At 70.2% G+C, this 56,854-nt stretch carries 47 protein-coding genes, 1 tRNA gene and 5 pseudogenes (1 of these 53 cut by a window edge); 29 read left to right on the top strand and 24 right to left on the bottom strand.

The features are described 5' to 3' along the window. Nucleotides 1-211, bottom strand: a 211-nt coding sequence (locus ACH4UM_RS35005; protein ID WP_398188477.1) for a sugar phosphate nucleotidyltransferase, incomplete at its 3' end; no start/stop codon positions are given. Between the two features lie 180 nt (nucleotides 212-391). On the opposite strand from ACH4UM_RS35005, the gene ACH4UM_RS35010 reads away from it, so the two are divergent. After that, nucleotides 392-940 carry a 5-formyltetrahydrofolate cyclo-ligase gene (locus ACH4UM_RS35010; protein ID WP_398188479.1) on the top strand — a complete coding sequence of 183 codons (549 nt, stop codon included), beginning with the start codon at nucleotides 392-394 and terminating at the stop codon, nucleotides 938-940. A gap of 218 nt (nucleotides 941-1,158) precedes the next feature. Here ACH4UM_RS35010 and ACH4UM_RS35015 read toward each other — a convergent pair whose 3' ends face one another. Further along, the gene (locus ACH4UM_RS35015; RefSeq protein WP_398188482.1) at nucleotides 1,159-3,999 is read right to left on the bottom strand and encodes a penicillin acylase family protein; all 2,841 of its coding nucleotides are present in this window, start codon (nucleotides 3,997-3,999) and stop codon (nucleotides 1,159-1,161) included. A 202-nt stretch (nucleotides 4,000-4,201) separates the two neighbouring features. Between ACH4UM_RS35015 and ACH4UM_RS35020 the strand changes: the two genes are divergently transcribed. The 6 genes from ACH4UM_RS35020 (at nucleotide 4,202) to mscL (ending at nucleotide 10,089) form a co-directional block, all read left to right on the top strand. Beyond that, nucleotides 4,202-5,713, top strand: coding sequence for a potassium/proton antiporter (locus ACH4UM_RS35020; protein ID WP_398188691.1), 1,512 nt, complete (start codon nucleotides 4,202-4,204; stop codon nucleotides 5,711-5,713). A gap of 274 nt (nucleotides 5,714-5,987) precedes the next feature. Further along, the gene (locus tag ACH4UM_RS35025) at nucleotides 5,988-7,283 is read left to right on the top strand and encodes an MFS transporter (protein WP_398188485.1); all 1,296 of its coding nucleotides are present in this window, start codon (nucleotides 5,988-5,990) and stop codon (nucleotides 7,281-7,283) included. 67 nt (nucleotides 7,284-7,350) lie between these two features. Further along, the gene (locus ACH4UM_RS35030) at nucleotides 7,351-7,689 is read left to right on the top strand and encodes an FmdB family zinc ribbon protein (protein WP_398188488.1); all 339 of its coding nucleotides are present in this window, start codon (nucleotides 7,351-7,353) and stop codon (nucleotides 7,687-7,689) included. Between the two features lie 75 nt (nucleotides 7,690-7,764). Next, nucleotides 7,765-8,598 carry an S-methyl-5'-thioadenosine phosphorylase gene (locus tag ACH4UM_RS35035; protein ID WP_398188491.1) on the top strand — a complete coding sequence of 278 codons (834 nt, stop codon included), beginning with the start codon at nucleotides 7,765-7,767 and terminating at the stop codon, nucleotides 8,596-8,598. Between the two features lie 354 nt (nucleotides 8,599-8,952). Beyond that, nucleotides 8,953-9,573, top strand: coding sequence for a hypothetical protein (locus ACH4UM_RS35040; RefSeq protein ID WP_398188494.1), 621 nt, complete (start codon nucleotides 8,953-8,955; stop codon nucleotides 9,571-9,573). A gap of 57 nt (nucleotides 9,574-9,630) precedes the next feature. After that, nucleotides 9,631-10,089 carry a large conductance mechanosensitive channel protein MscL gene (gene mscL, locus ACH4UM_RS35045; protein WP_398188497.1) on the top strand — a complete coding sequence of 153 codons (459 nt, stop codon included), beginning with the start codon at nucleotides 9,631-9,633 and terminating at the stop codon, nucleotides 10,087-10,089. A 28-nt stretch (nucleotides 10,090-10,117) separates the two neighbouring features. Here mscL and ACH4UM_RS35050 read toward each other — a convergent pair whose 3' ends face one another. Beyond that, nucleotides 10,118-10,288, bottom strand: coding sequence for a hypothetical protein (locus tag ACH4UM_RS35050; protein ID WP_398188499.1), 171 nt, complete (start codon nucleotides 10,286-10,288; stop codon nucleotides 10,118-10,120). Nucleotides 10,289-10,362: 74 nt separating this feature from the next. Between ACH4UM_RS35050 and ACH4UM_RS35055 the strand changes: the two genes are divergently transcribed. Together ACH4UM_RS35055 and ACH4UM_RS35060 are read left to right on the top strand one after the other, a co-directional pair. After that, complete coding sequence (locus tag ACH4UM_RS35055) at nucleotides 10,363-11,601, top strand: low temperature requirement protein A (protein WP_398188502.1); 1,239 nt, start codon at nucleotides 10,363-10,365, stop codon at nucleotides 11,599-11,601. Between the two features lie 41 nt (nucleotides 11,602-11,642). Next, a complete protein-coding gene (locus ACH4UM_RS35060; RefSeq protein WP_398188504.1) occupies nucleotides 11,643-12,671 on the top strand; it encodes a P1 family peptidase in 1,029 nt (342 codons plus the stop codon). Between the two features lie 53 nt (nucleotides 12,672-12,724). On the opposite strand, the gene ACH4UM_RS35065 is transcribed toward ACH4UM_RS35060, so the two are convergent. Continuing rightward, nucleotides 12,725-13,252, bottom strand: coding sequence for an SMI1/KNR4 family protein (locus ACH4UM_RS35065; RefSeq protein ID WP_398188507.1), 528 nt, complete (start codon nucleotides 13,250-13,252; stop codon nucleotides 12,725-12,727). A gap of 206 nt (nucleotides 13,253-13,458) precedes the next feature. On the opposite strand from ACH4UM_RS35065, the gene ACH4UM_RS35070 reads away from it, so the two are divergent. After that, nucleotides 13,459-14,679, top strand: a complete 1,221-nt coding sequence (locus ACH4UM_RS35070; RefSeq protein ID WP_398188509.1) for an Ig-like domain-containing protein — start codon at nucleotides 13,459-13,461, stop codon at nucleotides 14,677-14,679. Between the two features lie 175 nt (nucleotides 14,680-14,854). Continuing rightward, on the top strand, nucleotides 14,855-15,601 hold the full coding sequence (locus ACH4UM_RS35075; protein ID WP_398188512.1) for a DUF6227 family protein: 747 nt from the start codon (nucleotides 14,855-14,857) through the stop codon (nucleotides 15,599-15,601). A 109-nt stretch (nucleotides 15,602-15,710) separates the two neighbouring features. Here the strand turns inward: ACH4UM_RS35075 and ACH4UM_RS35080 are convergent, their stop codons facing one another. From ACH4UM_RS35080 to ACH4UM_RS35100, 5 genes are all read right to left on the bottom strand, one after another. Continuing rightward, nucleotides 15,711-15,968, bottom strand: a complete 258-nt coding sequence (locus ACH4UM_RS35080; RefSeq protein WP_398188515.1) for a hypothetical protein — start codon at nucleotides 15,966-15,968, stop codon at nucleotides 15,711-15,713. A 103-nt stretch (nucleotides 15,969-16,071) separates the two neighbouring features. Further along, nucleotides 16,072-18,285 carry a fructose-specific PTS transporter subunit EIIC gene (locus tag ACH4UM_RS35085; protein WP_398188517.1) on the bottom strand — a complete coding sequence of 738 codons (2,214 nt, stop codon included), beginning with the start codon at nucleotides 18,283-18,285 and terminating at the stop codon, nucleotides 16,072-16,074. A 274-nt stretch (nucleotides 18,286-18,559) separates the two neighbouring features. Then, a complete protein-coding gene (gene pfkB / locus ACH4UM_RS35090) occupies nucleotides 18,560-19,507 on the bottom strand; it encodes a 1-phosphofructokinase (protein WP_398188520.1) in 948 nt (315 codons plus the stop codon). Next, nucleotides 19,504-20,265 carry a DeoR/GlpR family DNA-binding transcription regulator gene (locus ACH4UM_RS35095; protein WP_398188523.1) on the bottom strand — a complete coding sequence of 254 codons (762 nt, stop codon included), beginning with the start codon at nucleotides 20,263-20,265 and terminating at the stop codon, nucleotides 19,504-19,506. Before ACH4UM_RS35095 ends, pfkB begins: the two co-directional genes overlap by 4 nt. A gap of 218 nt (nucleotides 20,266-20,483) precedes the next feature. Then, on the bottom strand, nucleotides 20,484-22,037 hold the full coding sequence (locus ACH4UM_RS35100) for an MFS transporter (RefSeq protein WP_398188526.1): 1,554 nt from the start codon (nucleotides 22,035-22,037) through the stop codon (nucleotides 20,484-20,486). 62 nt (nucleotides 22,038-22,099) lie between these two features. On the opposite strand from ACH4UM_RS35100, the gene ACH4UM_RS35105 reads away from it, so the two are divergent. Beyond that, nucleotides 22,100-23,149, top strand: coding sequence for a helix-turn-helix transcriptional regulator (locus tag ACH4UM_RS35105; protein ID WP_398188529.1), 1,050 nt, complete (start codon nucleotides 22,100-22,102; stop codon nucleotides 23,147-23,149). 559 nt (nucleotides 23,150-23,708) lie between these two features. On the opposite strand, the gene ACH4UM_RS35110 is transcribed toward ACH4UM_RS35105, so the two are convergent. The 3 genes from ACH4UM_RS35110 to ACH4UM_RS35120 form a co-directional block, all read right to left on the bottom strand. After that, entirely contained in the window at nucleotides 23,709-24,428 is a 720-nt protein-coding gene (locus ACH4UM_RS35110) for a TetR/AcrR family transcriptional regulator (RefSeq protein WP_398188532.1), read from the bottom strand. Nucleotides 24,429-24,982: 554 nt separating this feature from the next. Continuing rightward, nucleotides 24,983-25,981, bottom strand: a complete 999-nt coding sequence (locus ACH4UM_RS35115) for an RNA polymerase sigma factor RpoD/SigA (RefSeq protein WP_398188535.1) — start codon at nucleotides 25,979-25,981, stop codon at nucleotides 24,983-24,985. Nucleotides 25,982-26,431: 450 nt separating this feature from the next. Next, nucleotides 26,432-27,223, bottom strand: coding sequence for a dioxygenase (locus ACH4UM_RS35120; protein WP_398188537.1), 792 nt, complete (start codon nucleotides 27,221-27,223; stop codon nucleotides 26,432-26,434). 109 nt (nucleotides 27,224-27,332) lie between these two features. Between ACH4UM_RS35120 and ACH4UM_RS35125 the strand changes: the two genes are divergently transcribed. After that, nucleotides 27,333-27,854, top strand: a complete 522-nt coding sequence (locus ACH4UM_RS35125) for a MarR family winged helix-turn-helix transcriptional regulator (protein ID WP_398188539.1) — start codon at nucleotides 27,333-27,335, stop codon at nucleotides 27,852-27,854. A gap of 171 nt (nucleotides 27,855-28,025) precedes the next feature. On the opposite strand, the gene ACH4UM_RS35130 is transcribed toward ACH4UM_RS35125, so the two are convergent. Beyond that, nucleotides 28,026-29,585, bottom strand: coding sequence for an MFS transporter (locus ACH4UM_RS35130; protein ID WP_398188543.1), 1,560 nt, complete (start codon nucleotides 29,583-29,585; stop codon nucleotides 28,026-28,028). A gap of 273 nt (nucleotides 29,586-29,858) precedes the next feature. Then, nucleotides 29,859-30,512 carry a TetR/AcrR family transcriptional regulator gene (locus ACH4UM_RS35135; protein WP_398188546.1) on the bottom strand — a complete coding sequence of 218 codons (654 nt, stop codon included), beginning with the start codon at nucleotides 30,510-30,512 and terminating at the stop codon, nucleotides 29,859-29,861. Nucleotides 30,513-30,865: 353 nt separating this feature from the next. Here ACH4UM_RS35135 and ACH4UM_RS35140 point away from each other — a divergent pair, with 353 nt between their 5' ends. Both ACH4UM_RS35140 and ACH4UM_RS35145 read left to right on the top strand, forming a co-directional pair. After that, nucleotides 30,866-32,170 carry a M6 family metalloprotease domain-containing protein gene (locus ACH4UM_RS35140; protein WP_398188548.1) on the top strand — a complete coding sequence of 435 codons (1,305 nt, stop codon included), beginning with the start codon at nucleotides 30,866-30,868 and terminating at the stop codon, nucleotides 32,168-32,170. Between the two features lie 437 nt (nucleotides 32,171-32,607). Next, nucleotides 32,608-33,884, top strand: a pseudogene (locus ACH4UM_RS35145) (helix-turn-helix domain-containing protein); the annotation flags it as partial. A 642-nt stretch (nucleotides 33,885-34,526) separates the two neighbouring features. Here the strand turns inward: ACH4UM_RS35145 and ACH4UM_RS35150 are convergent. Further along, nucleotides 34,527-35,393, bottom strand: a pseudogene (locus ACH4UM_RS35150) (ADP-ribosylglycohydrolase family protein); the annotation flags it as partial. 376 nt (nucleotides 35,394-35,769) lie between these two features. Between ACH4UM_RS35150 and ACH4UM_RS35155 the strand changes: the two are divergent. From ACH4UM_RS35155 to ACH4UM_RS35175, 5 genes and pseudogenes are all read left to right on the top strand, one after another. Continuing rightward, nucleotides 35,770-35,842: transfer RNA gene (locus ACH4UM_RS35155), tRNA-Arg, on the top strand. Nucleotides 35,843-35,955: 113 nt separating this feature from the next. After that, the gene (locus ACH4UM_RS35160) at nucleotides 35,956-36,300 is read left to right on the top strand and encodes a hypothetical protein (protein ID WP_398188551.1); all 345 of its coding nucleotides are present in this window, start codon (nucleotides 35,956-35,958) and stop codon (nucleotides 36,298-36,300) included. 250 nt (nucleotides 36,301-36,550) lie between these two features. Next, a pseudogene (locus ACH4UM_RS35165) lies at nucleotides 36,551-37,275 on the top strand (DUF3631 domain-containing protein); the annotation flags it as partial. Nucleotides 37,276-37,306: 31 nt separating this feature from the next. Further along, nucleotides 37,307-37,654 (top strand): GntR family transcriptional regulator, encoded by a 348-nt coding sequence (locus ACH4UM_RS35170; RefSeq protein ID WP_398188553.1) that lies wholly within the window; start codon nucleotides 37,307-37,309, stop codon nucleotides 37,652-37,654. 287 nt (nucleotides 37,655-37,941) lie between these two features. Further along, nucleotides 37,942-38,658 carry a DUF1648 domain-containing protein gene (locus tag ACH4UM_RS35175; RefSeq protein ID WP_398188697.1) on the top strand — a complete coding sequence of 239 codons (717 nt, stop codon included), beginning with the start codon at nucleotides 37,942-37,944 and terminating at the stop codon, nucleotides 38,656-38,658. Between the two features lie 170 nt (nucleotides 38,659-38,828). Here ACH4UM_RS35175 and ACH4UM_RS35180 read toward each other — a convergent pair. Together ACH4UM_RS35180 and ACH4UM_RS35185 are read right to left on the bottom strand one after the other, a co-directional pair. Next, a pseudogene (locus tag ACH4UM_RS35180) lies at nucleotides 38,829-38,939 on the bottom strand (DUF1877 family protein); the annotation flags it as partial. A 703-nt stretch (nucleotides 38,940-39,642) separates the two neighbouring features. Further along, entirely contained in the window at nucleotides 39,643-39,885 is a 243-nt protein-coding gene (locus ACH4UM_RS35185) for a hypothetical protein (protein ID WP_398188556.1), read from the bottom strand. A gap of 782 nt (nucleotides 39,886-40,667) precedes the next feature. Between ACH4UM_RS35185 and ACH4UM_RS35190 the strand changes: the two genes are divergently transcribed. The 3 genes from ACH4UM_RS35190 (at nucleotide 40,668) to ACH4UM_RS35200 (ending at nucleotide 43,581) form a co-directional block, all read left to right on the top strand. After that, nucleotides 40,668-41,108: a hypothetical protein gene (locus ACH4UM_RS35190; RefSeq protein ID WP_398188559.1), complete on the top strand. Its 441-nt coding sequence runs from the start codon at nucleotides 40,668-40,670 to the stop codon at nucleotides 41,106-41,108. 9 nt (nucleotides 41,109-41,117) lie between these two features. Next, nucleotides 41,118-42,965, top strand: coding sequence for an alpha/beta hydrolase (locus ACH4UM_RS35195; RefSeq protein WP_398188562.1), 1,848 nt, complete (start codon nucleotides 41,118-41,120; stop codon nucleotides 42,963-42,965). Between the two features lie 85 nt (nucleotides 42,966-43,050). Next, a complete protein-coding gene (locus tag ACH4UM_RS35200) occupies nucleotides 43,051-43,581 on the top strand; it encodes a hypothetical protein (protein ID WP_398188565.1) in 531 nt (176 codons plus the stop codon). Nucleotides 43,582-44,259: 678 nt separating this feature from the next. Here the strand turns inward: ACH4UM_RS35200 and ACH4UM_RS35205 are convergent. Beyond that, nucleotides 44,260-44,625, bottom strand: coding sequence for a hypothetical protein (locus ACH4UM_RS35205; RefSeq protein ID WP_398188567.1), 366 nt, complete (start codon nucleotides 44,623-44,625; stop codon nucleotides 44,260-44,262). 735 nt (nucleotides 44,626-45,360) lie between these two features. Between ACH4UM_RS35205 and ACH4UM_RS35210 the strand changes: the two genes are divergently transcribed. From ACH4UM_RS35210 to ACH4UM_RS35230, 5 genes and pseudogenes are all read left to right on the top strand, one after another. After that, on the top strand, nucleotides 45,361-45,837 hold the full coding sequence (locus ACH4UM_RS35210; protein WP_398188570.1) for a winged helix-turn-helix domain-containing protein: 477 nt from the start codon (nucleotides 45,361-45,363) through the stop codon (nucleotides 45,835-45,837). Continuing rightward, nucleotides 45,834-46,370: a transposase gene (locus ACH4UM_RS35215; protein WP_398188573.1), complete on the top strand. Its 537-nt coding sequence runs from the start codon at nucleotides 45,834-45,836 to the stop codon at nucleotides 46,368-46,370. The genes ACH4UM_RS35210 and ACH4UM_RS35215 overlap by 4 nt, the downstream gene beginning before the upstream one ends. A gap of 32 nt (nucleotides 46,371-46,402) precedes the next feature. Beyond that, nucleotides 46,403-46,819, top strand: a complete 417-nt coding sequence (locus ACH4UM_RS35220; RefSeq protein WP_398188576.1) for a hypothetical protein — start codon at nucleotides 46,403-46,405, stop codon at nucleotides 46,817-46,819. A gap of 419 nt (nucleotides 46,820-47,238) precedes the next feature. Then, nucleotides 47,239-47,409, top strand: a pseudogene (locus tag ACH4UM_RS35225) (acyl-CoA thioesterase/BAAT N-terminal domain-containing protein); the annotation flags it as partial. A 251-nt stretch (nucleotides 47,410-47,660) separates the two neighbouring features. Further along, nucleotides 47,661-48,173, top strand: a complete 513-nt coding sequence (locus ACH4UM_RS35230) for a dienelactone hydrolase family protein (protein WP_398188579.1) — start codon at nucleotides 47,661-47,663, stop codon at nucleotides 48,171-48,173. A gap of 711 nt (nucleotides 48,174-48,884) precedes the next feature. Here the strand turns inward: ACH4UM_RS35230 and ACH4UM_RS35235 are convergent. The 6 genes from ACH4UM_RS35235 to ACH4UM_RS35260 all read right to left on the bottom strand — a co-directional run bounded on the left by ACH4UM_RS35235 (nucleotide 48,885) and on the right by ACH4UM_RS35260 (nucleotide 54,147). After that, nucleotides 48,885-49,304, bottom strand: coding sequence for a roadblock/LC7 domain-containing protein (locus ACH4UM_RS35235; protein ID WP_398188582.1), 420 nt, complete (start codon nucleotides 49,302-49,304; stop codon nucleotides 48,885-48,887). Continuing rightward, complete coding sequence (locus ACH4UM_RS35240) at nucleotides 49,301-51,274, bottom strand: nitrate- and nitrite sensing domain-containing protein (RefSeq protein ID WP_398188585.1); 1,974 nt, start codon at nucleotides 51,272-51,274, stop codon at nucleotides 49,301-49,303. Before ACH4UM_RS35240 ends, ACH4UM_RS35235 begins: the two co-directional genes overlap by 4 nt. 347 nt (nucleotides 51,275-51,621) lie before the next feature. Next, on the bottom strand, nucleotides 51,622-52,473 hold the full coding sequence (locus ACH4UM_RS35245; RefSeq protein ID WP_398188587.1) for a slipin family protein: 852 nt from the start codon (nucleotides 52,471-52,473) through the stop codon (nucleotides 51,622-51,624). Between the two features lie 249 nt (nucleotides 52,474-52,722). Continuing rightward, nucleotides 52,723-53,010: a hypothetical protein gene (locus tag ACH4UM_RS35250; protein ID WP_398188590.1), complete on the bottom strand. Its 288-nt coding sequence runs from the start codon at nucleotides 53,008-53,010 to the stop codon at nucleotides 52,723-52,725. 180 nt (nucleotides 53,011-53,190) lie between these two features. Then, nucleotides 53,191-53,679: an SRPBCC family protein gene (locus ACH4UM_RS35255; protein WP_398188593.1), complete on the bottom strand. Its 489-nt coding sequence runs from the start codon at nucleotides 53,677-53,679 to the stop codon at nucleotides 53,191-53,193. A 90-nt stretch (nucleotides 53,680-53,769) separates the two neighbouring features. Beyond that, nucleotides 53,770-54,147: a YidH family protein gene (locus ACH4UM_RS35260; protein WP_398188596.1), complete on the bottom strand. Its 378-nt coding sequence runs from the start codon at nucleotides 54,145-54,147 to the stop codon at nucleotides 53,770-53,772. 385 nt (nucleotides 54,148-54,532) lie between these two features. On the opposite strand from ACH4UM_RS35260, the gene ACH4UM_RS35265 reads away from it, so the two are divergent. Next, nucleotides 54,533-56,854, top strand: partial view of an arylsulfatase gene (locus ACH4UM_RS35265; RefSeq protein ID WP_398188599.1) — the 5' portion only. Its footprint extends 30 nt past the window's final position; the window shows 2,322 of its 2,352 coding nt (coding positions 1-2,322); it begins with the start codon at nucleotides 54,533-54,535; the stop codon falls past the right edge of the window.

Below are 56,854 nucleotides of genomic sequence, written 5' to 3' on the forward strand. Positions count from 1 at the left end.
GGTCCTCCAGCGGCCGCTTGTTGCGGCCGGTCACCATGAGGACGTCGTCGAGGCCCGCGGAGACGGCCTCCTCGACCACATACTGGATCGCCGGCTTGTCCACGACCGGCAGCATCTCCTTGGGAGTGGCCTTGGTGGCCGGCAGGAACCGGGTGCCGAGGCCCGCTGCGGGAATGACAGCCTTGCTGATCCTGGGATGCGACTGCGTCATGCCCGCAACCCTATCCGCTGCGTTTGCGGGGGCTCCGCGGCTCCGGTTCATTGGCTCTGGTATGAGCATATGCACGGGTACACGAAGAAGGGTACGGAAACGGCCTTGAGTCACATCGGACGTACGACCGAGCCTGGCAAGCGAACGTTGCGGCGGGAGTTCCTCGCGGCGAGGAACAGGTTGACCGCGGACGACGTGCGGGAGGCGGCCGGGGCGCTGGCACGGCGCGCGCTGGAGCTGCCCGAGCTGGCGCGCGCGGGCACGGTGGCCGCGTACGTCTCCGTGGGCACCGAACCGGGCACCGTGGTCCTGCTCGACGCACTGCGCGCGCGGGGTGTGCGCGTCCTGCTGCCCGCGCTGCTGCCCGACAACGACCTGGACTGGGGCGCGTACACCGGCGAGGGCTCCCTCGCGCGCGTGCAACACGGCGGGAAGATGGCGCTGTTCGAGCCGTCCGGCGAGCGCCTGGGGCCGGACGCCGTGACGGCCGCCGACGTCGTGCTGCTGCCCGGCCTAGCCGTCGACGCGCGCGGGATGCGGCTGGGGCGCGGCGGAGGCTCCTACGACCGTGTCCTGGCGCGTCTGGAGCGGGCGGGCGCGCATCCGGCGCTCGTGGTGCTGCTGTACGACTCCGAGGTCGTCGAGCACCTCCCGGACCAGGCGCACGACCGGCCGGTGCAGGCGGTGGTGACACCGTCGGGGGTGCGCCGCTTCACGGACGGCACCTGACAGCCCCCCGCACGGCGAACCCGACGACCTGTCCGACCTGTACAACATGTCCGACCTGCGCTTGCGCGGCCTGGTCGGCTTGGTGGGCTTGGTGGGCTTGGTGGGCTTGGTGGGGCATACGGTGCCTTGAAAGGACTTGCGGGGCTTTACAGGGCTTGTACGGCGAAGGCCCTCCACGCGCGCGTGGAGGGCCTTCGCCCGTGCGTGCGGTCAGCCGCTCACGGCTTGAGCACCAGTGTGTCGCTCGTGCTCTTGCCCACCGCGTCCGGCGAGAAGGACCACGGCAGCAGCTCGCCCTTGGCCCACTTGCCCGTCTGGTCGGTGTAGTGGGCGCTGAAGGCGTGCCCGGAGGCGCCGGAGAGGTTGATCCACCTGGACTTGTCGAGGTCGGCGAGGTTGACCACCATCCGCATGGACGGCACCCACACCACGCCGTAACCGCCGGCCGCGTTCCACCCGGAGGCGTTGACGGCGGCCTCGCCGCCGCTGAGCTTCCAGGGTCCGCGGTTGAGGATGTACTTCAGGAAGCCGGGGCCGTCCGTGCCCAGAGTCTGGTTCTTAAGGAACAGCCGGTGCAGCCGGCCCCAGCTCCAGGTGTCGATGTCCTTGCCGAGCTTGGCGGTCAGCTCCCAGCGGGCGTCGATCATGGCGCGCTTGAACAGCTCGTCGCGGTTGTCGGCCTTGGGGCGGGGGCCCGACGCCGGCGTCTTCCACCAGTCGCTGTTCTCGTCGTCCATGAGGCTGCGGACCACCTCGAACCAGCGGTCGCCGCCGTCCGGCTGCGCCTGGTCGGCGTCCCGCTCGCCGCACTCGCGGACCTTGGCGGCCTCGTCCGCCGGGCCGGTGTTGTCGGCCGGTTCGACCCACAGGCACTGGCCCTTGACCCGCAGCTCCTTGGGGAGCTTGTTGCCGAAGGCCAGCTTGAGGACGTTGCGCCAGACCGCGTTGAAGTAGGCGGCCGCGGCCGAGTCGGCGTCCTGGGTGTAGTCCCACCCCTCCAGGAGCTTCTGCGCCTGGCGGACGTCCTTGTCCCCGATGTCGATCTTCAGCAGGCTGGGCACGAGCAGCTTGGCGATCTCGCTGCTGTTGTCCATCTGCATCTGGCGCATGTCGTCGGTGGAGATCTTGCCGCCGCCGTCGATCTTGGACTGGATCAGGTCGGTGATCCGCTGGCTGCGGGTGCCGTAGCCCCAGTCCGTGGTGAGCGTGTACGGGTACTTGGCCGGGTCGACGACGGCCTGGTTGGCGGTGACGATGTAGCCGCGCTCGGGGTTGTACTCGTAGGGCAGCTCGGCCTGCCTGATGTAGCCCTTCCAGTCGTACTTCGAGTCCCAGCCCGGCGCCGGGATCGAACCGTCGTCGTTCTTCGCGCGCCTGGGGACGAGGCCCGGCAGCGTGTAGCCGATGTTGCCCTCGGTGTCGGCGTAGATCAGGTTCTGCGACGGCACGTCGAACAGCGCGGCGGCCGACCGGAAGTCGCCGAAGTCCTTGGCCCTGTCGATGGCGAAGACGGCGTCCATGGTGGTGCCCGCCTGCAGGGCGGTCCACTTCAGGGCGATGGCGTAGCCGTCACCGCGGTCGGGTGCGGCGGTGTTGACCTGGGCCTTCTTGCCCACCGTGACGAGCTCGTCGTCGCGGTCGGACAGCAGCGGACCGTTGTTGGTCTCGCGGACGACGATCGTCTTGGAGGTGCCGCCGGCGACCTTGATGGTCTCCTCGTGGGTCTTGAAGGGGACGGTCTTGCTGTCGCGCAGATAGCCGTCGCCGCTGAGCTTCTCCAGGTACAGGTCGGTGACGTCGACGCCGGAGTTGGTCATGCCCCAGGCGATGTTCTGGTTGTGGCCGATGACCACGCCGGGCATGCCCGCGAAGGTGTAGCCGGTGACGTCGTAGGGGCACGCGCTGGAGACGGAGCGGCAGTGCAGGCCCATCTGGTACCAGACCGAGGGCAGCGAGGCCGACAGGTGCGGGTCGTTGGCGAGCAGCGGCTTGCCCGTGATGGTGTACTTCCCGGCGACCACCCACGAGTTGGATCCGATGCCGTTGCCGTTCACGCCGACGGCCGTGGGGAGGCTCTCCATGACGTCGTGCAGGCCCATCAGCTGGCTCTGCACGCCCGAGCCGGCGGAGGTGCCGTGCGCGCCCGAGGTGCCCGGCGTACCGCCGGTGCCGGTCGACGTGCCCGTGCCGGTGCCCGCCGTTCCGGTGGTGGTGGCCGTGCCCGTCGAGGTGCCCGTGCCCGTCGAGGTGCCTGCGCCGCTCGTGCCGCCACCGCCCACGAAGGACCTGGTGAGCTCGCTGTACTGCCCCTGCGTGACGATCGCCTTGTTGCGGCTGTACGGGTAGTCCGGGTACAGGTCTTTGATCTGCTTGGGGCCCAGACGGCTGGCCATCAGGGCGCGGTCGATCTCGTCCTTCATGTTGCCGCGCAGGTCCCAGGCCATCGCCTTCAGCCAGGAGACCGAGTCGACCGGGGTCCACTGAGCGGGCTTGTAGTCGTTGGTGAGGCCCAGGGCCGCGTACTCCAGGGAGATGCCCTCGGCGTCCCTGCCCTTGAGGTAGGCGTTGACTCCGTTGGAGTACGCCTGGAGGTACTTCTTGGCGGAGGCCGACAGCTTCGTGTCGTACTCCTCCTTGGCGACCCGGTCCCAGCCCAGGGTGCGCAGGAACTCGTCGTTCTTGACCTGGCCCTTGCCGAACATCTCCGACAGCCGCCCGGAGGTCATGTGGCGGCGCACGTCCATCTCGTAGAACCGGTCCTGGGCCTGGACGTAGCCCTGCGCCATGAACAGGTCCTCGGCGGAGGAGGCGTAGATCTGCGGGATGCCGTAGCCGTCCCGCTTGACGTCGACGGGTCCGGACAGGCCCTGGAGCGTGGCGGAGCCCTTGGTCTGGGGGAAGGAGGCGCGCACGGTGCTGATGGACCAGTAGGCCCCGTAGGCGATGCCTCCGATGATCGCCAGGACCAGGACAAGCCCGATCAGACGGGCTTTTCGCCCCTTCTTCCTGCCGGACTTGCCGGGCTTGTCACCCGTTGAGGCGGTGGTGTTGGGGGGCATCGCTGTCCTTGCTGTCCTAACGCGAGCGGCAGGCGGTACTGGAGTGCTGGAGCAACCATAGGCGCAGGGCCCGGTGGCACTTGACGCGGAGTCGGGTCCAGGCGCGGACGGGCGTTCGATCTTGCCCGGGGAAGCGTCAAGAAAGCGTCAAGAGTTAGGTAAGCTAATGAAGTAACCGGAGCGCCCAGGGGAGGAACCGCAGCTGACTGTTCACCACCTCAACCAGCTTCTGCTCGCCTGTTCGCTGGTCCTGCTCGTCGCCGTGGCAGCGGTCCGGATCTCCTCGCGCAGCGGGCTCCCCAGCCTGCTCGTGTACCTGGGGATCGGCGTCGTCATGGGCCAGGACGGCCTCGGCCACATCCACTTCGCCAACGCCGAGCTGACCCAGGTCATCGGCTACGCGGCGCTGGTCGTGATCCTGGCCGAGGGCGGCCTGGGAACGAAGTGGAAGGAGATCGGGCCGGTCCTGCCGGCCGCCTCCGTGCTGGCGCTGGCCGGGGTCGCGGTGAGCGTCGGCGTCACCGCAGCGGGTGCGCACTACCTCACCGGCCTGGAGTGGCGGCAGGCGCTCATCATCGGCGCGGTGGTGTCCTCGACGGACGCGGCGGCCGTCTTCTCGGTGCTGCGCAGGATCCCCCTGCCCGCGCGGGTGACGGGCACGCTGGAGGCCGAGTCCGGCTTCAACGACGCCCCGGTGGTCATCCTGGTCGTCGCCTTCTCCACGGCCGGACCGTTCGAGCACTGGTACGTGCTGGTGGGCGAGATAGCCCTGGAGCTCGCCATCGGCGCGGCCATCGGCCTCGCGGTGGGCTGGCTCGGCTCCTGGGGCCTGCGGCACGTCGCCCTGCCCGCCTCCGGTCTCTACCCGATCGCCGTGATGGCGATCGCGGTCACCGCCTACGCCGCGGGCGCGCTCGCGCACGGCAGCGGCTTCCTGGCCGTCTACCTCGCCTCGATGGTGCTCGGCAACGCCAGGCTGCCGCACTGGCCGGCCACGCGCGGCTTCGCCGAGGGGCTGGGCTGGATCGCACAGATCGGCATGTTCGTCCTGCTCGGCCTGCTGGTCACCCCGCACGAGCTCGGCGACGACGTGCTGCCCGCCCTCGTCATCGGCCTGGTGCTGACCATGGTCGCGCGACCGCTGAGCGTGGTGGCCAGCCTGCTGCCCTTCAGGGTGCCGTGGCAGGAGCAGACCCTGATGTCCTGGGCCGGACTGCGCGGCGCCGTGCCCATCATCCTGGCGACCATCCCCATGGTGAACGGCGTCGACGCCAGCCGCCACATCTTCAACATCGTCTTCGTCCTGGTCGTCGTCTACACCCTGATCCAGGGGCCGACCCTGCCCTGGCTCGCCCGGCAGCTGCGCCTGGGCGACACCCAGGAGGCCGCCGACCTCGGGATCGAGTCGGCGCCCCTGGAACGGCTGCGCGGCCATCTGCTGTCCGTCGCGATCCCGGAGGGCTCTCGGATGCACGGCGTGGAGATCAACGAGCTGCGGCTGCCCGCCGGATCGGCGGTCACCCTGGTCGTACGCGAAGGAAAGTCGTTCGTCCCGCTGCCCACGACCGTGCTGCGCCGCGGCGACGAGCTCCTCGTGGTGGCCACCGACCCGGTCCGCGAGGCGGCCGAACGGCGGCTGCGCGCGGTCGGCCGGGGCGGAAAGCTCGCCAGCTGGCTGGGCACCAACGGGGTGGGCGCCGGCGGTACGCGTTAAGGGCACGTTTCATACGGTTCACACCCACCCCGATCACAGGCGTACAGGCCCCGAAGTGCTCGTTTTCACAGGTACGCGAGCCGTTGCCCCCTGTACGATGAAGGCGCACCCTGATCGAACCAACTCTGCCTGACGCAGAGCTGGCGCGACCGTATGGCGGCCGTGTCGACCCCCGCAGTGGGCGACGGTATCTACCGCAGTCCGCGCAAGAGGACAGCTCTCGGCGCGCCCGTACCAAGGGCCCGCGCTACCAGGCGGCAGAAAGGCACGGGCCGTGGTATCCACGGTCACCACCACCGACCCGGCGAAGACCTCGACGGGCTCCTCCCGCCCGGGATACGGGCAGTTGCTGCGCACCCGCGGCGCCTGGACCTTCCTGCTCCCCGGTTTCGCCGCACGCCAGCCGTTCGCGATGCTCACCATCTCCATCGTGCTGCTGGTGCAGCACACCACCGGCTCATACGGCGCGGCGGGTGCCACCGCCGCCGCCACCGGCGTCTCCATGGCACTGTTCGCCCCGTACAGCGGCCGGCTCGCCGACCGCTACGGACAGCGGGCCGTCCTGGTCCCCGGCGTGCTGGTGCACACCCTGGCCGGTCTGACGCTGACCGCCCTCGCCCTCGCGCACGCGCCCCTGTGGGCACTGTTCGCGGCGGCCGTACCGACCGGCGCCTCGGTGCCGCAGGTCGGGCCCATGGTGCGCGCCCGCTGGGGCGTGACCCTGAAGGACTCCCCACTGATGACGACCGCGGCGGCCTTCGAGTCCGTCACGGACGAGCTGACCTTCGTCGTCGGCCCGCTGCTGGCGACCGCCCTGTGCACCGCCGTCGCCCCGGCGGCGGGCCTGGTCACCGAGGCCGGGCTGACCCTGGTCGGCGGCCTGCTGTTCGCCGCGCAGAAGCACACCCAGCCGCCCGTCGCCCCCGCCGGGCACGCGCGCGTGGAGCACGTCTCGGCCCTGCGCGTCCCCGGTGTGCGCGTGCTGATCGTGACCTTCCTGGGCATCGGCTCGGTCTTCGGCGGCATGCAGGTCTCACTGGCCGCCTTCACCGAGTCCATCGGCCGGCCCGGCCTCAACGGCGTCCTCTACGGGACCTTCGCCGCGGGCAACATGCTCTCGGGCATCGCCTGCGGTGCGATCGCCTGGAAGGCGGCCCCGCAGCGGCGTCTCCTCCTCGGCTACACCGCCCTCGCGCTGGCCGCGTCCGCGCTGTGGACCGCGCACTCGGTGCTGCTGCTGGCCGCGCTCGGGCTGCTGGTCGGCATGTGCATCGCGCCTGCCCTGATCACCGGCTACACGCTGGTCGAGGGCCTGGTGCCGGCGGGCGCCCGCACCGAGGCGTTCACCTGGCTCACCGGCGCGGTCGCGCTCGGCCAGGCGGCCGCCGTCACGGTCGCCGGACAGCTGGAGGACCGCCTGTGGGGCGGCGCCGGCTTCCTGGTCCCGATGACCGGCACGGTGCTGGCCCTCGCGACCCTGGTGACCCTCAGGTCACGGCTCGCGGCGCGGCCCCGCAGCCGCACCGTCGCACGTGGCGTCGGTCACCGCACCCCTGTCGCAGTGGACTGATCCCGGGGAATGCGTCACTATGGACCGTCGTTAGCACTCATCGAGTGAGAGTGCCAGGAGGAAGACAGTGCCCACCTACCAGTACCAGTGCACCGAGTGCGGCGAGGGCCTCGAGGCGGTGCAGAAGTTCACCGACGACGCGCTCACCGAGTGCCCCAGCTGCGCTGGCCGCCTGAAGAAGGTGTTCTCCGCGGTCGGCATTGTCTTCAAGGGCTCCGGCTTCTACCGCAACGACAGCCGCGGCTCCTCGTCGAGCAGCAGCCCGGCTTCGGCGTCGAAGTCGTCGGGCTCGTCCGCCTCCTCGTCCTCGTCGAGCCCGGGCGACTCCTCGTCGTCCGGATCGAGCTCCTCGTCGTCCTCGTCGTCCTCGTCGTCCACGAGCTCGGCCGGCAGCTCCGCCGCCTGACGTTTCTCCAACGGACCCCGCCGTCACCGGACAGCGGGGTCTTCGGCGTTTCCGCGGGCGGCTAGTGTGCTGGTCATGGCGAACGCAGAGATCGGTGTCATCGGTGGTTCCGGCTTCTACTCCTTCCTGGACGACGTGACCGAGGTCCAAGTGGACACGCCGTACGGGGCACCCAGCGACTCCCTCTTCCTCGGCGAGATCGCCGGCCGGCGGGTCGCCTTCCTGCCCCGGCACGGCCGCGGCCACCACCTTCCGCCGCACCGCATCAACTACCGGGCCAATCTGTGGGCGCTTCGCTCCGTGGGCGCGCGCCAGGTCCTCGGGCCCTGCGCGGTGGGCGGTCTGCGCCCCGAGTACGGGCCGGGCACACTGCTCGTGCCGGACCAGTTCGTCGACCGTACGAAGTCCCGGGCGCAGACCTACTTCGACGGGCTGCCGCTGCCCGACGGCACCGTGCCGAACGTCGTCCACGTCTCCTTGGCCGACCCCTACTGCCCCGCCGGCAGGGCCGCCGCGCTGAAGGCGGCGCGCGGCCGGGACTGGGACGCGGTCGACGGCGGCACCCTCGTCGTGGTGGAGGGGCCGCGCTTCTCGACCCGTGCCGAATCGTTGTGGCACCGGGCGCAGGGCTGGTCGGTGGTGGGCATGACCGGCCATCCCGAGGCGGCGCTCGCCCGCGAGCTGGAGCTCTGCTACACCTCGATAACCCTGGTCACCGACCTCGACGCGGGCGCCGAGAGCGGCGAGGGCGTCTCGCACGAGGAAGTGCTGCAGGTCTTCGCGGCCAACATGGAGCGGCTGCGGGGTGTCCTGTTCGACGCGGTGGCCGCGCTGCCCGCCGCCGGAGAGCGGGACTGCCTGTGCGCGAACGCGCTGGGCGGGATGGACCCGGGGTTCGCGCTGCCGTAGCGGCTGGAATTCCTCGTTCGGGTCAGCGAGTTGTCCACAACCCGCGAGTAACGCACGGGCTCCGGCGGGCCGCGGCGCGATGCCCCATCGTGGCATCGCAAGCCGCAATCCATGCCGGTCCTCTGTCGCAGGTGGTGGTGACCCGTGTCCTCGTCGTCCTCTCCGTCCTCCGTCCCGTCCTCCGTCCCGTCCTCCTCTCCGTCCTCCTCTCCGTCCTCCGTCCCGTCCTCCTCTCCGTCCTCCGTCCCGTCCTCCTCTGCATCCTTCGTCCCGTCGTGCTCTGCGTCCTTCGTCCCGTCGTGCTCTGTGTCCTCCGTCCCCTCGGCTTCCGCGTCCGCCAACCGCTCTGGTGCCTTGCGGCCCGGTTCGGTGCGCGGCCGGCCCGATGCGGACGCCCCGGCCACGTGCGAGGTGCCGCACTTCGCGGCGGTGCGGGTGCGGGGCGGGCGGTATCAGCTGCTCCGGCTGGTACGGCACCGGAGGCGGGCAGTGGCGGCAGGGCTGGCCGTCACGGCGGCCGCGCTCGTGGCGGCGGGTCCACGCGACGCGCCGGATGCACCGGAGTCCCCTCGTGGCGGCCCGGCCCGGGGACACCCGGCGTCGGCGGCGGACGGAGAGCGGGAGCGCGGCCCCACAGGGCAGGTGCAGAGCGCGAAAGGCACGAACGCCACGGACGCCACGGACGCCACGGACATGGTGACCGTCCCTGTGCGGATCGCCGACGCGGCCACGGTCCGGCTGCTGCGCCCCGGCGACCGGGTCGACGTGATCGCCGCGGGGGACCCGGCGGCGGCCGGTCAGGCCCGGGTGGTGGCGCGGGGAGCCAGGGTGACGAAGGTTCCCGAGCCGGTGGACGCCGGGGGCGCGGTCGGGGGCGAGGGCGGGGCGCTGGTCGCGCTCTCGGTCCCGCGATCGACCGCGGCACGCCTGGCGGGCGCGGGTGTGACGGCCAGGCTGGCGGTGACCCTGTGGTGAGCCGTAGGTTGCGGAGCTGTTTGTTCCGCAACCGGCACGTCCACGAAGGAGCCCCAGGTGAGCAAGGAGAAGGACCCGAGCGTCTGGCAGGGCTTCAAGGCCTTCCTGATGCGCGGGAACGTCGTCGATCTGGCAGTCGCGGTGGTCGTCGGCGCCGCCTTCAGCAACATCGTCAACTCCGTGGTGAAAGGGATGATCAACCCGGTCGTCGGAGCGATCGGCACCAAGAACCTCGACCACTACAGCTCATGCCTGAGCTCGACGTGCAAGGGCGCCGACGGCATCCAGATAATGTGGGGCTCGGTCCTCGGCGCCGCCCTCCAGTTCGTGATCACCGCCGCGGTGGTCTACTTCCTGATGGTCCTGCCCATGGCGAAGTTCCTGGCCCGGCAGGAGGCCCGCAGGAAGGCGCGGCAGGACGCGCACGAGGTCGTCGAGGTGACCGAGCTGCAGGTGCTCAAGGAGATCCGCGACGAGCTGGTCGCGCGACGCGGCCCGGAACACGCCGGGCGGTAGCGGCCGCATCCCGGCCGGGCCGTGGATTTCAAAGGTGGTGGGGCGGCTTCTCGTCGAGGAAGCGCTTGAGGTCGGTGGCGCTGTCGCCGTCCGTCCGCTCCCCCCACCCGTGGTCGGTGTCGTCCGTGGACTGCTGGCTCAGCGGGTCGTCGAAGATCAGCGCGTTCTTCGGATCGCGCGGCTCGGGGGCGGTACTCATGTCTCCAGGGTACGGTCCCCGGCCGGCCCGGCCGTCCCGGGAATTCCCGGCCGTTTTCTGCTGTGCTGGGTGCCATGACGTCCAGTTCCGACCCGAGACCGGGCCCCACGGGCCCGCCACGCCCGGCGCCGGCCCTCCGCCCGCTGACCGCACGCGGCCGCGGCGAGGCTCACCGGGTCGCCTCACCGCTCGAGCTCTTCTTCGATCTGTGCTTCGTCGTGGCCGTCGGGCAGGCGGGCGTGGAACTGGTGCACGCCGTGGCCGAGGGCCGGGCGGGCCACGGGATCCTGAACTACGCGATGGCCTTCTTCGCCATCTGGTGGGCGTGGATGAACTTCGCGTGGTTCGCCTCGGCGTACGACAACGACGACGTGCTCTTCCGAGTGGTCACCCTGGTGCAGATCTCGGGTGTGCTGGTGCTGGCCGCGGGGATCTCGCGCTCGTTCGAGGACCACGACTTCTTCGTGGTGTGGCTCGGTTACCTGATCATGCGGCTGGCGATGGCCGCGCAGTGGCTGCGGGCCGCGCGCTGGGCCCGCGGCCCGGAGCGGCGCACGGCGCTGCGGTACGCCGGCGGTGTGCTGCTGTGCCAGGTCGGCTGGCTGGGGCTGGTGCTGCTGCCGGTGGCCGCCCGGCCGTGGGTGTTTCCGGTGATGGCGATCGTGGAACTGTGCGTACCGCTGTACGCCGAGAAGGACCGCGCGACCTCCTGGCACCCGCACCACATCGCCGAGCGGTACGGGCTGTTCACCATCATCGTGCTGGGCGAGACGGTCGCGTCGGCCACGGTCGCCGTGAAGTCGGGCGTGGCCGAGCACAACGCGCCGGGCGAGGTGCTGCCGATCGCGGCGGGCGGTCTGCTGACCGTCTTCTCCGCCTGGTGGATCTACTTCACGGTGCCGATCCACACACATCTGCGCTCCAACCGGCAGTCGTTCCTGTGGGGATACGGCCACTACCTGATCTTCGCCTCCGCGGCGGCGATCGGCGCGGGGCTGGAGGTCGCGGTCGAACAGGCCGTCGGCAGCACGCACCTTGCGGTCCTGGCGGCCTCGGCGGCCGTGACCCTGCCGACCGCCCTGTATCTGATCACCGTCTGGGCGCTGCACTCACGGCACTTCAAAGTGGGCACGGCCCGGCAACTGGTGCTGCCCACCACTGCCCTGCTGGTGATCTGCTGCACCTTCCTGGGCGACTGGGCGGTCCTCGCGGCGGGCCTCGTCTCGGCGCTGGCGGTGGCGACGGGCGTCACCCTGACCGCACGGCCGGCCGCCGGAAGCGGTGCGGGGCGGGCGGCGGAACAGGCGACGTGACCGCCCGGTGCCCAGGGCCCGCGCGGGGGAGACTGACTCCCATGACAGTTGACGCGTTGACGGACGTCACCGGTGTGCGGGTGGGACACGCCACGCGCAGGAGCGCGGGCTGGCTCACCGGGACCACGGTCGTGCTGGCCCCGGAGGGCGGCGCCGTCGCCGCCGTGGACGTACGGGGCGGCGGTCCCGGCACCAAGGAGACCGACGCCCTGGACCCGCGCAACCTGGTGCAGAAGGTGGAGGCGGTGGTGCTGACCGGCGGCAGTGCGTACGGGCTGGACGCCGCCTCGGGGGTGATGGCCTGGCTTGAGGAGCGCGGGCGCGGGGTGCGCGTCGGACCGGACCCGACGCACGTCGTGCCGGTGGTACCCGCCGCCTGCGTCTTCGACCTGGGCCGGGGCGGGGACTTCCGGGCCCGGCCGGACGCGGCCACCGGGCGTGCCGCGGTCGAGGCGGCCGCGGCGGGCGAGGCGGGCGGGCGCGTGCCGCAGGGGTGCGTGGGCGCCGGGACGGGAGCGACCGTGGGACCGGTGAAGGGCGGGGTCGGCACCGCGAGCACCGTGCTCGACTCGGGCATCACGGTGGCGGCGCTGGTGGTGGCCAACGCGGCCGGATCGGCGGTCGATCCCGAAACGGGCGCCCTCTACGGGGAGTTGTTCCAGGGACGGGTGCGGTACCCCGACGCCGAGGTCCACGAGACCGCGCGCCTGCGGCTCGCCGAGACCGCCGCGCGGAACGCACCGCCTCCGCTGAACACCACGCTCGCGGTGGTCGCCACCGACGCGGACCTGTCCAAGGCGCAGGCGCAGAAGCTGGCCGGGACGGCCCACGACGGGATCGCGCGCGCCGTACGGCCGGTGCATCTGCTCAACGACGGGGACACGGTGTTCGCGCTGGCCACCGGGGCCCGCCCGCTGGACGGCGGGCAGCCGCTCGCCCTGAACGAGATCCTCGCGGCCGGCGCGGACCAGGTGACCCGAGCGATCGTCCGCGCCGTACGCGCCGCCGAGTCGGTGGACGGACCGGGTGGAGCGTGGCCGGCGTACGAGGAGTTGTACGGGGCCCGCTGAGCCGGGAGGCAGGAGCCGGGCGCGCCGGAGCGGGAGGCGGTCTTCGGTCCGGCTCAGCGGCAGAGCGCGAGGATGTCGTCGGCGAAGGCGGGGAACTCGGCCCGCGCCTCGTCGATGATCTCCCGGGCGGTCCGGCGCGGGGTGGTGGCGTGCCGTTCGGCGAGCGCGGTCAGTGCCGCGTCGGGGCGCGCCGCGCGCTCCGCGTGCTCCACGGCCTCCATGGGGCCGCAGCCGTCGGCCAGCACCCACAGGAAGTCCGAGAGGTTCCCGGCCACCACGCCGCACTCGCCCTCCGAGCCCATGAACACCACGGGCTGCTCGGCGAGCGGCCGCCCCGGCCGCGCGTACCAGAGGGCGGCGAGTCCGCCGGTGCCGTCCTGCCCGAAGACCCGGTAGGCGTCGCCGTCGAGCTCGTGGTTGCCGGTCCACTGGCGCAGCCAGTGGGTGGTCTCCTCGGCCGAGTCGAAGTCGTCGTAGGGCTCGAAGTCGATGCCCTCGCCGTCGTCGTAGTCGAAGTCGGTCCGGGCCACATCGGTCAGGGCGGGCGGGAAGCGGCGGTCGTCGCCGGTCGTCTCGATCACGCGCGCAGGCTAACCGCCGCCACTGACAACGCCGTTCGGCCCCGGGTGTCCCTCATGTCGCAGCGAGCCCGCGAATGTCCCGGTTCTGTCACGTGATGACGTTCGGGCCGAACGCCGGGAACCCGAGTGGGCGACCGCTCCCTCTTTACCCACGCATTGCAGCGGATCAAGCGAATCCAGCCCACCACACGTACCAGGAGCAGCCCGTGACAACGCCGGACATAGCAGCGCGGCGCGCACTGGGGGCCTGTGCCGCCCTGATGGTCGGCGCCCTCACCCTCACCGGATGCGGCGGCGACGCCAGCGCCAAGGACGACGGCAAGGACGGCGGCAAGGGCACCGTCAAGACGTCCACGGCGAAGATCGCCATCTCGGCCAAGGACGGTTCGACCAGCGCGTCGATCAACGCAACGGGTGTGAAGGTCAGCGGCGGCAGGCTGACCGAGGTGAAGATGACCGTGGCGGGGTCGGGGCAGGCCGTACCGGGTTCGATCTCGGCGGACGGTGCGAGCTGGAAGCCGAAGGAGCAGCTGGAGCGCGGGACGAAGTACCAGATCTCGGCGACCGCGAAGGACGCGGGCGGCCGTACGGCGGCCGCCAACTCCATCTTCACGACCGTCACCACGGCGAACAGCTTCATCGGCACCTACGCGCCGGACAACGGCTCGACGGTGGGCGTGGGGATGCCGGTGTCGTTCACCTTCGACAAGGCGATCAGCGACAAGAGGGCCGTGCAGTCGCACATCACGGTCACCTCCAGCAGCGGCCAGCAGGTGGTGGGCCACTGGTTCGGCGCGCAGCGGCTGGACTTCCGGCCCGACGACTACTGGAAGGCCGGCTCCAAGGTCACCATGAAGATCAACCTGGACGGCGTGCAGGGCGCGAACGGCGTCTACGGCGTGCAGAACAAGACCGTGACCTTCACGATCGGCCGCTCGCAGGTCTCCACGGTCGACGCGGCCACGCAGACCATGACGGTCGTGCGGGACGGGCAGACGGTGAAGACGGTCCCGGTCTCCACGGGCAGCCCGGAGCACACCACGTACAACGGCGCGATGGTGATCTCGGAGAAGTTCACCCAGACCCGCATGAACAGCCAGACGGTCGGCCTGGGCGGCGAGTACGACATCGCGGATGTGCCGCACGCGATGCGCCTGACCACCTCCGGCACCTTCATCCACGGCAACTACTGGTACAACAAGGGCAATCCGCCCTTCGGGCGCGAGGGCACCAGCCACGGCTGCGTGGGGATGGCGGACGTGCAGGGCGCGCAGGGCGACACCACCGCGAAGTGGTTCTACGACAACTCGCTCATCGGGGACGTCGTGATCGTCAAGCACTCCCCGGACCGGACCGTGGCCCCGGACAACGGGCTCAATGGCTGGAACATGACATGGAGCGAGTGGACCGCGGGAAGCGCGGCTTGATCACCAAAGGGCTTCTGAGCAGCGGATTTTGACGGTTCGACGGGCCGCGCGGGAACTTCTCGCGCGGCCCGGCCGTTTTCCCGGCATACGTTTTCCCGGTTCCCGGACATGATGTCCGACCAAGGGGCTACGGTATGCACCCACAAGGTGACATGCAGCAACGCCGGGAGAAGCCTTGAGCGTTCCGTACGAGACGACAGCGTACGAACCACGCGAGTCGCCCGAGTCTCCGGAGGAGCACCTCGCGCGACTCCTGGGCCGTGCCCTGAACTCCTTCGAGCTGCCCGACGAGACGATACGGCGGCTGGACTGCGCGCTGGCCTACGACGGTTCGCTGTACTCCGCGCACCACAGCGCCGGGCTGCACCGCGAGACCTATCGGCACACCTGGCTGCTCGCCGACGGCTCGGCGCTCACCCTCTGGGAACTCGTGCACAACACCGCGCCGGGCAGCGAGGCCCAGCACGAGGTGTACGTGGACGAGGAGGAGCTGCGCATCGCCACCGCCCGGCTGCCGCTCCCGCAGGACGCGCCGGACTTCGAGCTGCCGGTACTGGTCCAGCTCTCACCGGTCCCCGAGTCGCGGCACGCGTACACCCCCGAGGACTCGGCCGACCACGCCCGCCGTCTGCTGCGTCGGGCGGAGAACACGGACCGGCCCGGCAGGGAGGTCGCGTCCCGGCTGGCGACGGCGTCCGGCCACCAGATCACCCAGGCCTTCGGCCGCCCCTGCCGCGCGGGCCGCGCCGGGCTGTGCTTCTCGCTCTACGAGCACGCCTTCCTGCTGAGCGACGGCGTGGAGATCTCCCTCTGGGAGGTCGAGCACACCGCGACCCCGGACGGGCGCCACATGTGCGAGGTGTACGCGACGGAGGACGCGGCCCGGGACGCGATGGAGCGCCGGGCGGCGCAGGCGCCATAGACAACGCAGGCGCCGTGGGCAGCGCAAGCGCCGTGGGCAGCGCAGGGCGGCGCAGGTCCACGCGGAGCCGCGTAGGGCGGGCGGGACAGGTGCCGTGAGGGATGCGGGCTCAGTGCCCGTCGCCGAGCTGTCGCATCAGGCCCGCGAACGCGTCCCGCTCGGCCGGGGTCAGCTCGACGAACTCCCGGTGGGGGCCGGACTCGGGCTGGGGCGGAAGGGCCGGCAGGCTCGGGGCCGGGGAAGGCCGTAGAGCGGTCTCGAGGCGGATGCCGCGTCTGATGCGTGCCAGGCCGATCACGCAGGCGATGGTCAGGGCGGCGGGGACGGCCACACCGATCCACATCAGGGTCGAGACGTGCTGAGGCATGCCCTCCAGTAGACACCACGGTCCGGGGCCTCAGCCCCGGACCGTGACGTATCTCGCATGTGCCATGAACAACTCACAGCATGCCAAAGGGACTAGGAGCAGCTCACGCTGCCACCGGCTGCTTGCGGTCCGCCGGGGCGGCCTGCGCACCCTCGCCCGCCCCCTCGGCCACCGCGCCCGGCGCCGGCCTGCGCAGCGTCTTGAGGGCGACCACCAGGGCCGTGGTGACGCCCACGCCCGCCGCGATGGCGATCAGGTAGAGGAAGGGGTTGCCGATCAGCGGGACCACGAAGATACCGCCGTGCGGGGCGCGCAGCGTGGCACCGAAGGCCATCGACAGGGCGCCGGTGATCGCGCCGCCCACCATCGCAGACGGGATCACGCGCAGCGGGTCGGCCGCCGCGAACGGGATCGCGCCCTCGGAGATGAAGGAGGCGCCAAGGACCCAGGCGGCCTTGCCGTTCTCCCGCTCGGTCTGGGTGAAGAGCCGGCCGCGCACGGTCGTGGCCAGGGCCATCGCCAGCGGCGGCACCATGCCCGCCGCCATGACCGCGGCCATGATCTTCATCGCGGAGCCGCTCGGGTCGGAGACCGCGATGCCGGCGGTGGCGAAGGTGTAGGCGACCTTGTTGACCGGACCGCCGAGGTCGAAGCACATCATCAGGCCGAGCAGGGCACCGAGCAGGACGGCGTTGGTGCCGGTCAGGCCGTTCAGCCAGCCGGTCATCGCCTTCTGCGCGGAGGCGATGGGCTTTCCGATGACCACGAACATCAGGAACCCGACCACCGCCGAGGAGATCAGCGGGATCACCACCACCGGCATGATCCCGCGCAACGCCTGCGGGATGTGCACCTTCTGGATGGCCAGCACCACACCGCCGGCGATCAGACCGGCCGCCAGGCCCCCGAGGAAGCCCGCGTTGATGGTCAGCGAGATCGCGCCGCCGACGAAGCCGGGGACGAGACCGGGACGGTCCGCCATGCCGTAGGCGATGTAGCCGGCCAGGACCGGGACGAGGAAGCCGAAGGCCACGGCGCCGATCTGGAACAGCAGGGCCGCCCAGCTGTCGGCCTGGGTCCAGATGAAGTGGTCCATCACCGACGGCGCCTTGTTGATCTTGTAGCCGCCGATCGCGAAGCCCAGGGCGATCAGCAGACCGCCGGCCGCGACGAACGGGACCATGTAACTGACGCCTGACATCAGCCACTTGCGCAGTTTGGTGCCGTAGCCCTCGCCCGCCTCGCCGGTCCGCTCGACCGGGGTCCCGCCGGCCGCCGCGGCCGCGGTCACCTCGCCGCGGGCAGCCTTCCCCCGTACCTCGGTGATCAATTCACCGGGCCGGTTGATGCCCGCCTTGACGCCGACGTCGACGGTGGGCTTCCCGGCGAAGCGGTCCTTGTCCCGTACGGGGACGTCATGGGCGAAGATCACACCGTCCGCCGCCGCGATCACGGCCGGGTCGAGCCGGGTGAAGCCGGCCGAGCCCTGTGTCTCGACGACCACCTCGGCACCGGCCTCGCGACCGGCGTTCTCCAGTGACTCCGCCGCCATGTAGGTGTGTGCGATGCCGGTGGGGCAGGAGGTGACGGCGACGATCCGGAACGGACGTTCGCCCGCGCCACCGGCTCCGTCCGTGGCACCCGGCGCCGGGGCGGACCCGTCCGCGACGGTCGCGCCCGGCACCGGGGCCGTGCTGCCCGCCGCGGCGCCGGCGGAGGCCGCCACCGGCGTCGCGGCGGAGTCCTCGGAGACACCCGCGGAAGCGCCCTGGGCACCTGCGGTGGCGCCTGGGCCGCTCCCGGACGCGTCCTGCGCACCTGCGGTGGTGCCCTGGCCACCCGCGGAAGCGCCCTGGACTTCCTCGGCCGCCGGGGTTTCTTCGCCGCGGATGAGCGCGGCGGCGGCCGCCGTGTCGTCCACCGACCGCAGGGCGGAGGTGAACTCGGCGTTCATCAGCTGCCGGGCCAGCGACGACAGGATCGTCAGATGGGCGTCGTCGGCGCCGGCCGGCGCGGCGATCAGAAAGATCAGGTCGGCGGGGCCGTCCGCGGCACCGAAGTCGATCCCGGCGGCGCTGCGCCCGAAGGCGAGCGTCGGCTCGGTGACGTGGGCGCTGCGGCAGTGCGGTATGCCGATGCCGCCGTCGAGGCCGGTCGGCATCTGCGCCTCCCGGGCGGCCACGTCGGCGAGGAAGCCCTCCAGGTCGGTCACCCGGCCCTGGGCCACCATGCGCTCGGCGAGGGCGCGCGCCGCCGCCTCCTTGGTGTCGGCGGACAGGTCGAGATCGACCAGGTCCGCGGTGATCATGTCGCTCATCGCGGGCTCCTTAGCACGCGTATCGCCCGGGCAGTGGGATGGGCGGGGGTGGGGACGGGGGTGCCGTGCGGGAAAGCGGGGGGTGCGGGGGGTGCGGCGGCTGCGGGGGCTTCGGGGGCGGTGGCGAGTAAGGGGGAGCAGCCCCGCCACGCCCGAATGGCCGGGGCCGTCGTACGGCACCTCGCCCGGGCCCACGCCGTACGCCACTTCACCGGGGCCCACGCCGTACGCCACTTCGCCGGGGCCCACGCCGTACGCCACTTCACCCGGGTGTTCATGACACCGACTCCGTCAGTGGGCGGTCCACCGGCACGTCCGCCGTGACCGTCACCGCCGCCGGGTCCAGGTCGCCGGGTGTGGGCATCACGCTGCCCGGCAGCCGGACGGCGGCCGCACCGTGGGCGACGGCGGACGCCAGGGCGCCGGGGCCGGTGCCGCCGGCGATCAGGAAGCCGGCCAGGGAGGAGTCGCCGGCCCCGACGTTGCTGCGGACGACGTCGACGTGCGCGCTGCCGAACCAGGCGCCCGCGCCCTCCACCAGCAACTGGCCGTCGGCACCCAGGCTCGCGAGCACCGCGCGCGCACCCAGCCCGCGCAGTTCCTCGGCCGCCTTGACCGCGTCGCCCACCGTCGTCAGCGGGCGCCCGACGGCCTCGGCGAGCTCCTCGGCGTTGGGCTTGACCACGTCCGGACCCTCGCGCAGCGCCTCCAGCAACGCCGGACCGGAGGTGTCCAGTGCGATCCGGACCCCGGCGGCGTGCGCCCGCGTGACCAGCTCGGCGTACCAGGAGGGGTCGAGCCCGCGCGGCAGGCTGCCGCAGCAGGCGATCCAGTCCGCGCCGCGCGACTGCCGCCGCACGGTCTCCAGCAGCAACTCCTGCTCGTGTGCGGACAGTTCGGGACCGGGCGCGTTGACCTTCGTCAGGACGCCGTCGGCCTCCGCAAGCGCGATGTTCGAGCGGGTGGCCCCGGCGACCGGGACCGGCGCGACCTCGATTCCCTGCGCGGCGAGCAGGTCGGCGATGAGCGCGCCCGGCGCACCGCCGAGAGGCAGTACGGCGACCGTGAGCCGCCCGGCGGCGGCGACGGCACGCGAGACGTTCACGCCCTTGCCGCCCGGGTCCATGCGCTCGCCGCTGGCCCGGATGACCTCGCCACGCACGAGGGAGGGCACCTCGTAGGTGCGGTCCAGGGACGGGTTGGGGGTGACGGTGACGATCATGCGCGCACCACTTCCGTGCCGCCGCGCTCGATGGCGGCGGCGTCTTCGGGGCTCAACCCGCTGTCGGTGATCAGCAGGTCCACGTCGCCCAGGTCACCGAAGCGGGCGAAGTGCTCCTGGCCGTGCTTGGTGGAGTCGGCGAGCAGCACCACGCGGCGGGCGGCGGCGATCGCCGCGCGCTTCACCGCGGCCTCGGCGAGGTCGGGGGTGGTCAGACCGTGCTCGGCGGAGAAGCCGTTGGCGGCGACGAACAGCACGTCGGCGCGGATCTCGCCGTAGGCCCGCAGCGCCCAGGCGTCCACGGCGGCGCGCGTACGGTGCCGTACGCGTCCGCCGACGAGGTGGAGCTGCAGGCCGGGGTGGTCCGCGAGGCGGGCCGCGATGGGCAGGCTGTGCGTGACGACGGTGAGCTCGGCCTCCAGGGGCAGGGCGGCGGCCATCCGGGCCACCGTCGTACCGGCGTCGAGGATCAGTGTGCCCTCGGTGGGCAGCTCGGCGAGGGCCGCCTTGGCGATGCGGTCCTTCTCGTCGGCCGCCGTCGACTCGCGCTCGGTGAGGTCGGGCTCGAAGTCGAGGCGGCCGGCCGGGATGGCGCCGCCGTGCACCCGGCGCAGCAGACCGGCCCGGTCGAGGGCCTTCAGGTCACGGCGGATCGTCTCCGCCGTCACCTGGAACTCCTCGGCGAGCGACACGACGTCCACCCGGCCGCCGTCACGGGCGAGCCGGAGGATCTCCTGCTGTCGCTCCGCTGCGTACATGTCCGTCAGCCTCCGACCGATGCCCGAACTTGTGGTTTCACTTCGGAGGCTACGCCTGGATTTCCATAAAGTAAACAGGTTCGGGCCTGAATCGGGCATGAACGGACTTCCGCTGTCCGTGAAGGCCGCCATGCCGAAGGGGTGGTGCCGGTGGGAGCGGGTACGCGTACGGCGACGGCCCGGCACCCCCATGGGTGCCGGGCCGTCAACTCGCCGGATCAGAGCACCAGTTCGCGCTCCCCCTCCCCCACCGGCGCCTGCTCCTGCGCGCCCTCCACATGCTGCGCCGGGCGCCCCGGCAGGGCGGACATCAGGACGAAGATGACGCCCATCACCGCGGCCACCCACACCAGCGCGTGCTGGAAGGCGCCGACGAAGGCCGGGCCCACCTGGGCCGGGGTCAGCCGGTCACCGATCACCCCGAAGAACACCACCGACACCAGGCCGAGCCCCAGCGCGTTGCCCATCTGCTGCACGGTGTTGATCAGCCCGGATGCCGAGCCGGCGTGCTCGCGCGGCACCTCCGACAGCACCGCGTCGGTCAGCGGGGCCACGATCAGGCCCATGCCCACGCCCATCACGACCAGCGGGAGCGCCATCTGCCACGAGGCGATGCGCAGGCCGTACCGCTCGGACTCCCAGATGTAGAGCAGGACCCCGACGGCCATGGTCAGCGCGCCCGCCTGGAGCACCTTGCGGCCGAACCGGGGCACGAGTTTCTGCACGGACATCCCCGCCGCCGTCGACACCGCGATCGAGAACGGCACACCCGTCAGCCCCGCCCGCAGCGGGCTCCAGCCCAGACCGATCTGCATGTACAGCGTCCAGACCAGGAAGAAGACGCCGAGCGCCACACCGAAAACCGTCTGTACGGCGATGCCCGCCGCGAAGCTCTTCACCCGGAACAGCGACAGCTCGATCAGCGGGGAGCCGTCCCGTGCCGCCTTGCGCCGCTCGTACGCCACCAGCGCGGCGAAGACCACCAGCGCGCCCGCCATCGACACATACCCCCACAGCGGCCAGCCCAGCTCGCGGCCGCGGGTCAGCGGGTAGAGCAGCATCAGCAGGCCCAGCGTGACCAGGGCGACGCCCACGAGGTCCAGTTTCAGCGCCCGCGGGGCCCTGGACTCGCTGATGAAACGGCTGCCGAGGAGGAGGGCCGCGACGCCGACCGGCAGGTTGATCAGGAAGATCGGCCGCCACTCAAGCCCGAACAGGTTCCACTCGGTGAGCAGCGCGCCGAGCAGCGGGCCGGACACCGCGCCCAGGCCGACGATCGCGCCGAACAGGCCGAAGACCTTGCCGCGTTCGTGCGCCGGGAAGGTGGCGTGCACGATCGACAGCACCTGCGGGACCATCATCGCCGCCATGCCGCCCTGCAGAATGCGGGAGGCGACCAGCATCTCGGGGTTCGCGGCGAAGCCGCACAGCGCGGAGGCGAGCGTGAAGCCGCCGACGCCGACGAGGAACAGCCGCTTGCGGCCGTGGATGTCGCCGAGCCGGCCGCCGGTGATCAGGCCGGCCGCGAACGCGAGGGCGTAACCGGCGGTGATCCACTGTATCTGGCTGAAGGACGCGCCGGCGTCCCGCTGGATGGAGGGGATCGCGATGTTGACGATCGTGACGTCGACGAGGTCCATGAAGGCCGCGGTCATGACGATCGCCAGTGCGAACCAGCGGCGGCGGTCGGCCACCTGCGCTGCTGAGCCGTCGACGGGTTCGACGCCTTCGATGGCCTCGGCGGCCTCGACGGGGGTTTCGGTGGAGGTCATGACTGCAAGCTAAGGCCGCATTAGGTCGGATCGTGTCCTACTTCTGCGGCATTCTCGGATTCATGACGACGGACACTCCGGCCCGGCTCCTTCAGCTCCTCTCCCTGCTCCAGACGCCCCGGGAATGGCCCGGCGCCGAGCTCGCCGAGCGGCTCGCGGTCTCCCGCCGCACAGTGCGGCGGGACATCGACCGGCTGCGCGAACTGGGCTATCCGGTCCAGGCGACCAAGGGCGCCGACGGCGGATACCGGCTGGTCGCGGGCAAGGCGATGCCGCCACTGGTGCTCGACGACGAGGAGGCGGTGGCGATCGCGGTCGGGCTGCGGGCCGGGGCCGGGCATGCGATCGAGGGCGTGGACGAGGCGTCGGTGCGGGCGCTGGCGAAGCTGGAGCAGGTGCTGCCGGCCCGGCTGCGCCACCGCGTGGCCACACTCCAGGCCGCGACGACGCCGCTGACCAGTGGGGACGGGGCGAGCGTCGCGCCCGAGACGCTGACGGTGATGGCCTCCGCGGTGGCGGGTCGGGAAAGGCTGCGGTTCGCCTACCGCGCCGGGGACGGCACCGCGACCCGGCGGGTGACCGAGCCGTACCGTCTGGTGTCGACCGGGCGGCGCTGGTACCTCGTGGCGTACGACCTCGACCGCGCGGACTGGCGGACGTTCCGGGTCGACCGGGTGAGCGAACCGTTCGCGACCGGGGCGCGGTTCGCCCCACGGGAGCTGCCCACCGGGAGCGCGGCGGAGTATCTGCGGCAGTCGATGTACCGGCGGCAGGAGACGTACACCTTCACCGTGACCTTCACCGAGCCGGCCGAGGTCGTCGCGGACCGCCTGCCCGCCTGGCTCGGCGCGCCGGAACCGCTGGCCGAGGGCGGATGCCGGCTCCGGGCCACCACCGGCGACAGGGTGGACTGGCTCGCGGTGCGGCTGGCAATGCTGGGGTGCGAGTTCACGGTGCAGCAACCGGCAGAACTGGCCGACTGCGCACGGGAGTTGGGCGCTCGACTGACCCGCTCCGCCACTGCCGGAGGCTCCGGGAGTCCTGGGAATCCGGGGAGTCCTGGGAGTCCCGAGAACTCCAGGGGCCCCATGAGCCCCAGGAGTCCCAGCTAGTGCTGCGACCGGAAAGGTTCACCGGCTCGCGACGCCCGGCACGGCACCAGGCCCGGCGGGCAGGCGACTGGGCAGTCCGGGAGCGCCAGTCAGGCCTCCCGGCAATCCTGGCGGCGTCGGCAATCCTGGGCGGCATCGGCAATCCTGGCGGCATCGGCAATCCTGGCGGCTTCGGCAGTCCCGCCGGCCCGGCCAGGCCCGGCGACCCCAGCGACCTCCGGCCCCGGCGTCCGGTGGCCCTGGTGTCCGCGGCGACCCCGGCCGCCCTCGCTGTCCTCGCGGGCCTTGCGGTCCTCGCGGTGCTGCAGCCTTTGCGGCCCCTCGCGGCCCTCGCTGTCCTCGCGGCCCTCGCGGCCCTGGGACTCCCGCGAGACCGGGAGTCCCGGTCGGTTCCGGCACTCCGGGCGGCTACGGCAGTCGAACCGGCCCGGGCCAGGTCCGGCAGCACCCCCGGCAACCCCAGACCCGGGGCCCTGGCGACCCTGGCGGCCCCAGGCCCCGGTGACCCCGGTGTCCGCGGCGACCCCGGCGCCCCGGCCCCAGCGGTCCCGGCGGCCGCTCAGACCCCGCCCGTCTCCCAGGTGAAGTCCCGCAGCGTCGCGAGGTTGCGCAGGGCCAGTGCGACCGGGCCCTCGGGGCCCTCCGCCCGGGCCTCTCCGATCGCCCAGGCCTCCACGGCCACGCGTACGGCGGCACTCGCGACGGCAGCGGCGAAGCGGAGTTCCGGGGAGATGGCGGTGGTGACGGTGGTGGCGACAGTGCCGGCGGAGACGGCGGCGGTGGGGGCAACGTTGTCGTCGCCGGTCCGCGGCGCCGTCCGGGCCGCGAGCACCTCCGCCAGGGTCCGTTCCGCCGCCTGGCACTCCTCGGCCCACACCTTGCGCACCGCCGGGTCGGTGCCGGCCAGCCGGATGAGGGTGCGCGCCCACTGCCAGGAGGCCGCCGAGACACCGGCGCTGGGGATGAAGGTGTGGCGCACCGCGTGGGCCAGGGCCGGGATGACGGGCAGACCGGCAGGGGCCTCGCGGACCGCATCCGTCCACCGCTGCGCGCCCTCCGCGTAGAGCGGGGCCACGGCCTCCTCCTTGGTGGCGAAGTAGCGGTAGAAGGTGCGCGGGGCGATACCGGCGGCCTGGGCGATGTCCTCGGCACGGGTGGCCCGCAGGCCCTGGGTCACGAAGAGGCCGGCCGCCGCTCGGGCGATCTCCATCCGGGTGGCGGCCTTGCGGCGTTCGGTCAGCGAGGAGGCCTTGCGGGGAGCGGGGGTGGAGCTGGTCACGTCGGCAGGCTATGCCTGTGTGGCACAATCTGCCATCTGGGCGGGCCACCCCGGGGTTCAGGTCCGGGGTGCCCCGCCTCTTCGGCGCGCCCTGGGGCAGAAAAGGAGCCGGGCTCCGGCACCCGGGGGGAGTGGCGCCGAAGCCCGGCTCGGGGAAAGTCCCGGCGCCGGGGGGGTGGTGCGTCGGGACTTGGCTCAGAATCTCAGGACGTGAGGACGGTCCGGCGGAGCCGACACGGGGTCGGCCGCGGAATCGAACTCCCGGGCCCTGAAAGGTTGTTCCCAGGGCCCCGTCGGTTGAAGCGGCGGTACACAGCCATGTTTGCGCGGCCTCTGGCCACCGGGCGTACGCGGTCGGCGAGGGACGAACGCCCTCGCGCGCCCATACCACCCACCCCCTGCACGGCAGTCATGCCGCCACCCCCTTCGTCCCCTCGGGACCACCGCGCTCGCCGGCCGGGCACGTCGCCCGGGCACGTGGGCCGCACATGTCGGCCGCGCAAGTCGGCCGCACATGTCGGCCGCGCAAGTCGGCCGCGCAAGTCGGCCGTGTGTCAGGCCGCCGCGTCGAAGCCCGTGTCGCGGGCCAGCTTCTTCAGCTCCAGCAGCGCGTGCTTCTCGATCTGGCGGATGCGCTCGCGCGTCAGGCCGTGCTCCTTGCCGACCTCGGTCAGCGTGCGCTCCCGGCCGTCCTCGATGCCGTACCGCATCTTGATGATGGAGGCAGTGCGCTGGTCGAGCCGGCCGATCAGGTCGTCGAGCTCCTCGCTGCGCAGCAGTGTCAGCACCGACTGCTCGGGCGACACCGCGGAGGTGTCCTCCAGGAGGTCGCCGAACTGGGTCTCGCCCTCGTCGTCCACCGACATGTTCAGCGAGACCGGGTCGCGGGCCCAGTCGAGGACGTCCGAGACGCGCTCGGGGGTCGAGCCGAGCTCCGTCGCGATCTCCAGGGGCTCCGGGTCACGGCCGTTCTCCCGGTTGAACTCGCGCTGGACGCGGCGGATGCGGCCCAGCTCCTCCACCAGGTGGACGGGCAGCCGGATCGTACGGGACTGGTCCGCGATCGAGCGGGTGATCGCCTGGCGTATCCACCAGGTGGCGTACGTCGAGAACTTGAAGCCCTTGCGGTAGTCGAACTTCTCCACCGCGCGGACCAGGCCGGCGTTGCCCTCCTGGATCAGGTCGAGCAGCGGCAGGCCGCTGCGCGGGTAGCGGCGGGCGACCGCGACGACCAGGCGCAGGTTTGAACGGATGAAGACGTCCTTGGCCCGCTCGCCCTGGGCGACCAGGGTCTCGAGCTCCTCGCGGGTGGCGTCCGCCTGGGACTCCTCGTACCCGTCGAGGATCTGCTGCGCGAACACACCCGCCTCGATGACCTGGGACAGCTCGACCTCCTTGGCGGCGTCGAGCAGCGGTGTGCGCGCGATCTCGTCGAGGTACATGCCGACCAGGTCGCGATCGGCGATCTCGCCGCCATGGGCGCGAACACTGCTTGCCGCGTCGACCGTCTCGCCGTTGGCGGACTGACGACGGGCGACGGCACGGGTTGCCATGCGTGCTCCCTTGCGATGGTGTGTCAGCGGGTGATCCTTGGGACGCTCGGCACCCTGTTCGGACTCCTCGGAACTCTCCTCGGGTGCCCCGCATCCGATGGAAACAACGACTGGAATCCGGACAGAATTCCCAACCCGCCCCCCAATTTTCTGATCATGCAGTACCCTGTGCCGCCGTAGCGCGCCACACGCCAGCCGACCGGTACGGAGTCGCAGGTCAGGGCAGGAGTGAAGACGCCCGGAAACCCCCACGGACTTCATCCATCACCCCGCACTCGAGACGCCCGTCACACCGGTGCGGCAGGCCCTGCCGCGGGAGAGCGCGCCCCTCGATCGCCCTCCCACCCTCATTGACGGCTCGTACCGGCGGAAGGTTGCCGCAAACCCGGACTCTCAGGAGATTCCCAGACTCTCCACACCCTGGTTGTACGCGGCCCGCGCGCACATGTTTCAGCCGAACTGCACCGACCGCTTCGCCAGCCCCATCCAGAAGCCGTCGATCACGGACCTCTGGGTGTCCAGCTCGCCGCCGGCCTCCGCCGCACCCATGGTCACGAACAGCGGGGCGAAGTGCTCGGTGCGCGGGTGGGCGTACCGCCCGGCCGGCGCCTTGCCGAGGAAGTCCAGCAGGGCGTCCCAGTCGCGGGCCTCCAGGGCGCGCCGCCCCCAGTCGTCGAACTCGGACGACCAGCTCGGCACCCCGCTCCCGGCATGGCGCAGTGCGGCGAGGTTGTGGGTGAAGAAGCCGGAGCCGACGATCAGCACGCCCTCGTCGCGCAGTGGCGCCAGTCTGCGGCCGATGTCCATCAGCCTGACCGGGTCGAGGGTCGGCATGGAGACCTGCAGTACGGGGATGTCGGCCGCGGGGAACATCTCGACGAGCGGGACGTAGGCGCCGTGGTCGAGGCCGCGGTCCGGGACGTCCTGCACCGGCACGCCAGGGGCGCGCAGCAACCTGCGTACGCTCTCGGCGAGTTCGGGCGCGCCCGGAGCGGCGTACCGTACCTGGTAGTAGTGCTTGGGGAAGCCCCAGAAGTCGTGGACCAGCGGGACGGTCCCGACGGCGCCGAGGGCGAGCGGCGCCTCCTCCCAGTGGGCGGAGACCATCAGGATCGCCCTGGGCCGGGGCAGGCCGGCGGACCAGGCGGCGAGCTGGCCGGGCCAGACCGGGTCGTCCGCGAGCGGCGGGGCACCGTGGCTGAGGTAGAGGGCGGGCATGCGCTCCTGGACGTTGGCGGACATGGCGGCGGCTCCTGCTCGATGACTTAATGCTTGAAAATTAAAGCTTTACCCTCTCGAGAGTACGCCTGCTTTGTTTAACATTCAAGAAGAGGTCTCGTAGAGTGGGCGTATGAACACGGCACCCGCATCCGGTTCCGGCCCCACCGGGGCCCACCGCTGGCTCACCGCCGAGGAGCAGCTCGTCTGGCGGTCCTTTCGGCACGCCACCACTCTCCTCGAGGACCACCTCGACCGGCAGCTGCAGCGCGACGCGGGCATGCCGCACATCTACTACGGCCTCCTCGTCCAGCTCGCCGAGGCACCGCGCCGCCGGCTGCGCATGACCGAGCTGGCCATGGACGCCAAGATCACCCGGTCCCGGCTCTCCCACGCCGTCGCCCGCCTGGAGAAGAACGGCTGGGTGCGCCGCGAGGACTGCCCCTCCGACAAGCGGGGCCAGTTCGCGGTGCTGACGGACGAGGGCCGCGAGGTGCTGCGGCGCACCGCGCCCGGCCATGTGGCCGCCGTACGGCAGGCGCTGTTCGACCGGCTCACCCCCGAACAGCAGAAGTCCCTCGGCGAGATCATGCAGATCGTCGCCGAGGGACTCCAGCCGAACGAAGCGGGTGCGGACCTGCCCTGGCTCCGCTGAGTACGACGCCGGGCCACGAACCTGAGGCACGTCGCTCGGGCACGAGCCTCAGCTACGACGCCTGAGGCACGCCGCTCGGGCACGACCCCGACGTACGACGCCTGAGGCACGTCGCCCAGGTAAGGGGCCGGGGCCGGGGCCGGGCCACGTCGCGGAGCTCCGACGTACCGCTCAGTGAGCGATGACCGGCACCGCCACCTCGTCCTCGACCTCCTCGCCGGAGGCGGCCCCGGAACCGGAGCCGGTCACCGTGGTGGTGCCCGGCCGGCCGGCGTTGACGAAGGTCAGCGCGATCGTGGCGGCCACGACCAGGATGCCGACGGCGAACCAGATGGCGTTGGTGTAACCGTGCACCATGCCCTGCAGCTGGACCAGCTGCTGCTGCGGCCCGGAGGTGGCGGAGGCGATGTGGTCCTTGATGTACGCGGTCGTCGCGGAGGCGGCGATGGTGTTCAGCAGGGCCGTGCCGATGGCGCCGCCCACCTGCTGGGAGGTGTTGACCATCGCGGAGGCCACACCGGCGTCCCGCGGCTCGACACCCTGCGTGGCCAGGGACATGGCCGGCATGAACGCCGTACCCATGCCGAGGCCGAGCAGCAGCATCGCGGGCAGCAGCAGGACGGCGTACGAGGAGCCGATCTCCAGCTGGGTCAGCAGAAGCATGCCGAGCGCGGCGACCAGGAAGCCGGGGCCCATCAGCAGCCGGGGCGCGACGCGGGTCATCAGCCGGGTGCCGATCTGCGTGGAGCCGGTGATCATGCCCGCGATCATCGGGAGGAAGGCGAAACCGGTCTTGACCGGTGAGTAGCCCTTCACGACCTGCAGGTAGTAGGTCAGGAAGAGGAACAGGCCGAACATCGCGATGATCGCCAGGCCGAGGGAGAGGTAGATCCCGCCGCGGTTGCGTTCGGTGACCACGCGCAGCGGCAGCAGCGGGGCCTTGACCCTCGACTCGACCAGCACGAAGGCGAGGAGCGCGGCCGCGGACACGACGAACATGGAGACGGTCACGGTGTCGCTCCAGCCGTCGGACGCGGCACGGGTGAAGCCGTACACCAGGGCGACCAGGCCGAGGGTGGACAGGACCACGCCCGGGATGTCGAGCGGCGAGCGGTTGCGGCCGCCCTCCGGCTCGCGGATGACGAAGTAGGCGCCGAGCGCGGCGGCCACGGCGAACGGGATGTTCACGAAGAACGTCCAGCGCCAGTCCAGGTACTCGGTGAGGAAGCCGCCGAGGATCAGGCCGACGGCACCGCCGCCACCGGCGATCGCGCCGTAGATGCCGAACGCCTTGGCACGCTCCTTGGCATCGGTGAACATCACGGCGAGCAGGGAGAGTGCGGCGGGCGCGAGCAGCGCGCCGAAGGCGCCCTGCAGCGCGCGGGCGCCGAACATCATCGCGCCGGTGGTGGCCGCCCCGCCGAGCGCGGAGGCCGCGGCGAAGCCGGTCAGTCCGGTCACGAAGGCCCGCTTGCGGCCCCACAGGTCGGCGATACGGCCACCGAAGAGGAGGAGTCCGCCGAAGGCGAGGGCGTAGGCCGTGACGACCCACTGCCGGTTGCCGTCGGAGATACCCAGGTCCTGCTGGGCGGAGGGCAGGGCGATGTTCACGATGGTCGCGTCCAGGACGACCATCAGCTGGGCGAGCGCGATGAAGACGAGCGCCTTCCAGCGGTTGTTGTCGGGGGCCTTGTCGAGAACGCCGGGGGCGCTTCGAGCTGTTTCAGACATGGAGGTACCCACTTCGGGACTTCGTGACGGAAAAAAGAGTGACGAGAGGTGGCGGCCCGCCCTCATGGACGGCCGGAGGCTTCGGTCGGGAGTGGTGACCGGAGTACGGCCCCGAACTGATCGGTACTGCTGACCATTCGGTCCTGGGTGACTGCCCGGCCCTGCTGACTGTGCGGTCCTGGTGACTGCCCGGACCTGTTGACTGCCCGGACCTGTTGACTGTGCGGTCCTGGTTACTGATCGGTCCTGGTTATTGATCGGCGTGCTGGTCGGTCAGGCCTGGCGGAGGTCCTCCATGGTCGCGGCCGCGCCCGGCAGGAAGGAGCGGGCCGGGGCCCGCAGTCCGTCCAGGAACAGCTGCAGATGACGGTGTACGAAGCGGTCGAGGCTGAGGCAGCCGGTGCCGGCCGGGGGCCGGCTGAGCTGGGCCACGGCGACCATCAGGTCACCGACGCCCACGTCGGGGCGCAACTGCCCGGCCGCCATGGCGCGTTGCATGATCTCCTCGACGAGGTGCTCGCACCGTTCGCGTGCGGCCTCCAGGTCGGGGTGGTGCTGGTCGAAGGTGCTGGCGACCATCGGGCACAGCGCGCTGATCCGCTCGTCGGCGGCGGTGTGCACGAAGCGCTCCAGCGCCTCGAAGGCGTCCCCGGTCTCCGCGAGCGCCTGGCCGGCCGCCTGCGCCGTACGGTCCATGACGGAGCAGACGACCTCGCGGACGAGGGCGTCGCGGTCGGGGAAGTTGCGGTACAGCGTGGCGTTGCCGACTCCAGCCCGCCGGGCGATCTCGTCGAGCGGCACCTCGGGGCCGTGCTCGACGAACATCTCCCGGGCGGCGGTGACGATCCGCTCCCGGTTGCGCAGGGCATCGGCGCGCGGCCTGGCCGCCTTGCGCTGCACGGGGTTCGCGATCGTCGCGGCCTGCACGGCGTACTCCTCTGGTCGGTCCTTGACGGGTGTTACGGCGATCCGGGGAGGGGTTCCCCGTTTCGCTCGGACACAGGGCTAAACGGGGAAGAGGTCCCCGGTTATTTCCCGCCCCCGAGGAGATTTCATGTGACCTGAGTCACGCCCATCCGGGCCTCGGCCATCACCCCCACAGGACGGCGTGTCCCACGACCGGACCGCTCCAGCGCGCGCCCCTCGCCCCCACGACACAGGGTGATCGAAAGGGTGCAGCCTGAAACCGGCGGCTGCCTGGAGCGAAAGGGTCACGCATGCGAGCGCAGCCGCCCTGTCGCCGGATACGCCAGATACAGCAGATACAGCAGATACGCCGGATGCGGGAGATACGCCGGATACGCCGTATAGGCCGGATACACCGCATACGAAAGCGCCGTGCGGCCGCCCTCGCCTCCGTCACCGCGCTGACCCTGGCGGTGAGCACCTCCGCCGGAACCGGGCATCTCCCGGCGGGCGCCACGGCGACCGGAGCCGGCTCGGCCTCCCTGGCCCGCTCCCCCGCCCTCAACCCCTGCTTGATCAGCGGCACTCCGGCCGTACAGATGTCGGAGGGCGTCCCCACCTCCGGCGGCTATGCCCGCTCCACCGGCACCGTGCACGCCCTGACCCTGATGATCGACTTCTCCGACGCGACCGGCCAGGGCAGTGCGATGGACCGCTTCCACGAGTTCTTCCCCCAGACCCAGCAGTGGTTCCGCACCGCCTCCTACGGCCGCCTCGACTACCGCCCCGAAACCCCGATCCCCGACTGGCTGCGCATGCCCAAGCCGTTCAAGGAGTACGGCATAGAGCGCGGCGCCCCGTTCGACCCCGGCTACCGAAAGCTGGTCCAGGACATCGTGGCGGCGGCCGACCCCAAGGTGAACTTCCGGGACTACGACCTGCTCAACGTGCTGATGACCCCGAACGCGGGCCCCTCCGCCCTGGACACCGTCCTGTCCGTCACCTTCGCCGGCAACGAGGATGCCCCGGTCGCCGACGGCGTCCCGGTGGCCAACGCCTCCTTCGTCTACTCCCGTCAGGACGACGGCTCGGGCTCCTACGACCGCACCGGCTACCGGGTGCTGCCCCACGAGAACGGCCACGTCTTCGGCCTGCCCGACCTGTACACCCAGGACGGCGGCGGCGCCGTGGGCCACTGGGACATCATGAGCGAGGACTGGGGGGCAAACAACGACCTGCTCGGCTGGCACAAGTGGAAGCTGGGCTGGCTGGACGCCTCCCAGGTGAACTGCGCCGCCAAGCGGGGCTCCGCCGAGTACGCCCTCACCCCGCTGGAACGCGCGGGCGGCCCCAAGCTGATCTTCGTCCCCCTCGACGCCCGCACCGGCTACGCCCTCGAACTGCGCACCCACGCCGGCAACGACGAAGCGGTCTGCCACCCGGGCGTCCTCATCTACAAGGTCGACGCCGACGTCGACACCGGGCGCGGCCCGATCATGGTCTACGACGCCCACCGCAACTCCGGTGGCTGCACCCGCAGCCCCAACGTCCACACGGAACTCTCCGACGCGCCCTTCGCCCCGGGCGAGACCTTCAAGGACCCCGAGGCGAAGATTCGTATCGACGTGGCGGCGGCGGACCTGGCGGGGAACTACCGGATACGGGTCACCCGGCAGTGAGGCCCCGCGGAGCCGAGACTCCCGACCCGTGCGGCCCCCGTGGTCGGTGGTGCCCGACCACGGTGCCCGACCGCGCGCGACCCGACCGGACTCCGCAGCCCGGCCGCGACGTACTCGGACCGCGACCGGATTCCCCCGACCGGATTCCCCGGCCAGAGCTGCGACCGGATTCGGCACAGCAACTGCGACGGACCCCGTACACCTGCTGCGACCGGACCACCGTGGGCCTGCTGCCACCGCCGCACCGGAGAACGGAAGCGATGCCCCCGAACACCCCGACGGAAGCCCACGAGGCTGCCGGGGCAGCCCACAACACCGAGGCCTCCGCCGCCTCGGCCTCCGCATCCGCCTCCGCATCCGCCTCCGCGGCCGTCTCCGCATGCGCCGGCCCCCGTGGCTCGGAGAGGTCCGCCGCACCCGCCGAGGCGGTCACGCCGCTGATACGGGCGTGACGGTACTGCGGCGGCTGACGGAGGCCGGCGGCACGCTCAGCCCGAGCGGCCTGGAACGGGCCACCGGCCTCGCCCGTTCCACGGTGGACCGACTCACGGCGACGCTCACCTGCATGGGATACGTCCGCCTCGACGGCCGCGACGTCGTCCTCACCCCCCGCCTGATGGAACTGGGCAACGCCTACCTGGCCGCCCTGCGCCTGCCGGACCTGCTCGACGCGCGCGCCGAAGCCCTCGCCGACGAGCTGGACGAGTCGGTGTCGCTGGCAGTCGGCGACCGCGACGGCATCCGCTTCATCCGCCAGGCGACCCGGCGCCGCGCGCTGTCCCTGAGTTTCCGCATCGGCGATCTGCTCCCGGCCGAACGCACCGCGCCGGGCCCGCTGTTCGCCACCGAATGGACGGACCAGGACTGGCGGCGGTGGCACGAGCGGCGCTCGGCCGACCCGGAGGACAGGGGATTCCCGGCCGTACCACCGCGGGTGCCCGCAGCGGACGGCCCAAACGGCTTCGAGCGGCGCGCCGCGCTGGCGGGACGGGAGGGCTGGTCGCTGGAAGACCAGCTGATCGAACCGGGCCTGGTGGCGGTGTCGGCCCCGGTGCGGGACCCGGCGACGGGCCGGATCGTGTGCGTGGCGAGCGTGGTGAGCCACACCAGCCGCCACTCGGCGGAGGACCTGCGCACCACGCTGCTCCCCCGGTTGCGGCAGACGGTCGCCGCCATGGAACGAGACCTGCGCGACATCCCACCCCCGCCCCCCGGCAGCGGCACCGCAACCCTTGGGCCTGGCGACGTGGACGGCCGCGTCGAAACAACAACTGGGCCGGGAGTTCATCGAGTCCCTGGCCCGGGGTCTGACGGTGCTGACGGCCTTCGGAGAGGACAGGGCGGCGCTGACGCTGACGGAGGTGGCGAAGGCGACGGGCCTGGCGAGGGCGACGGCCCGCCGGGCGCTGATCACCTACGAGCACCTGGGCCTGGTGACGCAGTCGCCGGACACCCGCGCCTACACCCTCACCCCGCGGGTCCTGTCCCTGGGCTTCCCGCCCCTGTCCCGCACCTCTCTCCCCGGATCGCCCAGCCTCACCTGGAGGACCTGGAGGACCTGGCGGCCCGCGTCCACGAGTCGGCGTCGCTCGCCGTACTGACGCCGTCGGGCGAGGAGATCCAGTACACGGCACGGGCGGCGACGAGCCACATCATGAGCGTCGACATCGCGGTCGGCGCCCGCCTCCCGGCCCGCGCCACCGCTCTGGGGAGGGCCGGTCACCAGCCGGGGGGACGGCCGGTCACCAGCCGGGGTAGCGCCCCCACCAGTGCGGGTCCCAGCCCGGGATGTACTCGCTGCCGCTGGGTGAGTCGGCGATCTGCGCGACCAGGTCGCGAGCCAGGGTGTCGAGCACCCAGGCCAGTTTTGCCCGGCGGCGCAGTGCAGCAGCACCCGCTTGCCGTCGCGTCGCAGCCGCAGCACCTCACGGGCGGCCTGGTCCACGACGTAATGAAGATTGGCGTTGTCCCCTGTCCTGTCCACCAGCCAGACGCGCGCGTGCTCGACGCCGGCACCGGCCAGGACCGGCTCCGTACCCATGCGGCACAGCGACACCACGGCGTCGACGTCGACCGGCCCGGCGCCCTGGGCCAGGGCCAGATTGCCCAGCACCACCCCGGCGTCGTGCGGGTGGGGAATGGCGAAACCGCGCGGCGAGGCCGACATGACGGGCATCCGCGCTCCCGAGGGCCAGCCGTCGCCGTCGTCGTGCCCTCCCCGGGCAGTGCGCACCGCCAGCCGGACGAGGTCCGCCCCGGTCAGGCCGGGCCAGCCGTGCACGGCCTGCTGCCACTCCAGCGGGATGCCGGAGCAGCCCCAGCGCGCCCCGAGCAGGGCGCCCGCGATCGCCGCGACCGTGTCGGTGTCCGTCCCGGCCCGCACCGCCGCCTCCAGGGCAAAGCGCAAGTGCCGGGCGGGGAAGCTGCCCTCGGCCGGGCTCAACTCGGGGACGGGCGTGCGGGTGATCGCCGACCAGGCGGCCTGGAGCGCGTGGACGACCCAGCCGTTGTGGGAGAAGTGGTGCGGCGGGTGGGCCTCCGCCTCGTCCAGCCGCCCGGCCCACAGTCCCCGGCGCTCCACGGGAATCAGATCAAGACCGGCGCGCACACCGTCGAAGGTCCCCTCCAGCACCGCGGTGCGAATGCCGGAGCACCACAGCACGCAGGCGTCGGCGCAGTCCGGGTCCGGGTGGGTGAGCGCACCGACGGCGACGGCGGCCTCGGCCATCGCGACGGGGTCACCGAGATGAGCCAGCGCGACGACCCCGGTACGCATCAGTGAACCGTTCCCGGCACTGAGGTCGCGGCCGGCGGCGTAGTCGCGAGCGGCCTCCGCCATCGCCGCACCCGCGGCTGCGGCCGCACGTCCGGCGGCGCTCAGGACGGCACGGGTCTGGGCACCGACATCGCTGGCGCCGTCGCTCAGCCACCGCTGGAAGTTGACCACGACCTCGTCGAGAGCCTCGGGTGCCCGCAGGTCCGCTCCCGTAGCCGCCACCTCGGCGATGCACACCTGCATCTGAGTGTCATCGGAGTACTCGCCGGGCTCGTACGGCCCGAGGCCGCCCCCGATCATCCGCGGCTGCTGATCGTCCCGCAGCGTCGCCTGAAACTCGTACGGCACCCCCAACGCGTCCCCCACGCCCGCCCCGAGCAGCACCCCGGCGGCCCGGTCCATCGCCCGCGCGTCCAGGCTGGGGTTCGGAATACGTGCGCGGGCCATGGGACCTCCATACGGTGCGGCGGCCCGCGAGAGGCGGGCCGGACGGACGAGGACGGCGGTGCGGCGCGGCGCGGTCGGCGGCGCGGTGAAAGTCCCAGCCGCGACGGTCCGGTACGGGGAAGGACCAAAGGAGAACGGTCTCCGCCGTCGACGCTGCGTCAGCTTGGCATGCAGCGCCCCTTATCGTCAACCAGACGATAGTCTGGGGCCCCGCCCACCCCTCCCTCCAGCAACGCGACACGACACGACGGCACCCGCCCCGGCAACGGCCCACACCCGTCGTCCCCCTGCGGCAACCGCTAGACTGTCCGCGGTGCACCACCCCGGTGGGGCACCCCGTGGCTGCCTGGGACCTCTGCCCACGCATCCCTGCCTTGCCTTCGTAGCTCAGGGGATAGAGCACCGCTCTCCTAAAGCGGGTGTCGCAGGTTCGAATCCTGCCGGGGGCACAGAGAAACACCAAGTCAGGGGCCCTTCCGTCCAGCGGACGGGAGGGCTCCTGCGCTTGCAGCACACATATGGCACACATGCCGTGCGCGCGGATGGTGGGGAGCTGTGCAGGATGCCCGTCAAGGATGAGCTGGCCCGGCGCCGGTACGAGAAGCTGGTCGACTGGCTTGAATCGCTGATGCGGGCCGCGCTCAAGCCCGAGTATCAGGGCTACCACGGGCAGCTGATCCTGAGCGGCGACGATCTTGCAGAGCTGGGCGACCTCAAGGACGTCCGGCATGCCGCCAGGGAAGCGGGTCGTCGTCTCGGCTGGAAGACCACCACCCGTCTCGTGGGTGACCGGCTCTTCGTGCTCGACGAGCGGGAGGTACCCGAGGAGATCGAGCGCCTGGCCGGTGATGCGGCCGCTGCTGCGATCGACCGAGCCCGGCAGGAGAGCCGCCGACCGCGCGGCTGACCTCAACCGAGGGAGACGCAAGGGGCCGCCCCACCGCATCAGCACGGTGGGGCGGCCCCTTCGGTTGCGGCTCCCCGGCACGCATCAGCCACACATCACGCGGCATCGCCCTCCAGGGCGGCTACCTCCTCGGCGGCCTTGCGGGCCTTCCTCTCCGCCTTCTCCAGCTTGGCCTTCGCCTTGGCCAGTTGCTTGGCGCGGCGCTTGTGCATCTTCTTCGACACCTCGTCGAGGCACGGTGGGCCGGGCCTTGCCCGTCCGGCCCACCGCCGCCGCCGAGGACGACGAGCCAGGGCAGGCCGGCGAAGGCGCGCAGCTGCTGGACGAGCTGCGGGAAGCCATCGCGCGGTACGTGATCCTGCCCAGCAGTGAGGCGCTGACCGCCGTGACGCTGCGGGTGGCGGCCACGCACATCCAGCCCGCGCTGCAGCACGCAACGCGTCTGGCGGTGGTCGGGCCGGCGAAGCGGTGTGGCAAGTCCCGCCTGCTGGATGTGATCACGGAGACCGTGCGGGAGCCGCTGATCACTGTGAACACGAGCCCGGCGGTCGTCTTCCGCGCCATCGGTGACGACCCGCCCACCCTGCTGGTGGACGAGGCCGACACCATCTTCGGCAGCATCAAGGCCGCCGAGAAGAACGAGGAGCTGCGCGGCCTGCTCAACGCCGGCCACCAGCGCAACGGCCCGCCCTGCGCATCTCCGGCCCCGAGCACAAGCCGCAGGCGTTCCCCACCTTTGCCATGGCCGCGCTCGCCGGCATCGGGGACCTGCCGGACACGGTCATGGACCGGGCCGTGGTGGTCCGCATGCAGCGGCGCAAGCCGGGTGAGCGAGTGGAGCAGTTCCGCTCACGCCGTGACATCCCCGCCCTGCACGCCCTGCGTGACCGGCTGACCGCCTGGCTGCGCCCGCTGATGGACACCGCAGCCGACCTGGTGCCGCCAATGCCGGTGAAGGACCGGGCTGCCGACTCATCAACCCAGTGGTGCTATCGTCAGTAGCACCATGCTGCTGCGTTTGGACCAGCGAGACACCCGGCCCCTGCACGAGCAGGTTGCGAGCGCCATCCGGCGCACCATCACCGACGGTGAATGCCTGCCCGGGGACCGCCTGCCGTCGGCCCGTGACCTCTCCCTGGCGTTCGACGTCAACGTCAACACCGTTCTGCGGGGCCTGCGCAGTCTTCGGGACGAGGGACTCCTCGAGTTCCGCAGAGGCCGAGGCGTGACCGTTGCAGACGGCGCCGACCAGCGGTCCGGGCTACTGGACCAGGTGCAGGCACTGGTGGCGGAGGCGGCGCGTCTGGGCTACAGCCGAACCGATCTCATCGAGATGATCAGGGGGATATCGTGAACGACGGCGCAAAGTCCAAGCGCGGAGCACGCTGGGCTGCCGGGGTTTGGACAGTGGGCACTGCCGCTTTGATCGCGGCTCTGCCCTGGGTCGCCCGTGGGCAACTGCCACAGCGAGTGGCTACGCATTGGGACCTCGGGCGCGACACCGCCGATGGTTCCATGCTCCTCTGGGCAGCATCCCTCTTTCCAACCGTCATTTGGCTGGGTTTGTCAGGAATCACGCATCTGGTAGTGCGGCGGTCGCGAACCACCGCAGGCTCCGCGGCGCGGGCGTGGACCGCCGCCGTGCTGCTCTCCGGGGGCATCCTCCTGGGCGGTGCGCAGGCGTCCATCATCCGCGCGAACCTCGGCCACACCGACTGGCACCAGGTCCACCAACCCACGCCATGGATTGCCGCGACCCTCGCCACGGCCGCGGTTGCCGCAGCCGTCGTAGCGTGGATCGTGAACACGCGCAGCCGCACTTCCCCCCCGGCGGCTCCGACAAGCACTTCCGGGCCGACTCTGGAGGTTCCTCGCGGGCAGCGCCTGGTGTGGCTCTCCCGCACCAGCAACCCGTGGCTTCAACTGCTGGCCGCGGCGACGGGCCTAGTGGCGGCGGCCGCACTGATTGCCCTGATTAGCGGCCTGGCCGCTTCCGGGCCTCTGTGGGCGTTGTTCGCCCCCTTCGCATTCGCGTCCATCGTGCTCGCGGGCTGCGCCACGGTGCAGGCACGTGCATCCGAGCGCGGCCTGGAGGTGGCATTCGGACCGCTGGGCTGGCCAGCCCGGCGGTGGCCGGCCGCGGACATCGACTCGGCCCGCACGGAGGACCGCTCCCCCGCGCAGGTCGGAGGCTGGGGTTACCGGTTCAGTGGTCTCGGTACCACAGTCATGCTGCGGAGTGGAGAATGCCTCGTCATTCGCACCCGTGGCAAGGATAAGGAATTCGCCATCAGTATCGATGACGCCGAACGCGGGGCAGCCCTGCTGAACGCACTGAATAGGGCAGAGACCGGCTGAGCAGAGATTGGCTGAACCTTTTCCCCCGAGCCATCAGAACCCTGGGGAACACCTAAACCGTTGACACGTGAGGTACAGCACAAAGATTCGACGCGCGTTAGAGAACGTGTCATGATCCCCCTCGAGAAGAGACTGAAGTGGCGCGCTTCGGCCGGCGCAGGCTCCGTCTCCCCCTCGGCGTCCTGGACCTCTTCGACGAAGTCCAGCGCCCAGTCGGGGTCTTGGATCGCTCGGTCAAGCTCAGCAGCCGTCACGCGCAAGTACTCACCGATCATGCTCATGGCCGGAGACTAGGCGAGGCCACTGACAATGCCGCCGTACGGACCGTCTCAGTTTCCGTCTCATTCAGCCCCGTTCACGGCCGTTCACGCGGGAGCCTCAAGCCATCCCCTCATCAGCGACCAGCCGACCATGAACGCAGGTGAACGCCCCTGCACGCGGCCCAGCGAGGCACCAACAGACTTGGAAAGCGTGCGTCTGCTTTCGCAGCGCGCTGCTCGGTGCGCGGCCGGCGCTGGCAGGTCTCTCGTTACTAAGGGCTCTGATCATCGCTGTCTCGGGCGCGAAATGCAGCGATAAGCTGCGCAAGCGCGCGGATGATCTCAGGTCTATCTGCCGGGGCCGCGCCGCGTAATGCCAAGGCGAAAATGATCACCAATGCCATGGCTGGGACGACAACGACCACAGCCCACGAAAACACAGGGCTGTGGGGAAGCATGGACTGCGTCTCCTGACTACGCACTTAGGGCACCGGCTTCCCCTCCGGTGTCACTACCTACGCGTGCGTGGTCTTCCAGGCTCCTACTCCAGCGGACGGAGTGTCAACTACCGCTCACTAGCAATGGAGTTGGTTCAACGGCGATCCGCCCCGGGATGGTCGAAGACTTGGTCATTGACGTCCGGCCCCGTACTCGAACGTGCACCGCTCGGGCCTGCCCGGCGGGTCCAGCGATGACCCATCGGGCGGGCTGCAGCCGGGCGCTCTCAGCGGTCCGCCTGGTTGACGAAATAGCCCACAACGATCGCTACGCCAAGGATGCCCACGCCGAAGATGCCGAGGATCGTCGAGTTCCCATTCCCGTCCATCGCGGAGCGCACCCCACCGACGAGGCCACCGACAGACATACAGATGCCCAGGACAACGGACGGTGAACTCTGGGGCTTCAGCCAGTGCCGCAGGTCTGGGCGGCGGCGCCCCGACGTGGGTGGGTCGGCAGAGTGCGCCATCGGTACCTCACCTTTCCCGGCTCGCCCGGGGCATCCACATGTGTGTCGCCCGGCGCCCTGGGCGCTTCGGGCGTGTAGTAGAAGTCGATCCCGGTCGCGATCACAGCGACCGGCACGCCGAATATCTTCTCGCCGGCCTTGCCGATCGTGCTGATGAACGTGGGACGTCCGACCGCGCCGACGGGCGAGGGGCCGAGGCGCCGACCGCAGCCAGCGCAGCGGCCGCCTCGTCCTCGCTCCACCCCCGCCAGCGCCTCAATCACCCGATCGAGTACCTCACTCACGTCAGTGTGAGTGACCACTCGAAGCCGGCGTCTGACCCGCGTTCTTGACCGTCAAAGGCGGCAACTTCGCGCCGGTCGGGCCGATCTGGATGTTCGTGTCCATCGCCGGCCATTCAGCAACGGGGCTGCCGTTACCAGTTCACGACGCCGTAGAGCACGTACAAGATGCCCTGTAGGCACAGCCGGTCGTCCACCGGCCTTCGGCCGGGTGCCTTCCGCGGGCAAGGGGCGGCAGCAGCGGCTCGATCAGCACCCACAAGTCGTCGTCCACGATCCACGGCCGGTTCCCACACCCTGCGAACGTCGGAATCCTCCGCACCGGTCACGACCGACCAGCTCTGAGGCCACGACAAACAATGCAGCCACGCTCGTCACACACATGGGTACGGATACTCAGTCGCCGTGGAGACTGACGCCGATGCAGTACCGCGATCTTCCGGCTACGGTACGAGTCGATCACCGCATTGCGGTACTGCGGACAAGGGGGAGGAAACACGCATGGCGTGGGACGAGTGGGAGCAGCTCAAAACAGCAGCGGCCAAAAGGCACGGCGCCCACATGGAGTTGAACCATGTGCCGCCGGACCCCGGAGGACCCGGCACTCTGGTGTCGAACAAGCCGGCCTGGTCCAAGGCAGGCCAAGCCGTCGGCTCGCTCAGCGGGCCCATCACCACGGCGCTCGGAAAGCTGACGGACGGGCAGAAGGGCTTTGTCGCGGAGAGCGGCTGCCAGACATCCCGGGCTCAGAAGGAAGTCCACGACTCGTGGGATCGCTATGTCAAGGCGGTGCGCGGGCGCTGCGGAAGGCTCTCGAACCTGCTGGAAAAGGCCGGAAACGACCAGTTGAAGACCGATGAGTCCGTCAAGGCCGAGATCGGCAACCTCGAGGTGGACTACGCGGATACGCCGGCCGTCGGCGGCCAGGACAAGGGGCGGTAACCAGAAGTCATGGACCTTGCGACCCTGAAGGCGCTCGACCCCAGAGAGTTTCTGGACGCGACCGACGGATACCGCAGCACCAGTGACATGGCCGGCGCGGCCAAGGACCGCATCGAGAACGAGATCTCCGTGGCCATGAGGAACTCCCTCAGGGGCGAGGCCGCGACCGCGGCGATCGGCCAACTGTCGCAGCTGGGAAAGAACTTCCACTACATCCAGATCGAATGCCGACTGGTCAGTACGACTCTCGAGGCGTTCTCGTACGAGATCGAAGCGGCCAAGAAGAAGCTTCAAGCGGCCATCGACGGCGCGCAGGCGGCGAAGCTCACCGTGAACGCCGACGGCTCGATCACCTATCCGGCGGGCGGGGAGAAGGATTCGGACGGAAAGGTGCCAGGGGGCGGCACGGTCAGCGGCACGTCGGGCGGCCTGTTCGAGGGTGTGGTCGCGGCAGTGAGCCGTCAGTCCGCCGACCTCGATCCCAACCCGAACCACCGCCTCGCACTGGACTACGCGGATGAGATCGCCGGCGCCCTCAGGGAGGCGACGGAGTCCGACGAGAAGTGGGCCCCGAAGGTGCGGGCGCTGAAGGCGGACGACGATCTCACCGTCTCCGACAAAGACCTTGCCGACGCGTCCTCGGACACAAGCGGCGTGCGCGACGCGGGCAAGGAGTACCTCGACTCGCTGCCGCAGCCGCCCAAGAACGGCAAACCGACGGACAACGCGAAGTGGTGGAAGGGGCTAAGCCCGGAGCAGCAGGCCGCGTGGATCTCCATGCGTCCCGACTCGGTCGGCGCGCTCGACGGACTCCCTGCCACGGTTCGGGATGAGGCCAACCGGACAGTGCTCTCCGAGGCGCACGGTGTCGCACAGGTCAAATACGACGCCTGGTTGAAGGATCACCCTGAGCCCCCGATGTACCAGGACCACATCAACTTGCACACCGGGGTGAAGCAGGGCAAGGAAAAAAACCCGGCGTGGGAGGAATGGGAAGCCGAACGGAAGGAGATGCACAAGGGGATTGACGGCATGAACGCGATACAGCGCCGTTTCGACGCGACGGGTACTCCCGACGCGACGGGTGCCAACAAACTACCCGAGGCATACCTGCTGGGCTTCAGCGAGGCGGGAGACGGTCGCGCGATCATCGCCAACGGCAACCCGGATACCGCGGATCACCAGGCGGTCTATGTGCCGGGTACGACTTCAGATTTGGACAGCATCGAGGGGAACATCAACCGGATGACCACTCTCTGGCAGACAGCCCACCCTGTATCTGATGGAAAATCCGTCTCCACAATCACCTGGCTCGGCTACGACGCACCAGACGACGTCGTAAAAGACGCGACTTACACCCACTACGCATACGATGGTGCACCGGCCTTCGATAAATTCCTCGATGGACTCGACGCGTCACATTCCGGCGATTCGGCACCGCACCGTACCGTGATCGGTCACTCGTACGGATCGAGTCTGGTGGGCGCCGCAGCCCAGACCGGAGATCTTCATGCCAACGACATCGTCTTCGCGGGTAGCCCCGGCGTGGAGGTTTCCAACGCCGATCAACTGGACGTCCCGAAGGGGCATGTGTGGAACGAGTACGCCGACGGGGACCCGGTTCCAGAGCTCGGCCGCATGATCCATGGCGGAGGTTTCGGGCGCGAAATTCCCGCCGATTCAGGCTTCGGCGCCAACCAGATGGCCACGGACACCCAAGGGCACGGCGGTTATTGGAACGGGGGCTCCGAGAGCCTGAAAAACCAGGCCCTGGTAGTCGTCGGTAAATACGACGACGTGAGGGCGGCACCGGAGCCGACCAGGCCGTATACACCGCACACAGTGTGGGAAAAATAGGAACGCCCACATAGAGGTGCTGGTACGCAGGCGATGAGACGATGACCGCCCCATAGCCCAGTCCGACGGAATAAGGCTCCCCGTCATGAAGGAAAAGCTGAGCACTCTTGTGCTCGCCGCAGCCCTTGCAGTCACTACTCTCACGGGATGCAGTGTGTCTGACCAGAACTCCGATGAAACCAAGTTCGCCGGCACGAGCACCACAAAGGATGCCTCTGATGCGCTACTGAAGGTATCCAGCGGCATATACGACTTGATCGGCGTCAAGGGAAAAGCATCCGACGGTTCCACAGGGGTACAGGAATGCCCAGGAAAGGACCCGAAAAAATACTTCCAGATCTTTCACCCGTGGAGTTTGCACCCAACCTCGGCGAGCGACGTCGAAAAGGCAATGAACAATCTCAGGGCGGAACTCCCGAAGCATGGGTGGAAGATCGTCGAATACGGTCCGGATACCAGTAAGAACAAGAACATCAATCTGACCGCCGACAATGACGAGAAGAAGGCCGGTGTAAACATCGTTCAGATGTTGAAGGACAACCCGCCGATGCTGAGCCTGACCGTCGTGTCCGGCTGCTACAAGGTCCCGGAGGGTCAGAAGGTCGAGTACTTCTGAGGGCGGCTGGTATGGGCGCCTCAAGAGCTCTTGGCACGATCACGGTCGGGTTTTCTCGAGGCGTCTCCGACAGATGAGGTCACACGCGAGTGAGACGAGGGCGTCGCGCAGGTCCAGGCGTCGTTCCCATCGGACGTCCAAGGAACTGGAACTCTTCCTGCAGTACCTCCATCGCTTCGCAAACCACGACGTCGATCAGTTCGTGCTCATGGAGGTAGGTGACCCCGACCACCCGTGCTACATGGACCTGTCCCGGGCTCCGACGCCCGAGATCGACCGTGCCGCCTACCGTCGTCCATAGTTCAGCCAGGCGGGGTCGCCTGACATCCATGGCTGACATCAACGGCCCTGGACTCCAGCAACCGCAGGCGGTCATAGGCGTTAGCTCTGGCCTCGTGCCAGCCGAGCGCTGAAGGCGTCGGATTGAACTCCTAACGCGGGTGTCGCAGGTTCGCATCCTGCCGGGGGCACAGAGAGGCCGGGGGCACAGAGAGAAGGGCCGGCTCAGGAGGGGTTTCCTCCCTGGCCGGCCTTCGGTGCTTCAGGCGCCATGCCACAGGTGTGCGTACGCAGGCCGGTCGTCGAAGTGTCTGCCGGCGAGTGCGCACGACGGCGTTCGGGAAGGTCCGGCCAGGCCGCAGGGCAGGGGCGTCGGCACGGGAGCCGTCGGCGGGTGTGTCAGACGGGTGGGCATCCGAACCAGTTCACCGTGCCGTGGCTGGAGGTGTAGCCCAGGCACCTGATGGTTCTGCCGTGCAGGGTCTCGGTCCGGTCGACCCCTGCGTCCAGAGTGTCCCCCTTGTAGTGGGTCTGTACGAGGGTGTCAATCTCGACGGTGTACCAGCGGCCCTCGTCGGCCGGAAGGCTGCAGTCGTGGCCGGTCACGTTGCGGCTGGGCCCGTCGCTCCACATGTCCTGTTCGGCGCGGTCGCAGTACGCGCCGTCGGCGGCGCCGGCGGCGCCGGCGCCCGTGCCGAGCAGGGCCGCCGCACCCGTGACCAGCGCAGCGGTGACGCCGAGCAGGCGCTTCAGAGTGAGGTTCATCGATTGGTTCCTCCTGCCAGGTGTGGTGACGGCCCGGAGTCGCCATGTCACCTTGCTGTGATGATCACACTTATCCGGGATGTCCGGCCCGGCAGCGGGCGGCGCAGTCCCCCGACCCGGTGACGTCGGTGCTGCCAATGCAGCAGGCCGCGGTCACGCCCCCCGGCCGGCCTTCCGGAACGGGCCCGGGTTGGTGCCGGGGAGCGCCGCCCCGTCCTGGTCACCGCCGACGGCCGAGGAACCCTCACGGTGTGGAAACGATGGCGGCCACGGCCGGCCGACCAGAACCGTGCCCAGGAGTGCGAGGCCCTGCGTCCCCTGGTGCGAAGGCACCAGGCGCCAACACGCTCATGCGCAGGTCTGCCCGACAGCCGCCCGTAGACCACCTCGGCTTCGCAAGCCGAGGGCTCTGACGCCATCATCAGAGGCTGGCCGGCCGCATCTGGTGCTGGTGCTGGTCGACGGCACACGACCGCACACGACGGCAGTGCGGTTGAGGCCGGCTGTCCTCCCACCACTCGCACACCGCCGGAGCGCAGAACTTCCCTCATGCGCATACGCCTTCAAGCCCCACCACAGCACCCCCGACCCTCATTACTGACCTTGGCGTTATAGCGTCTGGGTCTTCGTCGGACCTGGTGACAGGGTCCGTCTTGGCTGGTAGCCCGGAGGTATGCGGTATCCGGACGGGGCGGGCTGACCGCCGAGCAGCGCAAGCGCCGGGAAGAGGTACGCATGCGAGCCGCTGACCTCTTCGAGGAGGGCGTGAAAGTCCCGTGCATCGCCTGGGAGTTACGGGTGAGTGAGAAGTCGGTCTACCGGTGGCGCCGTGCCTGGGCGTCGGACGGTCGGGATGCGCTGCGGTCCCAGGGGCCACCGGGCTACGACTGCCGACTCCGCCCCGACCTGCAGGCCAAGCCCGCCGCCTGGCTGGACGAAGGACCGGCCGCGCACGGCTGGAGTGAGGACCAGGTGTGGACCGCCGCACGAGTGCGCACACTGATCGGGCGGAAGTTCCACCTCTCCTACAGCGCCTCCGGCGTCACCCGGCTGCTGCACCGTATGGGGTTCAGCGTGCAGATGCCCGCCCGGCCCGCCGCCGAACGGGACGAGAACGCGATCACCGCATGGCGGGAGGCGACCTGGCAGGAGGTAAAACCCTCCGGGCGGCGACCGGCGCGTTCGTCTGCTTCGAGGACGAAGCGGGCGTGACCGGCCGTCCGCCCAAGGGCCGAACCTGGGGCCGGCGTGGCATCACCCCGAGGATCAAAGTGCCCGGCCGCAGCCGGGGACGGCTCTCGGTGGCCGGGCTGCTGTGCTACCGGCCCGGCCTGCCCGCCCGCCTGTGCTACCGGCTGCGCCGGCACACCGGCCGCAAGGGCGAGCGCCGCTCGCTCGGCGACAGCGACTACATCCACCTGCTCGACGGCGCCCACCACCTGCTCAAGGCCCCGCTGATCGTGGTGTGGGACCGGCTGAGCACCCACATCTCCAAGACGATGAAGAAGCTCGTGGCCGAGCGGAAATGGCTGACCGTGGTCCTGCTGCCTGGGTACGCACCCGAACTCAACCCGGTCGAGGGCCTGTGGGCACATATCAAGCGCAGCCTGGCCAACCTGGCCGCCCGCACCCTCAGCGAGCTGGAGACTCTGCTGCGCAGGCGGCTCAAGGCGCTGCAGTACCGGCACACCATCCTCGGCGGGTTCCTCGCCGGAACGGGCCTCGCTCTCGACAGACCGAACTGACCCTGAAACGCCGAAGTCAGTAAGGTGGTCACATGGCAGAGGGGACGAGGCGCGCGCCCAGGCAGCTCGGCGAACTTAGCGATGTGTACGACTTCTTGGAGGAGGTACGGCTACGCCCTGGCATGTGGGTCTGTCGCAGTTCCCTGCAGCATCTGGACTCCATGCTTACGGGCTACCGCGTCGCCCTGGGAGTGCACGGCATCGCGGAGCCGTTCGACTTCTGGAACCCGGGCGGTTCCAGCCGCTTCTCCGAGTGGCTGTGGCCACGACTGGGCATGCGCCATCCCAGCCCCTTGGGCTGGGCAACCGAGATCGAGCGCGCGGCCGAGCAGGATGGCAGGCCCGCCATGGAGATGTTCTTCGAGTTGCTCGACGAGTTCCGCGCCACCGACCACGGGGCTCACACCCAAGCAGTGCTGCACGGCCGCACTCCGGTCCAGCCGGAATGACCCAACGCCCCGGGTGTCTGGGGCGCTGCGCAGCGCCGACCGCCCGTCGGCACTCGCAGCGGCCAGAACGCGGCACGGGCCCGGCGGCACAAGGAAGTCCCCACAGGGGCAGGCCAAAGACGCATTTCGGGGGCGATGGGGGCATGATGTCTCGACAGCACCAACTGCGGTGGGCATTAGGCGTAGCGATGTCCGTGATCGTCGCGTGGGGGACGGCAGAGTGCTCATCGGCGCGGCCTGCCGGCACCCGGGCAGCCATCGATGTCGACATGCCGGTCGCGTTGGTCGATCAGCCGGTACGCATAAGGATCACGGACCTCGCACCGCACGACCGGATTGTCGTGGGCTCCTAAGCGACCGCGCACAACGGCCAGGTCTGGAAAGCGGAGGCAGCATTCACCGCGGACGACCACGGTGTCGTCGACCTCACCACGTCGCGGCCGGTGACGGGGACCTACGACAACGTCGACGGCATGAGTCTGTTCTGGTCGATGGGGCCGCCGTCCGGCGATCCCGAACTGGCATCCTTCTTCCCCGATAAGGCTCTCTCCTACACGGTCCGGATCAGCGTCACCGCGCACGGGCGAACGTTGGCAAGCCGTGCCCTCACCCGTGAATGGCAGACGCCGGGTGTCCGCAGCCGGACACTCTCCATGACGCACGACAAGGTCGTCGGGAGGCTGTTCCTGCCCCGCCCCGGCACGCCACGCCATTCTGCGGTGCTGGCCTTCGGCGGATCGGAAGGCGGAGACAGCATGGGGGGCGAGGCGGGGCTGCTGGCGTCCCACGGCTATCCGACTCTGTCGCTGGGCTACTTCCGCATGCCGGGCCTGCCCCAACGTTGCAGGACATCCCGCTGGAGTACTTCGCGACCGCTGCGCACCTGCTGGCAGCCCAGCCTTCCACGGATCCGGCCCGCATCATCACGATGGGCTATTCACGCGTCAGCGAGGCCGCCCTGCTCCTGGCCGAGAACTACCCCCGGCTCATCCACGGAGCCTGGACCTACCGCCGGAAGCCGATCTCCCAGAGCACAATACGGCTGGACCATCTCAGTGGGCCGCTGCTCTCCATCGCCGGCGCTGACGACACCTTGTGGGCTTCCCCTGCCTACGCCAAACAGATCGCCGCCCAGCTGAACGACAACCACGACCGTTACCCTCACCAGTCCCTCATCTACCCAGGCGCAGGGCATGGCGTGGGGACCTTTCCGTACCTTGCGACGGCCACCTCACTGTTCAACCGCACCACCGGCCGCAATGCCAATCTCGGCGGAAGCCGCGCCGCCGACGCCGCCGCAAGGGAGCGGGGCTGGCCCAGAGTCCTCTCACTCCTCGCCGACGCCCGGCACTGATGTCAGTTCGGTGCGTCGTGCGGGTGGGAGGTACCCGAGGTCAACGGGCTCTTCTCATCGCCTGCGGTGGTTCATCCAGGAGAGATCTCCTCCGCTGTTGCCCATGGAACCACGCTTCCAGGCGCGCAGATCGCGCCGGGACTCCCGCGCGTCGAGCCACATGCTGTGGCTGTCTCGGTTCGTACCCCCACGGCGTCGTGTGCGTCGGTCGATGAGTACGCCGTATACGAGCATCACCAACACCACCAGTGCAGCCGGCACCAAGAGAATCACGAACACGATGGTCCAGCCACTCAACTTCGCTGTCCAGCGATATGTCCGTGGAGCCGAGCGCCCTCCCGGGCCGTCCTGGGGCCGTTGAAGGGCACTCGACGGCGACCAGCATCGACAGCTGCTGACAGCTGCTGACAGCTCAGCAGCAGGTCGGAGTGCTGATCGATGAGGCGCCCCCAGGGCATCGCCGCCGCACCCGTGCCAGATCCAGCGGAAGCGGTGCCGCAGGTTCGAATTCTGTCGAGGCACAGGGGAACACCAGGTCAGCGGTGCTCCTGTCCAGCGGGCAGGAGGACTTCGGCGTGGCGCCTCTCTCCAGCGGGCAGGAGGGCCTCGACGCGTGGGGGACACGCATGGCACACATGCGGTGCGGGCGGACAGCAGGGGTCTGTCGCGGATGCAGGGGTCTGGGACGCGGGTCGCCGGAGCGCGGCGTTGCTACCCCGCGGCCAGGGGAGCGGAGTGGAGTTCGCGTACCAACTGCGGGGTGAGCAGTTCCCCGGCGCGGTCGGCGAGGATGGCCATTTCATAGCCGACCAGGCCGACGTCGCACCCCTCGGCGGCGAGGACGCCGAGGCAGCTGCCGTCGCGGACGCGGCCCACCATGAGGAAGCCCCCGAGCATTTCGATCATGACGAGCTTCATGCCGCGGAAGCCGTGTGCCGTGGCCGCGTTCTGGGCGAGGCTGGTGATGCCGGAGACGACGGCGGCGAGGTGGTCGGCGCGATCTCGGCCGAGGCTGTCCGAGGCGGCCATGAGCAGGCCGTCGGAGGAGACTGCGACGGCATCGGTGACGCCGTCGGCGGTGCGTACGAACTCCGAGATGAGCCAGCCGAAGTTCTGGATGGCGGTGGTCACGATGACGCTCCTTGTGTGCTTCGGGCCTCGCCACGGGCGACACCTGCTCGGAATCCGTTGAGCAGGGAGGAGACAGCGGGTCTGGCGGGCAGGAGTGAGGCGGAGGGGCCCTCCACCGGGGCGAGCAGACGCCCCGGGAGGGCAAGAAGTGCGGACAGGCCGCCACCGGTGGTGTCGAAGAGGTGGACTTGGGCGCCTTCGCCGAGACGGTGGGCGAGACGGCCGACGACGAGGTGACCGAGGAACCGGGTGGGCGCGGCGAGGAAGGCCTCCTCGCCGGCGCCGGAGAGACGGGCGTTGGCACGTTCCCTGTCGGCTTCGGACATCCCGATGCCGTGGTCGACGACAGCGAAGCAGTAGGTGTCGTCCTCGGTGTCGTACCAGCCGTGCACCTCGACCGGTTCGGTCGGTGGCGAGAAGGTCAGCCCGTTCTCGATGAGTTCGGCAAGGAGGTGGGCGACATCGGCGACCGCGTGTCCGCGCACCCGTACCGGCTCCACGGCGGCGATCAGGACCCGCCGGTACTGCTCCACCTCGGCGACGGCGGACTGGACGACTTCCAGGCCGTCGGCGGGTGCCGCCGTGGGCTGCGGCGGATTCTGCCCGGCCAGGACCAGGAGGCTTTCGGCGTTGCGCCGCATACGGGTGGCGAGGTGGTCGAGCTCGAAGAGCTCGGCGAGGGCGTCCGGGTCGAGTTCCTGCCGTTCCAGGCGGGTGATGAGGCTGAGCTGACGACGCACGAGGTTCTGGTTGCGGCGGCCGAGATTGGCGAGCGATTCGGTGGTGTTGCGGCGCAGGCCGGCCTGCTGGGCAGCCAGGTGGAGGGCGGTGCGTTCCACCTGGTGCAGGGACGCTGCGACCTCGGCGATCTCCGCCGCGCCGCCCAGCGGCCGTGAACCGGGTTTGTCCGGGGCGTCCGCCGGCGGGAGGAGCTCCGCACGGTCCTGCGGGGACTGCTGGATACGGGCGACGGCCGCGGGCAGCCGGTGCCGCGCCACGTCGTGGGCGGCCTCGGCGAGCGCGCCGAGCGGGCGCGTGAGGGAGCGGGAGGCGAAAGCGGCCAGGCCCGCGACGAGGGCGGCCATGAGCGCTCCCGCGACGAGGTAGGCGGCGAGGCCCAGCTCGGCGTCGTGGCTGAGCCGGTCGGCCCGGTTGCGCACATCGTCACCGACCGACTGCTGGACGGCGTACAGGTCGTCGACGAGTACGGTCATCGCATCCCACCAGGCGCCGGCGTCGGCGTGCAGCGCGGAGCCGTCGGCGGCGCCTTCCGCCCGGTTCTCGTAGACACCGGCGCGTTCGGCGTCCTCGGTGCCGAAGGCTCTCTTCAAGGCCGCCCGCTGGGGTGCGGTGGCGATCTGCCGGAAACGGGCGAGGGCGGCGACGCGCGTGGCACGTATCTCGGTGAACGTGAGGTACTCGCGGCCGTGAAAGCCGCCTTCGGCGAACACACCGTTGAGGAAGCCGCGTTCGAGAGCGACCGACTCCTTGGCCGCGGCCAGCTCCCGCAACGCCCCCAGCCCGTCGCGCAGTTGGTGGTCCGCGCCGGTCGCGGTCTCCGCCACCGGATCGACGGCGTTGAGGGCGTCGACGGCGGCGGTGTAGAACGTCAGGGTCGCGGCCCGGTCTGCGGTGCCCGCGTCGGTGGCGGCCCGGGCGCCGGCAAGGCGCCGCAAGTGCCGCTGGATCACGTTCTCGACGGCGCTTTCGCGGCGCATTCCGCGCAGCTCCGTGTCAACGCGTTCGCGAGTGGCGGCGAGTGGCGGACGAAACTGCTCCTCGCCCCCCAACACACCGTTGGTAAGGCCGCGTTCGCGTTGCAGCTGGTGTACAAGGGCCTGGATTCGCAGGCTGAGGCCGACCTCGGAACGGGTCGTCCGGGCATCGCCGAGGGCCACGGTGCGGCCGTGCACGGCGAGACCGACCACTGCCAGCAGCAGGCAGATCGGGACCGTGATGACCACCGCCACCCGGCCCCTGATGCTGCGCCAGCCGGGCACCGGACGACGGCCGGGAGGCGTTCGGCCGCTGCGGCGGTGCCCCGAACTGCCCTTGCCTAAAACGCTCTTGCCGATTGCGCCAAGCCTGCCGAGCGCCGGCCGTACCGGCCTCCACACCCTCATGGTCACAAAGCTAGTCCGACCACCGTAGCGGCCGGTTTCCGAGCTGTTAGACCGTGTGGGAAATTCAGTTGCGCCGCCCTCACACCGCGGGCCAGGAGACTGTGACCGCGGATCGGGCTCAGTCGGGCCGACCGGCCGGTCGGATGAACGCCGCACTCGCGGAGATCACCGGCCGGCCCGGCGGGGCGCGGCGGTCACACGGTCTCGGTCGCGCCGTTCGACTTGGGGCTGGGGATGGTGCTGGCGAGGCTGTCGGGGAGCGCCGGGGATGCGGCCGCTGTCGCTTCGCGGGCGAGGAAGGAGCCGAGTTCGCCGATGGTGCTCATGAGGGGGGCGGGGAAGACGACGGTGGTGTTCTTGTCGACTCCGATCTCCACCAGGCTCTGCAGATTGCGCAGTTGAAGGGCCAGCGGGTGGGCCATCATCGTGTCCGAGGCGTCGCCGAGTGCGGCGGCGGCCAGCGACTCGCCCTCCGCGTTGATGATCTTCGCTCGCTTCTCCCGCTCGGCCTCGGCCTGGCGGGCCATGGCGCGCTTCATGGTGTCGGGCAGCTGGATGTCCTTCAGCTCGACCAGCGTGACCTGCACGCCCCACTCGACGGTGGTGACGTCGAGGATCTGGCGGATGTCCAGGTTGATGCGGTCCGTTTCCGACAGCGTCTCGTCGAGCGTGTGCTGGCCGACGACTTTGCGCAGGGTGGTCTGGGCGATCTGGTTGATCGCTGCCTGGACGTTCTCGACGGCGACGACCGACTTCACGGCGTCGACGACCCGGTAGTAGGCGACCGCGGACACGTCGACGCTCACGTTGTCCCGGGTGATGATGCCCTGGGACTGGATCGGCATGGTGACGACCCTCAGCGAGACCCGGTGCAGGACGTCGACGAACGGGATGATGAACCGCAGCCCCGGGGAGCGTGTTCCGACGAGTCGGCCGAAGCGGAACAGCACCCCTTGCTCGTACTGCTTGACGACCTTCACCGCCATGGCGAGCGCCAGCAGGGCCAGGAGGCCGACCACGACGATGAGAACGATCAGGGCCTGCATGTCATGCTCCTCGGGACGAGGACCACGGCGTTCGCGCGAGGTCCTGGGAATGGGTCGGCGGAGCACGGGACGCCATGGGGGCGAGCACTCCGTGATGTGCTCGTGGCCCGTCGCGAGAAGCGCGATTCACCGCGACCGGGACCCGGATGCCCTGAGGACCTCGGGACCGGCCGTGTGTCCAGCATCGCCCGTCGCGGACGTCCACCGCATGGGCCGAACGGTCCCCAACGTGACTCTTCACGGGTGGTCTCAGCCGTCGAGCAGCCAACGCAGTTCGACTTCGAGCCATTGGCTCTCCTGCCGCCACGTGTCCAGAGCCGCCACCAGTTGCAGGCTCAAGGCGCCGACCGTCAGCCCACGCCACCGGCAGCGACTCAGGAAACCGACGAGTACGTCGATTCGCTCGTCGTGCCGCGGCACCGGGAGTGCACCGGCCATTCCGTGACCGTCGACGGCTGCGAGGACCCGGCGGCTGACCATTTCGGGGGTGAGCCTGCGCCACGCATACGGTCTCAGCGTCTCGATGACCGCGCGCACGCGGGCATCGTCCGAGGAAGCCTGAGGCACCACGGGCAAGGACCTCCTTGATCACCTGGAACACGCCGGCTCCGCGCCGACCGAGCCCCGGTTTCACTCAGAGCGGGATTTGCCACACCATACGCGGGCGGATTCACCGGTCGCCGTGGTGCCGATCACAAGCGGGTACGGATCCGGACGTCAGCTCCCCGTGTGTACCCGGACGGCACGCATGACGTGCCGTTTCAGGAGGTTGATGACCGGGCTGCCCGCCCATTGCAGTGGCCGGGCCCACCCGGCGGGCTCGACGGCCAGGGTCCAGGTGAGGCGCGAGCCGGTGGGGACGGGTTCCACGATCCAGTCCTCCGCCGCGCGACGCAGCCCGGGACGGGACGCTTCGACGACGCTGAACGTATAGCGTCTTCCATCGTCCCACCGGAAGAACCGCTCGCGAACGGTGAAGACTCCCAGCAGGGTGATCTCACGCACCGTCCCGACGCCGAACGGTGGAGACGAGTCCCACCTCAGGCTGGTGAACGCCAGTGTCCAGCGGACCAGCGCGTCGCCCGTGATGCTCTCCCAAATGCGTTCGGGAGGAGCCGTGGTATCGACCGAGTGCACATAGCGGAAGGGCGCCGACCGCAGAAAACCGTCCCCGCTTTCGGCGAGTGGAAACCACTTCCCGAGCATGACCACCAGTCTCCCCTTGGTCGGCGCGGATCACATGTGCGCGAGGGACCTCACCCCTCCACCAAATGAATGATGAAACTTTCGGGGCCGTCAGATCAGAATGAGTCCGGCCAGCAAAGCCACGAGAGTGACCAAGGTCATGGCGATCACAATTCTGGACCTGGCGGGAGCGAAGACACCGGCCTCCAGCTGTCGCCCCACGGACCGGTAACGCATTGTTCCGTAAATACTCAGCAACAGGCCCGCGATCACCAGAAGGATACCGGCGACAACGGCACGCACACCTCTGTCGCCGATGAGTTTGGCCACGGCAACACCGAGTGCCGCCATGCTGATCCCGGTCCTGAGCCATGCCAGGTACGTACGCTCGTTGGCCAGGTGATCGCGTGCACGGCTGCCGGTGTTCGGCTCCGGGCCACCCTCCGTTCCCCACCTCACGCCGCAGCCCGGCGCGCGCGGCGGCCACACCGGAATGCGGCACGAAGTTCAGTTTCCGGGGTCATGCTCAGCCATCTCTCCACAGCGGCCGCACATCAACTCACCGGGCAGGCGTCGCCCGCCCAGTGGCAGCCACCTCCGTCAAGGGTCTAGCATGAATATCGTGCGCCGTTTACGGGAGGTCGGCAACCGACACGAGCCGGGCGCGAGACTTATTCAATGATGCGCCTTTCGCGGAAAGATTCATGATTCCGTAAATCCTCCTGAAATACATTTGCCAGGGTCCGGGAAGGCGTGCGCCGAGCCGCCCCGCTTCGTTCACCGGCACCCCCGCCACCGTGCGATGTGCGCCCACCGGTCGTACGCGCGACGATCCGCACGCGCATGAGGTCCGACCAGAAGGAGGACGGTTGCCATGTCCGTGAACGAGTACAAGCCAGGGACCTCCTTTCCCGGGGTGATCGGGCGGACGGCCGACGTTTCCAGCCCGGCCTGGCCGGAGCCCATGCGGGCCGTACCAGGAGCGCCGAACGTGCTGTTCATCGTCCTCGACGACACGGGATACGGGCAGTTCGGCTGTTACGGAAGCCCGATACGGACGCCCAGCCTGGACAAGCTGGCCAGCGGCGGTCTGCTGTACAACAACATGCACACCACCGCTCTGTGCTCGCCTTCGCGCTCCTGCATCATCACGGGCCGCAACCACCACTCCAACGGCATGGCGGCGGTCACGGAGATGGCCACCGGCTACCCCGGCTACAACGGCAACATCCCCTTCGAGAACGGGTTTCTCTCCGAGATGCTGCTGCAGCACGGATACAACACGTACATGCTCGGCAAGTGGCACCTGATGCCGTCCGAGCAGGAGTCCCCGGCCGGTCCGTACGATCGCTGGCCCCTGGGACGCGGTTTCGAACGGTTCTACGGCTTCCTGGGCGGCGACACCAATCAGTGGTATCCGGAGCTCGTGTACGACAACCACCAGATCGAGCCCCCGCGCTCACCGGAACAGGGCTACCACCTGACCGAAGACCTGGCCGACACGGCGATCGCCTTCATCTCCGACGCCAAGCAGGTCGCCCCCGACAAGCCTTTCTTCATGGACTTCAGCACCGGCGCCACCCACGCACCGCACCATGTGCCGCAGGAGTGGGCGGACCGCTACCGAGGGCAGTTCGACGACGGCTGGGACGCCTACCGCGAAAAGACCTTCGCCAACCAGAAGCAGTTCGGTGTCGCACCGCCCGACTCGGAGCTCTCCCGCCACGACCCCGACGTCCCGCAGTGGGAGTCTCTCTCGCCGGACGCGCGGCGTCTGGCCGCCCGCATGATGGAGGTCTACGCCGGATACCTGTCCCACACGGACCACCAGATCGGCCGGCTGCTCGACTATCTCGCCGAGACCGGTGAACTCGACAACACCCTGATCATGGTTGTCTCCGACAACGGGGCCAGCGCGGAGGGTGGCGCCACCGGCACCACGAACGAGGCGCAGTTCTTCAACAACGCACCCGAACCGCTCGAGGACAGCCTGCGGGCGATCGACGAACTCGGCGGTCCAAGGCTGTTCAACCACTATCCGTGGGGCTGGACGTGGGCGGGGAACACCCCGTTCCGGCGCTGGAAGAGAGAGACCTACCGCGGCGGGGCCAGCGACCCGTTCCTCGTCCACTGGCCGCGCGGGATCAAGGCACGCGGAGAGATCCGCACTCAGTACGCCCACCTCGTCGACATGGTCCCCACCGTCCTCGACGTCCTCGGAGCCGAACCTCCCGGGACCATCAAGGGCGTCACTCAATCGCCCCTGCACGGCGTCAGCTTCGCCCACACCTTCGACGACGGCTCCGCACCGACCCGTCACGACACCCAGTACTTCGAGATGCTGGGCCACCGCGCCATCGACCACCGCGGATGGCGGGCTGTGTGCCCCTGGCCCGGCCCCTCGTTCTCCGAGTCGGACAAGCCGTTCGGCACCCCCATCACCGCCGAGATGCTCTCCGAGCTGGACGCCCACAAGTGGGAGCTCTACCACCTCGACGAGGACTTCGCGGAGACCCGGAACGTAGCCGCCGAGCACCGCGACAAACTGATCGAAATGATCTCCCTGTGGTACGCGGAGGCAGGCAAGTACGGCGTGCTGCCCATCGACAGCAGCACCCTGCAGCGCATGACGACCGAGCGCCCGCAGATCACCCAGGCACGCGACTCCTACACCTTCCGGCCCGGCACGCAGACGCTGACTTCGGCCGTCGCCCCCCGGGTACTCAACCGCCCGCACAGCATCACCGCCGATGTGGGGATACCCGCCGACGGCGCCGAGGGCGTACTGATCAGCCAGGGAACGAGCGCCGGCGGATGGTCCTTCTACATCAGCGACGGCAGGCTTCGCTACACCCACAACTACGTCGGCCGGAGTCTGCACACCGTGTCCTCTTCGGACCCGATACCCACGGGGCGCCACGAGCTCCGCTTCGAATTCGAGCCCACCGGCAAGCCCGACCTCGCGGCCGGCAAGGGAGCCCCGGGCCGTGCCGAGCTCTACATCGATCGTCACCTCGTCGCGGCGGCGGACTTCCCGGTGACCACGCCCATCATGTTCAACCCGGGCGGCCTGACCTGCGGAGCCAACCCCGGTCCGCCCGTGACGGCCGACTACTCCTCGCCCTTCCACTTCACGGGCGAGATCCACACCGTGACCATGGACTTGTCGGGCGAGCTCATCACCGACCCGGAAAGC

The sequence above is a fragment of the Streptomyces sp. NPDC020801 genome (assembly GCF_044334385.1).
Classification (GTDB): Bacteria; Actinomycetota; Actinomycetes; order Streptomycetales; family Streptomycetaceae; genus Streptomyces.

Coding starts and splice junctions, on each gene's coding strand:
- ACH4UM_RS35115 (WP_398188535.1), bottom strand. CDS start 25,981: ATGGCAACCCGTGCCGTCGCCCGTCGTCAGTCCGCCAACGGCGAGACG.
- ACH4UM_RS35100 (WP_398188526.1), bottom strand. CDS start 22,037: ATGACCTCCACCGAAACCCCCGTCGAGGCCGCCGAGGCCATCGAAGGC.
- ACH4UM_RS35200 (WP_398188565.1), top strand. CDS start 43,051: ATGAAGGAAAAGCTGAGCACTCTTGTGCTCGCCGCAGCCCTTGCAGTC.
- ACH4UM_RS35085 (WP_398188517.1), bottom strand. CDS start 18,285: ATGAGCGACATGATCACCGCGGACCTGGTCGATCTCGACCTGTCCGCC.
- ACH4UM_RS35205 (WP_398188567.1), bottom strand. CDS start 44,625: ATGAACCTCACTCTGAAGCGCCTGCTCGGCGTCACCGCTGCGCTGGTC.
- ACH4UM_RS35245 (WP_398188587.1), bottom strand. CDS start 52,473: ATGCAGGCCCTGATCGTTCTCATCGTCGTGGTCGGCCTCCTGGCCCTG.
- ACH4UM_RS35125 (WP_398188539.1), top strand. CDS start 27,333: ATGAACACGGCACCCGCATCCGGTTCCGGCCCCACCGGGGCCCACCGC.
- ACH4UM_RS35220 (WP_398188576.1), top strand. CDS start 46,403: ATGGCAGAGGGGACGAGGCGCGCGCCCAGGCAGCTCGGCGAACTTAGC.
- ACH4UM_RS35035 (WP_398188491.1), top strand. CDS start 7,765: ATGGCGAACGCAGAGATCGGTGTCATCGGTGGTTCCGGCTTCTACTCC.
- ACH4UM_RS35055 (WP_398188502.1), top strand. CDS start 10,363: ATGACGTCCAGTTCCGACCCGAGACCGGGCCCCACGGGCCCGCCACGC.
- ACH4UM_RS35210 (WP_398188570.1), top strand. CDS start 45,361: ATGCGAGCCGCTGACCTCTTCGAGGAGGGCGTGAAAGTCCCGTGCATC.
- ACH4UM_RS35190 (WP_398188559.1), top strand. CDS start 40,668: ATGGCGTGGGACGAGTGGGAGCAGCTCAAAACAGCAGCGGCCAAAAGG.
- ACH4UM_RS35140 (WP_398188548.1), top strand. CDS start 30,866: ATGCGGGAGATACGCCGGATACGCCGTATAGGCCGGATACACCGCATA.
- pfkB (WP_398188520.1), bottom strand. CDS start 19,507: ATGATCGTCACCGTCACCCCCAACCCGTCCCTGGACCGCACCTACGAG.
- ACH4UM_RS35185 (WP_398188556.1), bottom strand. CDS start 39,885: ATGGCGCACTCTGCCGACCCACCCACGTCGGGGCGCCGCCGCCCAGAC.
- ACH4UM_RS35120 (WP_398188537.1), bottom strand. CDS start 27,223: ATGTCCGCCAACGTCCAGGAGCGCATGCCCGCCCTCTACCTCAGCCAC.
- ACH4UM_RS35195 (WP_398188562.1), top strand. CDS start 41,118: ATGGACCTTGCGACCCTGAAGGCGCTCGACCCCAGAGAGTTTCTGGAC.
- ACH4UM_RS35080 (WP_398188515.1), bottom strand. CDS start 15,968: ATGCCTCAGCACGTCTCGACCCTGATGTGGATCGGTGTGGCCGTCCCC.
- ACH4UM_RS35160 (WP_398188551.1), top strand. CDS start 35,956: ATGCCCGTCAAGGATGAGCTGGCCCGGCGCCGGTACGAGAAGCTGGTC.
- ACH4UM_RS35170 (WP_398188553.1), top strand. CDS start 37,307: ATGCTGCTGCGTTTGGACCAGCGAGACACCCGGCCCCTGCACGAGCAG.
- ACH4UM_RS35050 (WP_398188499.1), bottom strand. CDS start 10,288: ATGAGTACCGCCCCCGAGCCGCGCGATCCGAAGAACGCGCTGATCTTC.
- ACH4UM_RS35130 (WP_398188543.1), bottom strand. CDS start 29,585: ATGTCTGAAACAGCTCGAAGCGCCCCCGGCGTTCTCGACAAGGCCCCC.
- ACH4UM_RS35255 (WP_398188593.1), bottom strand. CDS start 53,679: ATGCTCGGGAAGTGGTTTCCACTCGCCGAAAGCGGGGACGGTTTTCTG.
- ACH4UM_RS35095 (WP_398188523.1), bottom strand. CDS start 20,265: ATGTACGCAGCGGAGCGACAGCAGGAGATCCTCCGGCTCGCCCGTGAC.
- ACH4UM_RS35015 (WP_398188482.1), bottom strand. CDS start 3,999: ATGCCCCCCAACACCACCGCCTCAACGGGTGACAAGCCCGGCAAGTCC.
- ACH4UM_RS35060 (WP_398188504.1), top strand. CDS start 11,643: ATGACAGTTGACGCGTTGACGGACGTCACCGGTGTGCGGGTGGGACAC.
- ACH4UM_RS35105 (WP_398188529.1), top strand. CDS start 22,100: ATGACGACGGACACTCCGGCCCGGCTCCTTCAGCTCCTCTCCCTGCTC.